The organism is Carboxylicivirga taeanensis, from assembly GCF_051851475.1.
GTDB lineage: Bacteria > Bacteroidota > Bacteroidia > Bacteroidales > Marinilabiliaceae > Carboxylicivirga > Carboxylicivirga taeanensis.
The window spans coordinates 57,672-115,342 of sequence record NZ_JBPUSJ010000010.1 but is presented as its reverse complement, the minus strand read 5'-3'; the positions used below and the strand labels follow the sequence as shown (position 1 = coordinate 115,342).

48 protein-coding genes (1 of these 48 only partly in view) are annotated in these 57,671 nt (G+C 42.6%); 9 read left to right on the top strand and 39 right to left on the bottom strand.

Annotated features, from left to right (window positions below; translation table 11 throughout):
- Positions 1 to 133: 133 nt before the first annotated feature.
- Positions 134 to 580: a nucleoside deaminase gene (locus ACSX1H_RS14560; protein ID WP_439184956.1), complete on the bottom strand. Its 447-nt coding sequence runs from the start codon at positions 578 to 580 to the stop codon at positions 134 to 136.
- Positions 581 to 774: 194 nt separating this feature from the next.
- Here ACSX1H_RS14560 and aspS point away from each other — a divergent pair, with 194 nt between their 5' ends.
- Positions 775 to 2,532, top strand: coding sequence for an aspartate--tRNA ligase (gene aspS / locus ACSX1H_RS14555; RefSeq protein ID WP_439184955.1), 1,758 nt, complete (start codon positions 775 to 777; stop codon positions 2,530 to 2,532).
- Positions 2,533 to 2,682: 150 nt separating this feature from the next.
- On the opposite strand, the gene ACSX1H_RS14550 is transcribed toward aspS, so the two are convergent.
- Positions 2,683 to 4,302, bottom strand: a complete 1,620-nt coding sequence (locus tag ACSX1H_RS14550) for a hypothetical protein (RefSeq protein ID WP_439184954.1) — start codon at positions 4,300 to 4,302, stop codon at positions 2,683 to 2,685.
- A 493-nt stretch (positions 4,303 to 4,795) separates the two neighbouring features.
- Here ACSX1H_RS14550 and ACSX1H_RS14545 point away from each other — a divergent pair, with 493 nt between their 5' ends.
- The 3 genes from ACSX1H_RS14545 to ACSX1H_RS14535 are packed head-to-tail and all read left to right on the top strand — an operon-like array spanning position 4,796 to position 8,752.
- A complete protein-coding gene (locus ACSX1H_RS14545; RefSeq protein WP_439184953.1) occupies positions 4,796 to 7,780 on the top strand; it encodes an AsmA family protein in 2,985 nt (994 codons plus the stop codon).
- 11 nt (positions 7,781 to 7,791) lie between these two features.
- Positions 7,792 to 8,412, top strand: coding sequence for a DsbA family protein (locus ACSX1H_RS14540; protein WP_439184952.1), 621 nt, complete (start codon positions 7,792 to 7,794; stop codon positions 8,410 to 8,412).
- Positions 8,413 to 8,422: 10 nt separating this feature from the next.
- Positions 8,423 to 8,752 (top strand): hypothetical protein, encoded by a 330-nt coding sequence (locus ACSX1H_RS14535; protein WP_439184951.1) that lies wholly within the window; start codon positions 8,423 to 8,425, stop codon positions 8,750 to 8,752.
- 61 nt (positions 8,753 to 8,813) lie between these two features.
- Here ACSX1H_RS14535 and ACSX1H_RS14530 read toward each other — a convergent pair whose 3' ends face one another.
- The 9 genes from ACSX1H_RS14530 to ACSX1H_RS14490 all read right to left on the bottom strand — a co-directional run bounded on the left by ACSX1H_RS14530 (position 8,814) and on the right by ACSX1H_RS14490 (position 20,254).
- Positions 8,814 to 9,347 carry a peroxiredoxin family protein gene (locus tag ACSX1H_RS14530; protein WP_439184950.1) on the bottom strand — a complete coding sequence of 178 codons (534 nt, stop codon included), beginning with the start codon at positions 9,345 to 9,347 and terminating at the stop codon, positions 8,814 to 8,816.
- Positions 9,348 to 9,407: 60 nt separating this feature from the next.
- A complete protein-coding gene (gene mnmA, locus ACSX1H_RS14525) occupies positions 9,408 to 10,457 on the bottom strand; it encodes a tRNA 2-thiouridine(34) synthase MnmA (RefSeq protein ID WP_439184949.1) in 1,050 nt (349 codons plus the stop codon).
- Between the two features lie 117 nt (positions 10,458 to 10,574).
- Entirely contained in the window at positions 10,575 to 11,351 is a 777-nt protein-coding gene (locus ACSX1H_RS14520; RefSeq protein ID WP_439184948.1) for a prephenate dehydrogenase/arogenate dehydrogenase family protein, read from the bottom strand.
- Between the two features lie 94 nt (positions 11,352 to 11,445).
- Positions 11,446 to 12,546 carry a chorismate mutase gene (locus tag ACSX1H_RS14515; protein WP_439184947.1) on the bottom strand — a complete coding sequence of 367 codons (1,101 nt, stop codon included), beginning with the start codon at positions 12,544 to 12,546 and terminating at the stop codon, positions 11,446 to 11,448.
- 5 nt (positions 12,547 to 12,551) lie between these two features.
- The gene (locus ACSX1H_RS14510) at positions 12,552 to 13,727 is read right to left on the bottom strand and encodes a pyridoxal phosphate-dependent aminotransferase (protein WP_439184946.1); all 1,176 of its coding nucleotides are present in this window, start codon (positions 13,725 to 13,727) and stop codon (positions 12,552 to 12,554) included.
- Between the two features lie 4 nt (positions 13,728 to 13,731).
- Positions 13,732 to 14,631, bottom strand: coding sequence for a prephenate dehydratase (locus tag ACSX1H_RS14505; RefSeq protein ID WP_439184945.1), 900 nt, complete (start codon positions 14,629 to 14,631; stop codon positions 13,732 to 13,734).
- A gap of 318 nt (positions 14,632 to 14,949) precedes the next feature.
- Positions 14,950 to 17,004 (bottom strand): ATP-binding protein, encoded by a 2,055-nt coding sequence (locus ACSX1H_RS14500; protein ID WP_439184944.1) that lies wholly within the window; start codon positions 17,002 to 17,004, stop codon positions 14,950 to 14,952.
- A 51-nt stretch (positions 17,005 to 17,055) separates the two neighbouring features.
- Positions 17,056 to 18,924 (bottom strand): ABC-F family ATP-binding cassette domain-containing protein, encoded by a 1,869-nt coding sequence (locus tag ACSX1H_RS14495; protein ID WP_439184943.1) that lies wholly within the window; start codon positions 18,922 to 18,924, stop codon positions 17,056 to 17,058.
- 187 nt (positions 18,925 to 19,111) lie between these two features.
- Entirely contained in the window at positions 19,112 to 20,254 is a 1,143-nt protein-coding gene (locus ACSX1H_RS14490) for a 1-acyl-sn-glycerol-3-phosphate acyltransferase (RefSeq protein ID WP_439184942.1), read from the bottom strand.
- A 230-nt stretch (positions 20,255 to 20,484) separates the two neighbouring features.
- Between ACSX1H_RS14490 and ACSX1H_RS14485 the strand changes: the two genes are divergently transcribed.
- Positions 20,485 to 20,829, top strand: coding sequence for an STAS domain-containing protein (locus ACSX1H_RS14485; RefSeq protein WP_439184941.1), 345 nt, complete (start codon positions 20,485 to 20,487; stop codon positions 20,827 to 20,829).
- Between the two features lie 22 nt (positions 20,830 to 20,851).
- Here the strand turns inward: ACSX1H_RS14485 and ACSX1H_RS14480 are convergent, their stop codons facing one another.
- Together ACSX1H_RS14480 and miaB are read right to left on the bottom strand one after the other, a co-directional pair.
- Complete coding sequence (locus ACSX1H_RS14480) at positions 20,852 to 21,199, bottom strand: carboxymuconolactone decarboxylase family protein (RefSeq protein WP_439184940.1); 348 nt, start codon at positions 21,197 to 21,199, stop codon at positions 20,852 to 20,854.
- 53 nt (positions 21,200 to 21,252) lie between these two features.
- Positions 21,253 to 22,611, bottom strand: coding sequence for a tRNA (N6-isopentenyl adenosine(37)-C2)-methylthiotransferase MiaB (gene miaB, locus ACSX1H_RS14475; RefSeq protein ID WP_439184939.1), 1,359 nt, complete (start codon positions 22,609 to 22,611; stop codon positions 21,253 to 21,255).
- Between the two features lie 215 nt (positions 22,612 to 22,826).
- On the opposite strand from miaB, the gene ACSX1H_RS14470 reads away from it, so the two are divergent.
- From ACSX1H_RS14470 to ACSX1H_RS14460, 3 genes are all read left to right on the top strand, one after another.
- Positions 22,827 to 23,669, top strand: a complete 843-nt coding sequence (locus tag ACSX1H_RS14470) for a universal stress protein (RefSeq protein ID WP_439184938.1) — start codon at positions 22,827 to 22,829, stop codon at positions 23,667 to 23,669.
- A gap of 39 nt (positions 23,670 to 23,708) precedes the next feature.
- Positions 23,709 to 24,152 carry an SPOR domain-containing protein gene (locus tag ACSX1H_RS14465; RefSeq protein ID WP_439184937.1) on the top strand — a complete coding sequence of 148 codons (444 nt, stop codon included), beginning with the start codon at positions 23,709 to 23,711 and terminating at the stop codon, positions 24,150 to 24,152.
- A 114-nt stretch (positions 24,153 to 24,266) separates the two neighbouring features.
- Positions 24,267 to 26,168 (top strand): amidophosphoribosyltransferase, encoded by a 1,902-nt coding sequence (locus ACSX1H_RS14460; protein ID WP_439184936.1) that lies wholly within the window; start codon positions 24,267 to 24,269, stop codon positions 26,166 to 26,168.
- Positions 26,169 to 26,434: 266 nt separating this feature from the next.
- On the opposite strand, the gene ACSX1H_RS14455 is transcribed toward ACSX1H_RS14460, so the two are convergent.
- The 9 genes from ACSX1H_RS14455 to ACSX1H_RS14415 form a co-directional block, all read right to left on the bottom strand.
- Entirely contained in the window at positions 26,435 to 27,610 is a 1,176-nt protein-coding gene (locus tag ACSX1H_RS14455) for a thioredoxin family protein (RefSeq protein WP_439184935.1), read from the bottom strand.
- A gap of 79 nt (positions 27,611 to 27,689) precedes the next feature.
- Positions 27,690 to 29,000, bottom strand: a complete 1,311-nt coding sequence (locus ACSX1H_RS14450; protein ID WP_439184934.1) for a thioredoxin family protein — start codon at positions 28,998 to 29,000, stop codon at positions 27,690 to 27,692.
- Between the two features lie 118 nt (positions 29,001 to 29,118).
- Positions 29,119 to 30,258 carry a TlpA family protein disulfide reductase gene (locus ACSX1H_RS14445; protein WP_439184933.1) on the bottom strand — a complete coding sequence of 380 codons (1,140 nt, stop codon included), beginning with the start codon at positions 30,256 to 30,258 and terminating at the stop codon, positions 29,119 to 29,121.
- 96 nt (positions 30,259 to 30,354) lie between these two features.
- Entirely contained in the window at positions 30,355 to 30,855 is a 501-nt protein-coding gene (locus ACSX1H_RS14440) for an SRPBCC family protein (RefSeq protein WP_439184932.1), read from the bottom strand.
- A gap of 17 nt (positions 30,856 to 30,872) precedes the next feature.
- Positions 30,873 to 32,300, bottom strand: coding sequence for a RagB/SusD family nutrient uptake outer membrane protein (locus tag ACSX1H_RS14435; protein ID WP_439184931.1), 1,428 nt, complete (start codon positions 32,298 to 32,300; stop codon positions 30,873 to 30,875).
- 114 nt (positions 32,301 to 32,414) lie between these two features.
- Positions 32,415 to 35,603 (bottom strand): SusC/RagA family TonB-linked outer membrane protein, encoded by a 3,189-nt coding sequence (locus ACSX1H_RS14430; RefSeq protein WP_439184930.1) that lies wholly within the window; start codon positions 35,601 to 35,603, stop codon positions 32,415 to 32,417.
- Positions 35,604 to 35,735: 132 nt separating this feature from the next.
- The gene (locus ACSX1H_RS14425) at positions 35,736 to 37,226 is read right to left on the bottom strand and encodes a DUF6242 domain-containing protein (RefSeq protein WP_439184929.1); all 1,491 of its coding nucleotides are present in this window, start codon (positions 37,224 to 37,226) and stop codon (positions 35,736 to 35,738) included.
- A 223-nt stretch (positions 37,227 to 37,449) separates the two neighbouring features.
- Positions 37,450 to 38,499, bottom strand: a complete 1,050-nt coding sequence (locus ACSX1H_RS14420) for a FecR family protein (protein WP_439184928.1) — start codon at positions 38,497 to 38,499, stop codon at positions 37,450 to 37,452.
- Positions 38,500 to 38,599: 100 nt separating this feature from the next.
- Complete coding sequence (locus ACSX1H_RS14415; protein WP_439184927.1) at positions 38,600 to 39,181, bottom strand: RNA polymerase sigma factor; 582 nt, start codon at positions 39,179 to 39,181, stop codon at positions 38,600 to 38,602.
- A gap of 19 nt (positions 39,182 to 39,200) precedes the next feature.
- Here ACSX1H_RS14415 and ACSX1H_RS14410 point away from each other — a divergent pair, with 19 nt between their 5' ends.
- On the top strand, positions 39,201 to 39,398 hold the full coding sequence (locus tag ACSX1H_RS14410; RefSeq protein ID WP_439184926.1) for a hypothetical protein: 198 nt from the start codon (positions 39,201 to 39,203) through the stop codon (positions 39,396 to 39,398).
- An 81-nt stretch (positions 39,399 to 39,479) separates the two neighbouring features.
- On the opposite strand, the gene ACSX1H_RS14405 is transcribed toward ACSX1H_RS14410, so the two are convergent.
- From ACSX1H_RS14405 to ACSX1H_RS14325, 17 genes are all read right to left on the bottom strand, one after another.
- Positions 39,480 to 40,739 carry a M28 family metallopeptidase gene (locus ACSX1H_RS14405; protein ID WP_439184925.1) on the bottom strand — a complete coding sequence of 420 codons (1,260 nt, stop codon included), beginning with the start codon at positions 40,737 to 40,739 and terminating at the stop codon, positions 39,480 to 39,482.
- 167 nt (positions 40,740 to 40,906) lie between these two features.
- A complete protein-coding gene (locus tag ACSX1H_RS14400; protein WP_439184924.1) occupies positions 40,907 to 41,518 on the bottom strand; it encodes a hypothetical protein in 612 nt (203 codons plus the stop codon).
- 46 nt (positions 41,519 to 41,564) lie between these two features.
- Positions 41,565 to 42,215, bottom strand: a complete 651-nt coding sequence (locus ACSX1H_RS14395; protein WP_439184923.1) for a Crp/Fnr family transcriptional regulator — start codon at positions 42,213 to 42,215, stop codon at positions 41,565 to 41,567.
- Between the two features lie 101 nt (positions 42,216 to 42,316).
- The gene (locus ACSX1H_RS14390; protein WP_439184922.1) at positions 42,317 to 43,096 is read right to left on the bottom strand and encodes a glucose 1-dehydrogenase; all 780 of its coding nucleotides are present in this window, start codon (positions 43,094 to 43,096) and stop codon (positions 42,317 to 42,319) included.
- Between the two features lie 213 nt (positions 43,097 to 43,309).
- A complete protein-coding gene (locus ACSX1H_RS14385) occupies positions 43,310 to 43,876 on the bottom strand; it encodes a hypothetical protein (protein ID WP_439184921.1) in 567 nt (188 codons plus the stop codon).
- Positions 43,877 to 44,112: 236 nt separating this feature from the next.
- Positions 44,113 to 45,294 carry an acetyl-CoA C-acetyltransferase gene (locus ACSX1H_RS14380; protein ID WP_439184920.1) on the bottom strand — a complete coding sequence of 394 codons (1,182 nt, stop codon included), beginning with the start codon at positions 45,292 to 45,294 and terminating at the stop codon, positions 44,113 to 44,115.
- A 93-nt stretch (positions 45,295 to 45,387) separates the two neighbouring features.
- Positions 45,388 to 46,119, bottom strand: coding sequence for a lysine 5,6-aminomutase subunit beta (gene kamE / locus ACSX1H_RS14375; protein WP_439184919.1), 732 nt, complete (start codon positions 46,117 to 46,119; stop codon positions 45,388 to 45,390).
- 4 nt (positions 46,120 to 46,123) lie between these two features.
- Positions 46,124 to 47,686 (bottom strand): lysine 5,6-aminomutase subunit alpha, encoded by a 1,563-nt coding sequence (gene kamD / locus ACSX1H_RS14370; RefSeq protein WP_439184918.1) that lies wholly within the window; start codon positions 47,684 to 47,686, stop codon positions 46,124 to 46,126.
- Between the two features lies 1 nt (position 47,687).
- Positions 47,688 to 49,265 carry a lysine 5,6-aminomutase reactivase ATPase KamC gene (gene kamC, locus ACSX1H_RS14365; protein ID WP_439184917.1) on the bottom strand — a complete coding sequence of 526 codons (1,578 nt, stop codon included), beginning with the start codon at positions 49,263 to 49,265 and terminating at the stop codon, positions 47,688 to 47,690.
- A complete protein-coding gene (locus tag ACSX1H_RS14360; RefSeq protein WP_439184916.1) occupies positions 49,252 to 50,115 on the bottom strand; it encodes a hypothetical protein in 864 nt (287 codons plus the stop codon). The genes kamC and ACSX1H_RS14360 overlap by 14 nt, the downstream gene beginning before the upstream one ends.
- 111 nt (positions 50,116 to 50,226) lie before the next feature.
- The gene (gene kamA / locus ACSX1H_RS14355) at positions 50,227 to 51,510 is read right to left on the bottom strand and encodes a lysine 2,3-aminomutase (protein ID WP_439184915.1); all 1,284 of its coding nucleotides are present in this window, start codon (positions 51,508 to 51,510) and stop codon (positions 50,227 to 50,229) included.
- Positions 51,511 to 51,555: 45 nt separating this feature from the next.
- Entirely contained in the window at positions 51,556 to 52,599 is a 1,044-nt protein-coding gene (kdd, locus tag ACSX1H_RS14350; RefSeq protein WP_439184914.1) for an L-erythro-3,5-diaminohexanoate dehydrogenase, read from the bottom strand.
- A gap of 75 nt (positions 52,600 to 52,674) precedes the next feature.
- Positions 52,675 to 53,499, bottom strand: a complete 825-nt coding sequence (gene kce, locus ACSX1H_RS14345; protein ID WP_439184913.1) for a 3-keto-5-aminohexanoate cleavage enzyme — start codon at positions 53,497 to 53,499, stop codon at positions 52,675 to 52,677.
- A 56-nt stretch (positions 53,500 to 53,555) separates the two neighbouring features.
- Entirely contained in the window at positions 53,556 to 54,332 is a 777-nt protein-coding gene (locus tag ACSX1H_RS14340; RefSeq protein WP_439184912.1) for a CoA-transferase subunit beta, read from the bottom strand.
- A gap of 21 nt (positions 54,333 to 54,353) precedes the next feature.
- On the bottom strand, positions 54,354 to 55,337 hold the full coding sequence (locus ACSX1H_RS14335; protein WP_439184911.1) for a CoA transferase subunit A: 984 nt from the start codon (positions 55,335 to 55,337) through the stop codon (positions 54,354 to 54,356).
- A 2-nt stretch (positions 55,338 to 55,339) separates the two neighbouring features.
- Positions 55,340 to 56,587, bottom strand: a complete 1,248-nt coding sequence (locus ACSX1H_RS14330) for an aspartate aminotransferase family protein (RefSeq protein ID WP_439184910.1) — start codon at positions 56,585 to 56,587, stop codon at positions 55,340 to 55,342.
- 391 nt (positions 56,588 to 56,978) lie between these two features.
- Positions 56,979 to 57,671: the end of a dihydrolipoyl dehydrogenase family protein gene (locus ACSX1H_RS14325; RefSeq protein ID WP_439184909.1), read on the bottom strand. It continues 798 nt past the right edge of the window; the window shows 693 of its 1,491 coding nt (coding positions 799-1,491); its start codon lies beyond the right edge, outside the window — the gene reads right to left on this strand; the stop codon is at positions 56,979 to 56,981.

Genomic DNA, 57,671 nt, shown 5'->3' with positions numbered 1-57,671 from the left:
TGTGTTAAAAAAGGTCTTTTATATTTTATTTTGTGAACTTGGTCACTGGGGAATGAGCGTTGGTCATAAATCTTAAAAAATATCGACAGATAGAGTTTAAGATGCATTTGTTAAGTGGTCTAAACCAAACCGATTACCTTTTTTGTTTAAAAAATTCCTGAATAATGGTTCTGCACTCCTCTTGCATAATGCCTGACACAACACTTGTTTTGGGGTGAATTAGCGGTGGTTCACAGCGCGAAAAGCCGCGTTTTTCGTCTTGAGCGCCATATACAATACCTTTTATTTGCGACCAGTTAAGCGCACCGGCACACATAACGCAAGGCTCTAGAGTAACATAAAGGGTGCACTCGTTGAGGTATTTGCCGCCCAAAAACTCAGCAGCAGCTGTAATTGCCAGCATCTCAGCATGGGCTGTCACATCATTGAGAGTTTCTGTGAGGTTGTGGCTTCTGGCAATAATTTGGTTGTTACAAACCACCACAGCACCTACCGGAACTTCATCTTTCTCTTTAGCTTTCTGGGCTTCGGTAAAAGCTTGTTTCATAAAGTATTCATCCGAAAAGGTAATCGTGCTCATAGCAATGTGTTTTTTTAATTAGTTACATGTATTGACAAAAGTCATGTATTACTCAGCCTGAGTTAAAAAACTGTGCCCTAAAAGTCTCAACGGCTTTTTTGTATTTATTTTCTTACTATTTTCGCAAAGATAATTTTAAACGTCAATATCGTTGCATACATTTGCCAACTGGCAACGATAAATATGTAATTACAATGTACAGGACACATACGTGCGGAGAATTAAGAATTGAGCACATCAATCAAACGGTAACATTAAGTGGTTGGGTGCAAAAGATAAGAAACCTGGGTGGAATGACTTTTATCGACTTACGGGATCGTTATGGTATTACTCAGCTGGTTTTTAACGAACAAACCCATAAGGATCTCTGCGAGCAAGCAGAAGAATTGGGACGTGAGTTTGTTATACAAGTCAAAGGACAGGTAGCAGAACGCAGTAATAAAAACAGTAAGATAGCTACTGGTGATATTGAAATTCTGGTGGAACAGTTGTCGGTTCTGAATTCTTCCGAATTACCGCCTTTTACCATTGAGGACGAAACTGATGGCGGTGATGAGTTACGTATGAAATATCGCTATCTGGATTTACGCCGTAGTCCGGTACGTGAGAATTTGATATTGCGCCATAAGATTGGTTTTGAGGTACGTAATTATTTAAATTCCGAAAATTTCATTGAAACAGAAACACCTGTTTTAATAAAGTCCACTCCTGAAGGGGCAAGAGACTTTATTGTCCCCTCGCGCATGAATGAAGGCCAGTTTTATGCGTTGCCACAGTCGCCGCAGGTATTTAAACAGTTGCTGATGGTGAGTGGTTTCGATCGCTATTTCCAGATTGTGAAGTGTTTTCGTGATGAAGATTTGCGCGCCGATCGTCAGCCTGAATTTACCCAGATTGACTGCGAGATGTCGTTTGTTGAGCAGGAAGATATCCTGAATACATTTGAAGGAATGACCAAGCATCTGTTTAAAACGATTAAGAATGTAGATATTGACTACACCTTTCCGCGTTTAGCTTATGCAGATGCCATGAAATATTACGGGTCGGATAAGCCTGATACCCGCTTCGGGATGAAGTTTGTTGAGCTTACTGAGGCAGTGAAAAACTCAGAGTTTAAGTTGTTCAATGAAGCAGAATATGTTGGTGGTATTTGCGCCGAAGGATGTGCATCTTATACACGCAAACAGCTGGATCAGCTAACCGATTTTGTGAAGAAACCACAAATTGGTGCTGGTGGCCTGATTTATATTAAGTTTAATGCAGATGGCTCCGTTAAATCATCTATTGATAAATTTTTCAGTGCAGACGAATTAAAAGAGCTGGGTAAAAAATTCAATGCTAAAGAAGGTGATTTAGTGCTGATACTGGCCGGTGTTCGCAATAAAACACTAAATGCCCTTTGCGAGTTGCGTTTGGAGATGGGCGAACGTTTAGGTTTGCGCGATAAGAATAAGTTCTCGCCATTATGGGTTGTTGACTTCCCATTGTTGGAGTGGGATGAAGATACAAAGCGGTTTTATGCCATGCACCACCCGTTCACCTCACCAAAAGAGGAAGATCTGGCTCAGTTAGATACCAATCCCGGGGAGGTTCGTGCCAATGCCTATGATTTAGTAATCAATGGTGTGGAGATAGGCGGTGGTTCGGTTCGTATTTACAACGATGAGCTGCAGCAAAAAATGTTTAAGTTACTTGGTTTTACAGAGGAAGAAGCAGAAAACCAGTTTGGCTTTTTGATGAATGCCTTCAAATACGGAGCGCCTCCACATGGAGGAGTAGCTTTTGGCTTTGACCGTTTGGTAGCCATGTTTGCTGGTCTGGATTCTATACGTGATGTAATCGCGTTCCCTAAAAACAACTCAGGCCGAGATGTGATGATTGATTCTCCATCGCCTGTAGCTAAAGAGCAGTTGGACGAGTTAAAGATTGCACTTACGCTAAAAGAGCAGTAGCGATTATTTTAGTACAATATAAAATGGGGCATCTGATAAAGGTGCCCCATTTGTTTTATGGTAGGCGGAATAAAGGATTTTTCCGGGATTTTTATTTCTGCAAATTAGCTCAGGGACATTTGCGTAATCCGATGTTTTTTTCTTGTGCTGTTAAAAGTTATAGTACAGACTCTTTAACGAGGTGCGTATGCCAAAATAGACATGTTGTGTATCCATTGTTTCCTGGTCGTTGGTCATTGTTCTGACTCTTGCTCCCGCTACAATGTTGAACATGTTGCGCGGGTTGACCAGAAACGACACATTAAAATCGGCATTGTAAATATTGGTTTTAAGGCCATCACCTATTGAGTAGCCATGGTCCACAGGGCGTCCGTTTTCATCAAGTGGTCGTTGCGTATTCGGCTTTACAACATCTTTGCCCCAGCTAATGCCATCGCCATAATCATCGCCATACATGGTGGCCATTAGCTCTGTTTTAAATAGCCAGCGGTTTTTGCGGTATTTTAGTATGGCAAGGCCTTCTCTGAAGTTGGCACCTAAGATGTGTGCCATGGGCTGGTTCAGGTGCGAATAGGAATAAATACTGGTATAATGCGAATAGGTATAGGGCCTTATCTGGTTATATTCTAACTGAAGATCGAGCTTATCAATGCCTAGTAAATCAAAAGTACGAGCCCCTAATTGAAACCCTTGTTTGTTGGCCCACCACTTATTGCCGCTAAATACTTCATCAAATTTAAATTCGCCTAATACAAACTGTCCGTAGAAGGTTAACCACTTAGCAGCTATATATCGCGCATTTAATCCCATGGTTACATTATCTGGCGATCCCAGGTTGTATTCCACCGGTCGGAAAAAATTAACAGGGTTCAGGTAGTGAATGTCGAAGCCACGATAACCGGTTGTATCCTGCTCAGCGTATACAACATTGGCATATAATCCAATACTCAGCCGTTTAGTCAGGTTCCAGTCCAGGTATTGATGAACGCCATATTTGCCCGGATAGCGAAAGTCTGTTTGGTCAGCTATCGCATCGTAGTTGAGCATTTTGTTCCACATTACCATGTATTTAATATTCCAAAAATCGGCTGTAAGCTTTACGTAGGGGTAACTAAAGGCGCCATCAGAAAGTAGCAGTGAGCGGTGTCCATCTCCAATAAAGTGCTTGCCATTACCCAGTTGCAGATGAAAGTATTTAGCAAAGTTAAATGCGATGTAGCCGGTGGCTTGCGCATAGTCGTGCCCGTTGCTGCCGAAGTTTTTCCGCTGACCTTGTCCGGGCATCATATTGGTTTGGCTTGCAAACTGGTTGATGTAGTTAGGAACTACTGCCTGGTTTTCGACGAAATCAGTGTAAAAATGCAGGTGTTTACCAATATTTCCTTTAATAAAGAGCCCTCTTGTGTTGGTCCAGGTTGTGAGACCTTCTTCGTTTTCTCGTCCTCCTTCAAAGGCAAAAATAGGATTTACCACAATGTTAATGTCGCCTTTATCCAAGGTAAAGAGATCGTCATGCAGCAGGCGCTGCCAAAAGTTTAGTTTTCCATTGGGGATCCTCAACCCATTGTATAACACCGAATCAGTGTTTACTAAAGTATTAAGCTGATCCATGCGGTATTGACGGACTGCTGTATGGAAATTTGTTGAAGGTTTATACACGTAACGTTCAAAAGGAGAGTAGTAGGTGTCTTCGTAATGACTGATGGACTGAGCTGACAAACAGTGCCCAATCATTGCAATAATAATGATTGCAAGGTATTGCTTAATCATAGATGATGGTCTTTTAACAACGAATATACAATTTACCTGGCATCTATACGCCTTGCTATAGGCAAAGTTTCAGTAAAAATAAGGGAAGAATGGCTGCAGATTAAGTGGAAAAATGGCAAGCCGCTATATGTTGTTTAGCCAACATGCCGAGGAGCGCTGTACTTTTGTGATTGGGGCTTTAAATAAAAAGAGCTAAAAGCCGTGACATCTCTCGTTATCCTTTTTTGGCAAAACTTTCACCAGGATCCTCGTACCCTTATTATAGCGAGGTGCTACAGCTTTCGGCTCCATAACTGAATTCGAAATCCCATCCCTGAGATATAGCTAAGTTAAGGGAAGCAGGGGAGGGAGTCAATCGAAAAGCATCGAATTTTCGCTATAGAGTGTAAAAAGGATAAGTTTTTTATTGAAATGATAGCCGGCTTATACATAAATCATAAATTTGCTCCTCATTGATTAAAAATGATAAAAACAGTATAGCTGTAGTTCCGATATGATGCGATTAAAACACACTTTAGCCTATTTCTTTTTGGTATTTTTTGCCTTGTTACTCACTCTTATTCTGATTGCAGAATTGGCTGAGAATAGGATTGCTAAGATAGCTCTGAAGCAGATTAACAGCTCGATAGATGCAAGCATTTCTGTTAATGACATTGACTTTTCGTTAGTCAAAGCATTTCCTGATGCAATGGTTGAGCTGCGGGAGGTAAACGTATCCAGCCAGGCAGATACCATGGCACAGGTTGAGCGGGTGTTTGTTTCAGTAGAAATGTGGCCATTGCTTGATGGAGAATTTAATATTACCGAAATAGCGGTTGAGGGAGGCAATGCTTTTTACAAGGTAGATAGCAGTGGTAAGACTAATTTCGATGTCTTTTTATCGGGTCCTGAAGTGCCTGAGGCTGCTAATGACAGCTCTAATGCTCCGCTATTTCTATCAATTGAGCATTTGGAACTTAGTGAGCTGTTTTGTACTTATACCGACGACAAAAATAAGATCAGTGCCTGTTTGTACATAGATGAAGGGCTATCCAGTATCCATATGGATGATCAAAATACGAAGGCTGCCTTTAAGGGAACGTTACGAGCAAATAATTGTCGCTACCCGGGAACAAATCTTCATTTGATGGATGAAACAGAGGTGGATATTGATGTTGTGTATTTTAATGATCTGGTATCACTGCATAGCTTAAATATTGTTTCTGATGGTCTTCAGTTAGCCGCCAGGGGGGAAGTAAAGAATCAACAGTCAATATTTACCGATCTCACTATTTCATCGCAGGAGTTGAATATTTCAGAACTAAAAAAATACCTGCCCGATAGTTTACTCACGGCCTATCAAATAAATCGTTTGGGCGGTTTGGCATCCTTTAATGCCACCCTTAAAGGAGAAGTTAATGATAGCACCCTGCCAAAAATTGATGCCCAGCTGCGTCTTAAGGCCGGACAAGTTGGATTAGAACGCTTTCCTGCCATTGAATCCATCTTTTTTTCAGGTACGTATACCAATGGTGAATTGATGAATAATGCATCCACCAGTATTACAGTTGATACCTTCAGTTTTGTTTCTGGAGGAAGTAAAGCCTCTTTACATGCTCAAGTTACAAACCTCGATAAGATGAGCTATCGTTTAAAGTCCAATGTAGAGCTCAAGTTAGATGATATCGGAATGTTTATTCCTGATTCATTAGTGAGTTACTTGGGCGGTCGGGTAAATCTGAAAATGGCGACGAGTGGTGTTTTACCAGACAGTATTGATCTGCAGTATGCCGATTATTTGTTGGCTCATACCAAGGGAAGCATTGGGCTTCAAGAGGTGGCTGTGCAAATGAATTCAGGTATTGCAGTTGAGGGTTTGAGCGGGCAAATTGCTTATCAGAAACACTCCTTGAAAGCCGATAGTCTTAGGGTGCGACTCCCTGACTATCAGTTTAATTTAACGGATGCACACTTTTTAGCCAGTTATACAGGTCAACTATCTCATATTAAAACTCTTGGTTTTACGTGTAAAGAATTAGATGTGAAGACTGTGAATAGCCGATTGTCAGGTCAGCTTCAATTCAATAACCCCAACAGTCCGTATTACTCGATTGATGCCAATGCCGCACTTGATTTGGCTGAGTTTGCCCCTTTCGTTCCAGATTCGTTGGTTAATAAAATGAGTGGGAAGGTAAGTGCACAGCTTCGTTCTGCTGGCTCCCTGCAGCTCGATTCATTGGTGGAGCATCTTATGCAACATCTTTTTACCAAGGGGGAGTTGTTACTAGGTTTTGATGATGCTACTGTTGAAATGAATGCGCCCTTAATGCAGGTAAATAAACTTACAGGTCATGTTCGTTTAGCACAAGACACCATTCGGCTTGAGGATTGTTCGGGTGCATTGGCAGGCGTAGAGTTCGATGCCGATTCAACATGCATTAGTAACTTCTACCATGCTTTTTGGTTGAACCAGCCAGATACAGTAAAAGTAGACGCCTATTTGAATTTAGGGGATATTGATTTTGTGGCCTTTGCACCGCTTATGGACAATGAAGGAGCTACGGAGCAGGCTGAATCGGATGTCAGTGCTGAGCCGGCCAACTACCGCTTTCAGGCGAAAGGAAAAGTAACCGCCAAAAGTTTCTGGTACGAAAACGCCTTGTTCGAAAATATAAGTGCCCTATACAATATGTCTGACAGCCTGTATATTATTGATCAGCTAAAGATCGATGCGTTTAAAGGAACCACTAATAGCTCTGTTAAAGCACAGAGGCTGCCAGGTGATGAAATGAAGATTAACTTTAAAAACACTACTAAAGGGTTGGATATTAATCAGCTATTATATGACTTTGACGACTTTATGGACTATACCGAAGAGGTGTATATCAGTCATGAGCAGTTGAGTGGATTTCTAAGTGCAGACAGTCTTGCGGGTCAGATTGTTTTTATTGATGATTCAATAGTGATGGACAAAATTAAGTTAAAAGCTAATTTATTACTGGAGGAGGGGCGTTTGAAAGACTATCCAATTACAGCTGAAATGGGTCGTGATTATAATATCGATGGTTTGGATGATTTGCAATTTAAAACTGTAGATACCAAAATGTTTATGACTGGAGGAGCTGTGTATGCCCCACTGACGAATATCAGGACAAATACATTTGATATCAGCCTTTTTGGAATGCAGGAATTTAATTTGGATTGTCAATATCACCTGCGATTTTATTTGAAAGAAATTTTAAGAAAAGGAAAGACTGATCGAATTGAGAAAAAGCAAGCCAAAGCAGATAAACAAACAACAGACGGGGGAACGAAGGGCCTAACATCTCTTTATGCGGTATATAAGATTAAGAATGGAGAAACTGTAAAGAGCACCTTGGAAGGCAAAGATTCTCAGATGCGTAATAAGATGAAAAGTCTTATTTATGTAAAAGAAGCGTTCGCTCAGTTGGAGTTTCATCCTCTGATTGTGCAGTATGAAACAGGTGTTAATGATTAATAAATTTGCTCATGAGTAGATATAGGAAGATTAATGGGTGGTTGTATTTATTTTTATTGGGAGCTTTATCAGCTCTTGTTTGGGCTTATTTTGAATTTAGCAGTGATGAACAATTAGAGGAGATAAAACAGGTTAGGGTTTCAGATATTGTGTTTGGCCAGGAATCGGCAGAACAAAGTATTATTTTATACTATGACTATAATTGTTCATATTGTAAGAAGTTTTTCGATGAGGTTTACCCAAGTTTGCATGATGATTTTATTAGAACAGGTAAAATAAAGTTAGTGCTTCGCTTGATTTGCAGAGGGAATGATGCGATGGCTTTAAGAGCCTACCAAACAGCTATCTGTATCAATAAGTTTGGTAGTTATGAAAAGTTACATGCCCTTTTGCTCCATAATAGTCAAATAATGTATACTGAGCATTTTAATCAGCTAATTGACGATTACGTGGTCGAAAATGAGTTTCTAGGAGAGTGTATTTTGGATTCTGACGGAAGTGATATTATAAGAAATATTTATGAGTTTCAGGTTCTGAAAACCAAAGGAACGCCTACATTTGTATTGGGGAGTGATGTTATATCCGGCTTTAAGGATTATAACTATTTAAAGAAAAAAATAAACAAACTTTAAAAGTGTTGAAATGAAAAAGGTAGTGAAATTATTTGCATTCGCGCTATTGGGAATGGCTACATTAACATTGTCTAGTTGCGGCAGTGACGATCCAGAGGAGTCATGCAATAAAAATGATCAAGATATAGGTACTTGTTCTGCTGCTGATATTACAGCTTGTTGTGATGACGAGGGCTCATGCTATTTCCTTTATGGCGGTGATAAATATAGTTCAGCCGGAGACTTAGCAATAAAATGTCAATCTTCGAGTGCAATTCAGTTAAAAACGATAGAACTCGAGTTGGATGCAATTACTGAGCAACTTATTAATGAAGCGCGCGCAGCTGCTATTTGTCAATAAGTCAATCGAACAAAATAAAAACCCGACTGGAAACAGTCGGGTTTTTTTAGCTTAAATTTTATTATTCCCAGAAACGGTACCAGCCTTTCCGCTGTAATTTCCTCAGTTGTTTATTCACCTCTTCGCCCCGAAGGTTGATAGCTACAATCTCGCCATTTTCATTGATCAGAAAATTGGAAGGGATACCACGCACGCCATAAGTTTTTGCCGCTTGGTTGCGCCAGCCTTTCAGGTCACTCACATGGTATGGCCATTCGAGCTTATCTTCTTCAATGGCTTTTTTCCAGTCCGCCTCTTTCATATCAAGCGATACACTGAGGATAGCAAAGCCTTTTGCATCGGGAAATACGGCATCATTATATTTATGATAGGCTTCCACCAGCACCGGGTTTTCTTTTCGGCAAGGGGCACACCAGCTGGCCCAAAAATCAACCAAAATAATATACCCTTCAAGTTCCGAAAGGGAGAAGGCCTCACCGTTTATAGATTGTTGGGTAATATTAGGGGCTTTGTCGCCCACTTTTAAGGCCTGACCAAAGGCTGGTAGTGATAATAGTTGAAGTGCTGTAAATAGTATAATAAAGTATGATTTCATCCCTTGCATTTTTCGTGTGCTAAGATAATTATTAATCTGGTTTGGCCGCCTTTTGCCGGGTTACCCTATGCCGCCACCTATAACTACATCATTGGTGTAGATAACGATGGACTGTCCTGGTGTTATGGCCCACACTGGTTCGGCAAAATTTATTATTAGCTGGCTATTTTTCAGCTGAATGGTTCCTGCATAGCCGGGCACACTATCTAAGCCCCTAATGCGTATAAAGAGCTGTTTGTTTTGCCACTGTTCGGTTGCATCTGTTAATTGAAAATCATTCAAAGCTACTTGCTGCGTGTATAATTGGTCCTTATTGCCAGCAATTAAGCTCTTGGTTGAAGCGTCTATTGCTATTACGCATTTACCTTTTGCTACGCCTTCAATACCACGTCGCTGCCCGAGGGTATAGAACGGGTAACCATCGTGCTGCCCCAGCACCTGCCCATTCTCATCAACCACCTGTCCCGGAGCAAGGGAAGGATGTGTTTGGCCAAGTAAATCTGACAGGTATTGCCGGTAATCTGTGCCGGCCAGAAAACATACGCCCATACTTTCTTTTTTTTCAGCAATGGCGACATAACCAAGCTCATGAGCCAGTTGTCTCACCTCGTGCTTGTGCAACTGGCCCAGTGGAAACAGGGCGCGGGCTATAGTTGCCTGATTCAGGTTCCATAGAAAATAGGATTGATCTTTCGCAGGGTCGAGGCCCTTTTGGATGTAGTATCTGTTGTTGATAAAGGCTTTTTGCACGTAGTGGCCCGTAGCAATGTATTCGCACTGTAGTTTGTCAGCGTGCTCGAGCAAGAGCTTCCATTTAATGGTTTCATTGCATTTAACACAAGGGTTGGGCGTGCGGCCTTTAAGGTATTCATCAGCAAAGTACTGTATTACTGTCTCTTTAAACTCTGGCCGACAGTCAATAAGGTGGTGCTCAATGTTACGCTCTTTAGCCAGTTGCTGTGCCGCTTTAATAGCAGGGTCAGAGGCCTCTGTGTGCGTCAATAAAGTAGCACCTATCACTTCGTAGCCTTGTTGCTGTAATAACACTGCCGACATGGAGCTGTCCATGCCTCCGCTCATCCCTAATAGTACCCTTTTTCTTATCATCATATCTGTTCCTGCCGCGAAAATAGTAATAATACTTTAGTTGAAGGGCAGAGTGAAGCGGGTGGATGGGAGGGAACTTAGAAGCTATCAGCTATTGCCAGTAGCTGATAGCAAAATCATTTATTCTTCAATGTTTTTTCGAACGGCATTTAAAAATGTGTGCATGCCTTCAGAATCTTTTTTATCAATTAGTTCCAGCAGATGTTTTAGTTGAAAGCGGATGTTTTCAACCTGCTTATAAGTGAACGGGTTGAATAAAATCTCTGTTAATAGGTGGTCTTCCTCAGACAACAGTCCTTTGGCAATTTGCATGTGTTTGGTAAAGGTGGTTCCCGGAGCTTTCTGATGCTTCATGCAGGCAGCAAAAACCAGCGAGGAGGAGAAGGGAATGGATAATGAATAGGCGATGGTTTCATCGTGAGCATCGAAGCTGTATTCGTGGATGTTGAGTTTTAGCGAGGCATAAAAATCTTTGAAAAACGCTTTCCCCAAATGATCACTCTGCGAAATAATGATTGCATGGTGCATGCTTAAATCTTTCAGGTTGGCAAACGTAGGTCCAAACATCGGGTGCGTTGAAACATACCGCATGCCACTGTTCTCGTAGAAGCTCTGCAGGCCGGTTTTAACCGAGGCAATATCAGATATAATGCAGTCTTTTGGCAAATATGGCAATACCTCTTCAAACGAGGCCAGTGTGTATTTAAGGCTCACAGCATTAATCAGTAGCTCTGGTTCAAACGCTCTGATTTCATCCAGTTGAGTGAGGCGTTGTGTATTAAAAATATAACGGAGACGCTTGATGTCCTTATCAAAGATCGCTACTTCGTGTTGAAGGCACAAGGCATCGGTCAGCCAGGTGCCCATCTTTCCGGCTCCGAGGATACAAATTTTCATGGTTGCTAGTATCAAGTATCAAGACATAAGATTCAAGATCTTTCGAGTGAATAAAATCAGCCGTGAATCCTGAACCCTATGTCTTTATTTATTTTTATTTTTTAGCTAATGCTTTATTCATTATCTGGTTCTGTCGGTTAATCGATTCTTCGTGGATATGCTCATAAACTTTCACTACAAAATCAGGATTTAAGCCCACTTCTTCGGCCTGCACTCTGCGGTTGTTCATTACCTCGTCGTAGCGGCGTGTTTGAAGAATGGTGATGTTGTTCTCGTACTTGTACTTACCAATGGCCTCGGAAATTTTCATTCGCGACTTCAAGGTTTCAAGCAATTGTTTGTCTATTAAATCAATTTTTTGGCGCAGCTCATCAAGTGTAATACGCGGAGTATCACCAATAGCCGAACGACGAACAATTAGATTTTGCTTGATTTCGCCCAGTTGTTGTGGCGTAACTTGCTGGCTGGCATCACTCCACGCCTTTTCAGGACACATGTGCGATTCGATGATTAAACCATTAAAGTTAAGGTCCATGGCTTCCTGCGAAATTTCTGCAATCATCTCACTTTTACCGCTAATATGGCTAGGGTCGGTGATGATGGGAAGTTCAGGGATACGACGGCGCAGCTCAATCGGAATTTGCCACTCCGGATTATTGCGGTATTTGCTCTTATCATAGGTGCTGAAACCGCGGTGAATAGCACCAATCATTTTTACACCGGCCCGGTTAACCCGCTCAATGGCGCCAATCCATAATTCTAAATCCGGATTAACAGGGTTTTTTATTAACACAGGCTTATCTACCCCGGTAAGGGCATCGGCTACTTCCTGAACGGCAAAAGGGTTAGCGGTTGTGCGGGCGCCAATCCAAAGCATATCTACCCCAAATTTCAGTGCTTCGTAAACATGGTGTGCGTTAGCAACCTCTACGCTCACAAACATGCCGGTTTCTTCTTTAACCTTTTTCAACCATGGTAATCCAACTGTTCCAACGCCTTCAAAAGCGCCAGGACGTGTTCTTGGTTTCCATATTCCGGCTCTGAATATTTTAACGCCTTGTGCTGCCAGCTGACGCGCTGTTTCAAGGGTTTGCTCTTCTGTTTCGGCACTACAGGGTCCGGCAATAATTATCGGACGTTTTAACTCTAAGCCTGGCAATGCCAATGGTTGTAAATCTAATTTATGTTGTTCCATGATTGTTAATTTTTTAATGCTTTTATACGTTGTTTTGCTTCTTGTAAAGTGGTTTCATTGGTGCATAAACTTATGCGGATATAGCGTTGTCCTTTGTTACCGAAAATAAATCCAGGGGTGATAAATACATCACAACCATATAGGATTTCATCTGCTAATTCGCCGCTATCCTTATATTTATCAGGTATGCGTGCCCAAATAAACATACCTGTTTGTTCCAGATCGTATTGGCAGGCCAGCAAATCCATTATTTCATGGACTAATACCCGTCGTTTTTTATATTCGTTATTCACCTTGGTATACCAGGTGTCATCCAACGCCAGGGCCTTGGCAGCAGCTAGTTGCAGGGGTTTGAACATGCCCGAATCCATATTGCTTTTAATGCGCAGAATGTATTGAATGAACTCAGGATTGGATACGGCCATGCCAATTCGCCAGCCAGCCATGTTGTGCGACTTACTCAGGGAGTTAAGTTCAATGGCAATATCCTTGGCTCCTTCTACCTGCATAATGCTTTGTGGAGCATCATTCAGAATAAAGCTGTACGGATTATCATTAATGATTACAATGTTGTGCTTTTTGCCAAAAGCAATCACTTTTTTAAAGAATTCCGAACTGGCATTCGCACCTGTTGGCATGTTGGGATAGTTAAGCCACATCAGTTTTACCTGGCTTAAATCCATTGTTTCGAGTTTTTCCAGGTTAGGAAGCCACTGGTTGTTTTCATCCAGATCGTAATAGATTAAGTTGGCCTCGGCAATTTTGCTGGCAGAGGCATAGGTTGGGTAGCCCGGATTGGGCACCAATACGCTATCGCCCGGATTGACAAAAGCCAGCGTGATGTGCATAATACCTTCTTTCGAGCCCATGAGTGGCAGTACTTCACGGTTGGAGTCAATAGCTACTCCATAATGCTTGTTGTACCAATTACTCATCGCTTCCCTGAGTTCGGGGATACCTACATAGCTTTGGTAGCCATGCGTGTTATCTTCAGAGCTTTGCTTGTTCAGCTCTTGCAATACTTCCGGTGCAGGCGGTAAATCTGGGTTTCCTATGCCCAAATTAATGATTGGTTTGCCAGCTTTTCGAAGTTGCTCCAGCTCCTTTAATTTGATGGAGAAGTAGTATTCTTCAACGGTGCCTATTCTATTGGCGGGTTGTATATCAATATTTTTTTGCATCTGCTTAATTTGAATTTGCGGTTTCAATGTGTCCGTTGTTTACGGGGTACGATTGCTTTCCAATGGCGTATTCACCCAGTGATTTCAGTTTACGGGTTAAAGGTCGGATCGCATCGAGCGATTGTAAATAGCGTTTATAGTCTGAAAATGTTAAATCAACGTAAAACAGGTATTCCCATTCTTGTCCAACAATTGGAAGAGACTGTATTTTAGTGAGGTTAATGTTGTAAAAGGCCAGTATAGTTAGCACTTTCGACAGGCTGCCTTCCTCATGTGGCAGAGAAAATACTATGGATGATTTGTTGATTTTATTTTGCTCCAGTAAGGCATCCGTTTCTGTTTTACCACGGTCGGAAACAACCAGAAAGCGTGTGTAATTCTTTTTATTGGTTTCAATGTTCTTAGCCAAAGTTTCAAGATTGTACATCTCAGCGGCCAGCTCCGAAGCAATGGCTCCTATGCCCGTCAACTGTTCATCAGCAATGCGCTTGGCACTCAAAGCAGTGTCTTCCGATTCAATGAGCTTGATATGAGGGTACTCTCTGAAAAATGCCTCACACTGGGCTATGGCCATTGGGTGTGAATAAACTTCTTTGATATCACTAATGGATTGTCCATGCAAGGCCAACAGTTGATGCTTTATGCGGAGCTTGTACTCGCCAATAATGGTGAGGTCACTGTCTTTAAGCATTGTGTAGTTCGATAATAAACCACCTACTAGTGTATTTTCAATGGCGATAATGCCATAGCAGTCCCTGTCATTCTTTAGGGTTTCAAACAAATCGGGAAAGGTAAGGCAGGGAATCATCTCAAGTGTATCTTCTTCAAAGTAGGCTCTGGCAGCTATTTCATGATTAGCTCCTGGCCATCCCTGTATGGCTATTTTTTTGATTGTTCGATTCATGTTCACTAGTTATGGATATAAAAAAACCCGCCTTATAGAGGCGGGTTTATATAATTTAGTTTCGTATTGTTTATGTCATAGAAAGCCCACCTCTTTTGCTACTGCTAAAAAAGAAATAATAATAGTTATAAAAGAAAATGTGAGCCATCATTGCTTTGTCTGTTCTATGCTGCAAATGTATGAATATATTTGCAAATGCAAAATTGTGAGTAAATAAAATGATAAAAAAATAATTTGTAGGAATTATGAAGTTTAGGCTTATAGGTTGTAAGTATTATTCAGGTGCTAAGTTTTAAGGAGGTTCTTATATTGTATTTTTTAGCGCGAAACCTCAAGAGGATGGGCATTGGAAATAGCTTCATTTTTTGCCAGTTTATATCTGGTTAAAGGGTGTTTAAGGTAAAAGATACTGCCTTTTCCAGGTTTAGATTTCAAGTGTATTGAGCCGCCTAACTGTTTAATGAGATCATTGGCAATTGTGAGGCCTAACCCGGAGCCGGGCATTTTTCTGAGCTGCACATTATCAACCTGCGAGAAGCGTTTAAAGATATCCTCATGCTTCTCTTCAGGAATGCCAATGCCGGTATCTTTCACAAAAACAGTTAGTTGGCACTCGTTGGCAAAGGCGCCAATGGTAATACTACCTTGTTCGGTAAATTTAATTGCATTTGTTATCAGGTTAAAAACAATTTGCTTAAACCTTACTGTATCAGTTTCAATCTCTAAGTGCTTATTAATGCGTGCATCAAGCTTAATAGTGATTGCTTTTTTGCTCTTGATGATTTCACTCTCAAACTGTTGGAGTGCGGCATTCAGAAAGTCTAATACATTAATTTGCGAGTATTGCAACGAAAGGTGTCCTGATTCGATTTGTGAAAACGTCAGAATATCGGAAATAAGTTTTAATAATTGGTCGCCGTTGGATTGAATAATGCTGAGGTACCTTTTTTTCTCTTCGTGCGTGAGGGAGTCATCTTCCAGGAGTTCCGAAAATCCAATTATTGCATTCATTGGCGTCCTGATTTCGTGCGACATATTGGCTAAGAAAGCTGATTTTAAAAGGTCTGATTGCTCAGCTTTCTCTTTTGCGGCAATTAGCTCTTCTTCATACTTTTTCTTTTCGGTAACGTCCGACAGTATTTCGACAAACCCAATGGGGCGATTCTCGCTATCGAATACCGGATGGGTTTTATGGACGTATGTGTTGCCTGAGTATTGACTGATGTGCTCTCTTACCTCAGTGCGATTGGTTTTGAGGCATGTTTCGTACTGACAGAAATCGCAAGGCGTAGCACGATTGAAATATGTTTCATGGCATTTTTTGCCAATGACTTTTTCAAATGGAACCCCTGTTGATTGCTTGAAAGCGTGATTGGCCCATACAATATTATAGTCGTTATCAATAAATACCACCTGTTCGTCCAGGCTGTTGAGAATTAATGCTTTCTCATCTTCAAGCTGTTTGATTGTTTTTGCTCTTTGCGCACCAAGCTTTCGGGCTTCTTTAAGTCGAACTGTTTTATTTTTAACCGTTCTGATTTGAAATATCAGTATGATGAGTAGTAAAATGGTTAACCCGATTAGCCCGTAAATAACTGGCTTCAGCCATTTATGATTGTGTTTTAGATCTTGTGTTACCCAGTGGTTGATAGTATGTGAGTAGTAATCGGGCTGTTCGCTTTTAAGTTTGAGCAGGGTTAAATCGATTTTGTTTAATATTTCGCTCGTCAGTGGTCCTCCGGCAATGTGCACATTAACCGGGTTAAAGTAAATAGAGGTGGCCTTTAGTTTTTGGTTGATATTTTGCAGATAGCCATATAGCTTATTAACAGCTCCGGCATCGGCTTCTTTATTGCCAATCTTTTGAAATACCTGGTCTAGGTTTTCGCACCAAATAACACTTACTTCAACGTTAAAATCCTCCAGTAATTTCAGAAGTGCCCTTGCATGGGTGTCGCCCTTTTCAAGCGCAATTGTTTTGCCGCCGAGGTCGGTAATGTTATTAATCACCGTGTTACTGTTGCAGTAGATGACCCCCCAATTCGTATAAATGGTTTCCTCGTTAAACAATACAAGCTGCTCTCGTTCCTCGGTTTTGGCAACAGTAGTTAGTAAATCGATTTTACCATAATGCAGGGCATCAAAACCAGTAGCTATGGTTGTTGGGATGTATTCAACGTGCCAGTTGTTTATTTCTGCTACCTGGTTAATGATGTCAATAAAAATGCCTTTTGCCAGGCCACTGGAGTCAATGCTGCATAAGGGCGGGTTATAGTGTACGCCTACCCTAATGGTTTCATTGCTGTTAGCCGCCAGTGTGGCCGTGCAAATCCAAAGGAATGTGATTGCTATGTTTAAACTTCTTGTGAGCATAGGAAGCAATGCTTCTCGAATATGATTGTTACTCGTTAGTTTTTAAGTGATTTATAGGTCTTCTATTTCCTTTAATTCCAGCCATCTTAACTCTTTTTCATCCAGTGCACTCATTATTTCCGAAAGTTCCTGCGACTTTTTTACAAGCACATCGGCGTCTAATGTACCCGAATTCAGTTCGTTTTGCAGCAGCTCCTTTTGCTGTTCAAGCTGGTCTATTTCTTTTTCTGTTTGTTCCAGTTCGCGCTTTTCCTTATAGCTTAACTTTTTAGCTTTGGTTGTTGGCTTTGGCTTTTCTTGAGGTTTGTTTTTCTTTTCGGCTTTGGTGATCTGGCGTTCTTCAGTTTTTTTCTGCTGAGTATAATCGCTATAGCTTCCCACAAAGTCTTTAATAACCGTATTGCCTTCAAAAACGAATAGGTGATCGGTTACTTTATCAAGAAAATAACGGTCGTGTGATACAACCATCACGCACCCTTTAAAGTTGGACAGATAATCCTCCAGAACATTTAAAGTGAAAATATCCAGGTCGTTGGTTGGCTCATCAAGAATCAGGAAATTCGGGTTTTTGATAAGAACCGTCATGAGCAGCAGGCGTTTCTTTTCTCCACCGCTGAGTTTACTAACCTGTACGTAATGCATTTCGTTTGGAAAGAGGAAGTAGCGCAAAAACTGGGCGGCCGACATCCGCTTTCCTTCTCCCAATGAGATGTCTTCAGCAATATCGCTGATTACTTCAATTACTTTTTTATTGTCGTCAATTTTGATGCCTTCCTGGCGGTAGTAACCAAATACTACTGTTTCACCTTTTTCCACTTCTCCTGTGTCGGGCTGCAGGCTGCCGGTTAGGATGTTGAGAAATGTCGACTTGCCAGTTCCGTTTTTACCTACGATGCCTACCTTTTCGAAAGGGGCAAATTTGTAAGAGAAATCCTTAATCAGTTGTACATCATCAAAGCTTTTAGATATGCCATGCAGGTTAATGACTTTTTTTCCGAGGCGCGACTGTGCAATGCCCAGCTCCAGGTTTTGTTCATTAACATTTTGGTGTGCTTTATCTTTAAGGTCGTAGAAGGCATCGATACGGTACTTGGCTTTGGTCGCTCTGGCCTGTGGCATCCGGTTCATCCATTCCTGTTCGGTTTTTAACAGGTTGCGTGCTTTTTCTATTTCGGCTTTTTTATTGGCCAATCGTTCCTGTCGTTTTTTCAGAAAATAGGAGTAGTTGCCTAAATAGCGGTAGATGGTTTCGTCGGCCAGTTCAATAATTTCGTTGCACACCCGATCGAGAAAGTAGCGATCGTGAGTCACCATTAACAGCGTTGCTTTTGACTTGGAAAGGTATTGTTCCAGCCAGTCTACCATTTCCAAATCTAAATGGTTGGTGGGCTCATCCAGTATCAACAGGTCGGGCTCGCTAATAAGAATGCTTGCCAACGCCACGCGTTTCTGTTGCCCGCCTGAAAGTTCAGAAACAGGCTGGTGGAAGCGGGTGATTTTAAGTTGTGATAGAATTTGTTTGATGCGCTGCTCGTAGTCCCAGGCTTGTAGGAGGTCCATTTTCTCAATTAGTGCCCCTAATGCTTCCTGGTCGTTACTTTCAATGGCCTGTTCGTATTTTTTAATGGTTTGCACCGTTTCGCTATCTGTATTAAATACCTCTTCAATAACGGTGTGGTTTCTGTTGAGGTATGGGTCTTGCGATAAGTAGCCCATGGTGATGCCCGATCGTAAGGTAATGTTTCCTTCGTTGGCCGGGATTTTGCCTCCAAGTATATTCAATAAGGTGGTTTTTCCTGCACCGTTACGGGCTATTAGTGCCACTTTTTGACCTTCGTTTAGGCCAAAGGAAATGCTGTCGAACAGGCGAATGTCGCCCCAGTGTTGTGTTAGGTTTTCAACCGAAAGATAATTAATCATAAGCCTTTTTTAACCAAGCCACAAAGGTAATAGATTATATGGGTAATTTAGCTGTTGGCCTTGCCATTATCCATTGTTTAGTTGTAGTTGGTGTTTCAAAATGAGAGGCGTAATTGCCAAGTGATTTTACAAACAACGCCTGTAGTCGTTTTGATTACAGGCGTTGTTATATATGCTTAATTCGTTCTTATTTATCCTCGCAGGTGTAAAAGTTTTTTACCGGATTGGCATACATCTCAAGAAGTGCCTTAAATAAAAAGTCTTTATCACCGTCAACGCGTGAAATGTGTTCATCCAGATACGCCAGGAAGGTGCTTTTGTCCTCGTCGCTGTATTTATCTGTGTGGCGCTGATGATTGGTAAACAGATCGTCGGCAATAAAATTGCCGGGATAGAACTTGTAGTTGCTATGAATTTGGTTATCAATAAGCTCCGCCAGTCCTTGTAGCTGGTCGTTTTTACTTAAGGTAGCCAGGTCTTTCAATTCGGTTTTAATAGGTGTGCCAAAACCAAAGTGAACGCGTCCTTTTCGACCTCTTAAACCTGCTCCCATGTGCTTAAGGTCGTCATCCTGGGTTTTTTTATAATCCGGGTTGTCGCGCTTCATCTGAAACTCTAAGGCTTTGAGGTAATCGCATGGGTCGTACTCGTAGGATATGGACAGCGGAACGATGTTAATTTCTTCAAAGTTGCTGGTAAAATCTCCTTTTCCGCTAATGTTCAGCATTTTTAGCAGGCTCACCTGTGTACGATCATCGCCGTCTTTAGAACGGCCTTCGCGCTGAGCTATCCAAATGCTCTGATTACGCTCTGTCAGTGTTTGCCTGATGTAGGACGAAAGTCGGCGTGTGCTTTCCATCATCTGTCTTACCGGCAGGTTGCGCTGAACAATGAATGATTTGTTCAGTTTTACCAGGTCCGTAATCCAGGGATAAATTAACAGATTATCGCCAATGGCTATCTCTGTGGTGTTAAAATTGTTTTCAACCAACAGGATGTTTAAAATAGCTGAGTCCAGCACAATGTCCCGGTGATTGGATATAAACAGGTAATGACTGTTAGGATCCAGTTTTTCAATGCCAGAATGCGTGATGCCTTTTGTTGTGGTTCTCAGAACTTCTTTGACGTAAGGGTAAATAACCTCTGTCTGAAATTCTTTTATGGATTGAATACTCAGTAGCTTTTTTAAAAAATCCTTAGTGGAGAAATTAGGATATAGAAAATTGATTAATCCTAAAAAATTGACTTCATTAACTAGTCGCTCAAACACTTCATGAATCTCATCATCATTGTAAGGACGAATAGAGTCAAAATTTAAATTGTTTCCCATTTCTGTGTAATAATGTTTGTGGCAAAATTAAGGCAAACATTCGTGTTTACGAAATTAATTAGGTTCTAACTCGGCTTATTATTGTTTTAATATTGGACGATATCCAAAATATGGAATATAATTCAATAATTGGATAATGTGAGCGGTATTAAATATTTAAAGTGCTGACATATAACACTATGTAATATGTGGCATGCGGGTTGTTATTGAAGGTGTCAAACGCCCACGTTATGATACGAGTTAAAGTTTTTAAGAATACCACGTTAATGTCCTTTGAGCGCAAAGAGAATTTGGACCTTAATACGTCTGAAGCTTTTAAGCGTCAAATGATGGACATATTGAAGCGACCTTTTACTAATTTATTTGTTGATTTAGAAAAGGTTGAGTATGTTGATGCAGAGGGGTTGAGTACTTTAATGGCAGGCCAGCGTTTGTCGAAAATGAATCAAAGTCAGTTGAGCCTGTTTAACGTGAAGGAGGAGGTGCTTAAATCGATGAAAAAGCATCACCTGGATACCTATTTCTTTTTTTGTGACCGTCCAAAGCCCTTTTCTAATGACCTATTATTGGTTTAATTAGTTAAGGATTCCAGGAGGCTCAGGCCTCCTGGTTTATAATTTCCCAATATTCGATAGCTCTTCGTGTGTGCGGAATAACAATTGTTCCGCCCACTAAATTAGCTACGGCAAATATTTCCATCATTTCTTCTGTGCTAACGCCTTGTTCGTAGCATTTTTCTAAATGGTACTTTATGCAGTCGTCACAGCGCAAAACCATGGAGCTTACCAAGCCCAGCATTTCCTTAACTTTGGTTGACAGGGCACCTTCCATATAGGTATTGGTATCCAAATTGAAGATGCGTTTCATAACCTTGTTATCGGCAGCTAAAATTTTTTCATTCATGGCTGCTCTGTATTCGCGAAATTCTTTAACTTTTTCGTTCATTGCCTGATGTGTAAGATGATAAAATGCTTTATTGTCAGTGCTGTAACTTAATGTTACAAAGCTTCACCCTTCAGTGTTGCCTGTGTTGCTTCTTTAATAACTACCTGTACAAAATCGCCTGTTTTATAGTCCCTTTTAGGGAATACAACCACTTTGTTTTGTGAAGTACGTCCATATAGTTCATCCTTCGATTTTTTGGAGGTGCCTTCAACCAATACTTCATAAGTTTGTCCAATATCCTTTTGATTACTGTCAAACGAAAGTTGATTCTGCAGTTCAATAATTTCCTGTAAACGACGTCCTTTTACCTCTTCCGGTACGTTGTCTTCCAGGTGTTGTGCAGCATAGGTGCCCGGACGCTCCGAATACTTAAACATAAAAGCCGAATCGTACCCCGCCCATTTCATTAAACTAAGCGTTTGTTGGTGGTCTTCTTCTGTCTCGCTGTGAAAGCCGCAGAACACATCGGTTGATAAGCCGCAGCCCGGAAGAATTTGGCGGATGGCATTAATACGATCCATATACCATTCGCGGTCGTACTTGCGGTTCATTAATTTTAGAATGCGCGAACTACCCGATTGTAAAGGCAGGTGAATGAACTTACAGATATTCGCGTGTTTAGCCATTACCCGCAGGGTTTCGTCGCTCATGTCTTTAGGGTGTGAAGTGGTAAAGCGGATACGCATCTGCGGGAAATTACCAGCTACATAATTTAATAGTTCGGAAAAATCCATGGGGTTACAACCCGCTGCCTCGTAGTTGTATGAATTCACATTTTGTCCCAGTAAGGTTACTTCTTTAAACCCTTTGTCGGCCAAATCCTGTATTTCCTTTTTAATGCTTTCGGGTTGTCTGCTTCTTTCTCGTCCTCGGGTATAAGGCACAATGCAATAGGAGCAGAAGTTGTTACAGCCTCGCATAATCGATACAAAACCAGAGATTTTGTTCTTGCTCAAGCGCGATGGTATCACCTCGGCGTATGTTTCACTGGATGAAAGTTCCACATTAATTGCTTTATCGCCTCGTTCGGCCATGCCTATCAGGTTTGGCAAATCCATATAGGCATCGGGCCCTACCACAATATTGGCCCCCTGCTCAAACAATGATTCTTTTACCCGCTCGGCCATACAGCCAATGATGCCAATTATTAAGCCAGGCTTTTGTTTGCGCATGGCTGTAAGCTGCTTAAGTCGCCCCATTACGCGCTGCTCAGCATTGTCGCGTATTGAGCAGGTGTTGATAAAGATGGCATCCGCATCGTTAATATCATAACTTACCCCATAGCCATCCATTTCCATTACTGATGCCACCACTTCACTGTCAGCAACATTCATTTGGCATCCGTAGGTTTCAATAAATAGTTTTTTTCCGCTTTTGCTTATCAAAGGCTTAACACCACTAAACTCCATCATTTTGAACGGGATTATATTTTCTTATTGATTGTCATTTTTTTAAGAGCTGCAAATTTAATGCTTATCTATTTAATGGCAAGTATATTTATTCTGAATTGTGCTAGCGGGAGTTAAGTATTTTCCAAATAATGGAAACTATTCGATTTGACTCATTAGTAGGCTTTTAAAGTGTATTTTATTACCTTTATCAGAACAGAAAACTTAAATCCACACCTATGAAAGAAGTACTTGTACCCGTTGATTTTTCGGAAGAGTCTTTAATTGCCCTCGATTATGCAATTAATTTAGCCAATTATTTAAAAGCCAATGTGCGTGTTATTCATGTAAAAACCGATTCTGTTATCATTCCTTTTTTCACAAACGACCCGGCTAATGCTGCCCTTCATCAGGATGTGCTTGGCTGGGCCAGGGAGTTGCATCAAAAATTCATTGGTAAGTATGCTGTTCAGTGTGGCGTTTTTGACTATGTGATTAGAGAAGGAAGTGTTGTGAAAGAGATTGCTAATCAGGCTAAGTATGGTGATTCAACACTTATTGTTTTGGGCTCACATGCCGATGTTTCCAGTAGTTCCAGATGGTTAGGCAGTCCGGCCTATCGCCTGGTGGCGAATGTGCCATGCCCGGTAGTGGTTGTTAACAAGCGGATGCAACTTCATCACACAATAAAAAGTATTGCTTTGCCCATAGATTATAGTATTGCGAGTCGGAAGAAGGTGCCGGCAATAGCTGGCGTAGCCCGACTTTTTGATGCTAAAGTGCACATTGTTGGCTTAAAATCTTCGGACCTGGAATGGATGAATGCTCAGATGAGTGCTTTTATTAAGCAGGTTAAAAATTTTATTGTTGAAAAAGCACGGGTGGAGGTAGTGCCGGCTCAGCTTACCGGAAAGGATGCTGCCCTGCTATTGATGGATTATGCTGATCAGCATGGTATTGACATGATAACTACACATGTTCATCATACTAAATATCCTTTAGTGAGACTTTTTCAGGCTTTTACAAACGATTTAATCAATAAATCTTTAAAACCAGTGTTGGTAATTCCTACAAAAGATTAATCTAATGATTATCTTTGCCGGGCAAGAAGATTTAAAAGCATGAAGAACCTTATTGTAATTTTACTGCTATTGTGTTCGTTTATTGGTAAGGCACAAACGACTAATTCTTTGGCCGAGAGTCTGCAGGAACGTGTTGCCGGAGAAGGTGTGATAACCATTTATGACGAAGATGGGATAGAGGAGCTGGTTAATATACAGGTGGAGGTTAATCAACGAATGGACGGTGTAGATGGTTACCGCATTCAGCTATTTTCTGGTTCGGGGCCAACGGGGAAACGAAACGCTTTGCAGGTTAAAAGTAAGTTTTTAAATAAGTTTCCGGAATGCGATGTTGACGTGTCCTTTACATCTCCGTTTTGGAGAGTGCGCGTGGGTAATTATCGCCATAAACACGAGGCACTGCCGCTGCTGAATGATTTGCGTGATCTGTTTCCAAACTGTTACATTGTGAAGGATGGAAGCGTTAAGATGAATAAATTTTAGTAACAACTATATAAGCAAAGCCGGAATTTTTCCGGCTTTTTCTTTTTGAAAAGTCGCATTGACGATTAAAAAAATAGAAATAAATTTGCGCTTTATTTTTTAGAGGGAAAAATCATGAGTGACCAAATTAAGCACGAGTGTGGGATTGTTCTTATCCGCTTGCTAAAACCACTTGAGTATTATCAGGAGAAGTATGGGACCTGGAGGTATGGCCTGAATAAGTTATACCTTTTGATGGAGAAACAGCATAACCGCGGACAGGATGGTGCTGGTGCTGTAAATCTGAAAATTGATCAGCCGGCGGGTCAGAAATACTTTTCGCGCCACCGTTCAAATAAAGCCAACCCAATTAAGGATGTATTTGAAAAAATAAACGAACCATTTATAAAGCAGCAGGAGAAAGACCCTGAATTGCTTAATGATCCAAGCTATGCTAAAGCGCATCTGCCTTTTGCCGGTGAACTTTACCTTGGTCACCTTCGATATGGAACCTTTGGAAATCACAGCATCGATTATGTGCACCCTGTGTTGCGCGAAAATAACTGGCGCTCCCGCAATCTGACGCTGGCAGGGAACTTTAACCTGACCAATGTGGATGAAATTTTCCAGTCGTTAACCGAGCTGGGACAGCACCCGAAAGATTATACCGATACGGTAACTGTGTTAGAAAATGTAGGTCATTTTCTGGATGAAGAAAATCAGTTGTTGTTCCGGAAGTATAAGAATGAGGGAAAATCGAACCAAGAGATTTCGGAGTGCATTGAAGAGGAGTTGAATATACGCGAAATATTGGAGCGTTCGAGCCGTCGATGGGATGGTGGTTATGCCATTGCCGGAGTGGTTGGGCATGGTGATGCCTTTGTAACCCGCGACCCGTGGGGTATTCGTCCGGCCTGTTATTATGCCGACGATGAAGTGGTGGTAGTGGCTTCAGAGCGCCCGGTGATTCAAACGGCCATGAATGTACGGGCCAACGATGTGAAGGAGCTAAAGCCCGGTCACGCCCTTATAATCAAGAAAAACGGGAAAATTACCGAAGAGCTTGTAAGAGTGCCTCAAACACGTCGTTCTTGTTCGTTTGAGCGGATTTACTTTTCGCGAGGTAGTGACCGCAAGATTTATGAAGAACGTAAAGAGCTTGGGCGTTTGTTGGCAAAAACGATCTTGGAAAAGGTGAACTACGACATTGAGAACACCGTTTTCTCTTACATTCCCAACACGGCAGAAACAGCTTTTTATGGCATGATGGAAGGCATTCGACGCGAGATGGATCAGGTGAAAAAATCGCAGATTCTCGAAATGGGATCCGACATTGACCCGGTTAAGCTGGATAAGATTCTAAGTCTTGAACCGCGCGTTGAAAAAATAGCTGTTAAGGATGTTAAAATGCGCACCTTTATTGCGGATGACGATAGCCGTGATGACATGGTTGCGCACGTGTACGATGTGACCTATGGCATTGTAAAGAATGGGGTGGACACGCTGGTGATTATTGATGATTCCATTGTTCGTGGAACCACTCTTAAGAAAAGTATTTTACGCATCCTGGATCGTTTGCATCCTAAGAAAATCATTGTTGTGTCCTCAGCGCCGCAGATTCGTTATCCGGATTGCTACGGTATTGATATGGCCCGATTGAAAGATTTCTGTGCCTTTGCTGCTGCTGTCGAATTGCTGAATGAGTCGGGACAAACTCACATTATTGATGAAGTCTATAAGAAGTGTAAAGAGCAGCAGTTCTTGCCTAAAGAAGAAATTGTTAATCATGTGAAGGATATCTATCGTCCGTTTACAGCAGAGCAGGTTTCGGCCAAGATTGCTGAAATGTTGCGACCAGAGGATATTGAAGCCGATGTAGAGCTGGTATATCAGTCGGTGGAGAATTTACACATCGCTTGTCCGGATGACAATGGCGACTGGTATTTTACCGGTGATTATCCCACACCGGGAGGTAATAAAGTGGTAAACACCTCCTTTATCAATTTTGTTGAAGGAAATGCCGGAAGAGCTTACTAAGTAGGAACTTAAAGCAAAAATATAGCCCGTTACTGTGAACAAAAGTTCTGGTAACGGGTTTTTTATATAGTAGATGCATCGAAAAATATAACTATATAAATTTATTAGTACTATTTATGATTTGCTAACATTAATTGGTGGTTTTTGGCATGCATCTTGAAGATAGTTTCATAGATTTTTTTCATAGATTTGGGTTAGGTTAGTAAATGGGATTCTAAGCAACGGTTTAGGTCCCATTTTTTATTAATGCTGTCACCAAACAGGTTTTATTGTGAATTATTAGCCTGCCTTTTTAACTGCTCAATTCGCTTGGTTAATGCCTCGATACTTTTGGCGTCTGTGTTAGCTTTTTTGAGCAGCTTAAGTTTTTCGTTGAGGTAAACAATATTATTTTGTAAGGGCCATGTGCTCACTTCAAAGGCTTTTTCCATCCATAATGCGGCTTGTAAATAATGTTCGGATGCAGCCGTTTCTGATAAACCAATAGCTCTCGCCCAATTGTAATACAAGAAAGCATTATCCGCTTCATAATACTGCATCTCCAGATTATGACGGATAGCTTCAATATAGGCGTCCCAGTTGCTCTCTGCACGGTAAATGGACTCCTGTACAAAAGCGATTATCTTATTTCGTTCTTTAACTGTCCGTTTGTTGAGGACTTTTTTATAGCGTTCAAAACCTTCGTAATCCACTGTATTTTTACTTATCAGCGACTGTCCGTAGCTGAGGTAGCTCTGGTAGAGTTTAACTTCTATTTCTTCCTCTGAATACTTTTGTTTAAAAGCTTTTTGGTGCTTGTCGAACCATTTAAATGTCGGGGAGTAGATATCGTTTAGGTAGTATTTTATTAAGTGGTAGTTGGCTTCTTTTAGAAGCTCTTTCCCTTTGTGCTCTGTAAAGTATTTTTGCAATACTTGCCCGATTGCTTGTTTATCGTAGGCTTTGTTCAATGCCTCAATGTATTGTAGCATGGTGGTATAGCAGTTTGGTGTTGCACTATAGTTTCGTGCCAGTGCAGCCAGCCCTTTACCGTCTAATACTTGTGTGGCAAGTTGCAGAAGTTCATCGGCATTGGGTGCTCCAACTGATTTGTGCAGCTCATTACCATTGGCATCGACCCAGATTAGGGTGGGGTAGGCTGCCACTTTATATTGACTTTTTAATGCTGGCCCTTCACCTTTTTCCATGTCTATTTTGAAATTGATAAAGTGATCGTTAAAAAGCTGTCCAACCTGGGGTTGTGTAAATACTTTTTTCGACAGCATTTTGCACGGCCCACACCAGGAGGTGTAGCAGTCGATAAAAATGGGTTTGTTTTGGTCCTTCGCCAGTTGTTTGATTGCGTCCCAGGAACCCTGGGTAAACTGAATGCCCCCATCTGTTTGGGCCTGGCTACTCATTATTACCATTATAAATAACATGCTTAAAATACTTCTCATCATGTAGTTTTTTTAATAAAAAGCGCCTTGAATAGATATCCAAGGCGCTCATCTGGTAAAAAATTAAACTATTAATCAATTACTAATACCCACCCATTTTCATAGCTGGAATGGCACGTCCGCCAGTCTTTCCTTCTTCTTTGGCTTTTTGTGCATCTTTATAGGTCTTATCTAGCAAAGCCCGGTGTTTAGGAACGATGTTATCGAATAAGTCGCTCATCGCTTTTGCTACGGCCAGGCGCTCACCTGTGATGCCTGCTTTTTTAATGAACTCGTAACTATCTCTGTAAGCAATTGACAAGCCGAACATATCCAGTTCTTCTGTAGCCATCTGTGTGGCAATCACGTCGTCCATCAGTTTAGCTGCTCGCTCAAAGCAGGCTTTATCCTGACAATCTTTCAGGCGGTTTAATAAATTAAAACCCGATTGAGAGTAAAATTTGGAATTACTTTCCAGTCCCTTGGCAAACTTCTCTTCAACTACATCCATGTAGGTGCTGTAATCTTTTACGTGGATTAACAGCGCTCGGTTGGTATAGTCTTTAATGTTTTCAATGCCATCGAAGCTGTTTTTTTCCATCAGTTTAACCAGTTTGTCAAACTTTTTCTGATTGAATTCTTCCTTGCTTTTTACATCTGCCAAATCGCCCGCATAGCTGTAATACATGCCCGATTCGAAATATTCGCCCTTAAAACCGTTGGCTTCAATAAATTTATCCTTGTTTTTGTAAAAGTAGTCAGCCTCTTTGCTAAAAGGGTCTTTTACGTAACGGCTCATTAACCAGAAGTAGTCTTTTTTGTGCCAATCACTTTTAGGAACCATGCTCAAGTAGTGCAGCGCTACGGTCTCAGCTTTAGGATCGCTTACTTTCACCAGGTAGCTCAGGTAGTCTTCGGTGGTTTTTATATCCTTTTTGTTCTTTTTGAAGGCTGCCGCTAAGGCTTCGGCCCTTTTAGCTTCGGCTGGTGCGCCTTTCGCTTCCTTTATCAGTTCTTCGGCTGGTCTGAAACCAACCACACGGTGCAATACCTTTTCATTACTTGGGTCGATAAACAGCATGGTTGGGAAGGCCGACACGCCAAATTTGTTTTTGAGATCAATGCCTTCGCCTTTTTCACAGTCAATTTTTACATTAATAAAATTAGCGTTGAAATAGTCACCCACTTCTTTTTGTGGAAATACCTGTTTAGCCAGCATTTTGCAGGGACCGCACCAAGTTGTATAACAGTCGGCAAAAATGATTTTGTTTTCGCTTTTGGCTTTAGCAATTATTTCCTGCCAGCTGGCATGTGTAAACTGGATGCCATCTTTGCTGTTGTCATCAGCTTTTGCTCCGTGCACGGTTGAGATGAGAAGCAGGCATACTGCCACTATTGATAATACTTTTTTCATTTGTTTAAATTTATTTTAAGTGCGATATGAAACTCCCAAATAAATTTGTCCATTCGTTCTGTTAGCAATGAGAATGAGCAAATTTATTAGGTTGTTTCATCTTCAATTCTTCAATAATCTATTTAGAGAGCAGTTCGTCGAGCTTTTGGTCGATTTCCTTGCCCCTTAGTTGTTTGGCAACAATCTTACCGTCTTGGTCCAGGATGATGATGAACGGAATGCCGCTAAACTGGTAGTCTTTCATTGTTTGTTTGCCTGCATTTGGAGCCAGTACCTGTGTCCACTCCATATTCTCTTCGCCCAGGGCTTTGTGCCAGTCAGCTTTTTTCTTATCGATCGATACACTTAGCATTTCAACACCTTTACTCTGGTATTTCTCATACACTTCTTTTAAGTGAGGAATTTCGTTACGACACGGACCACACCATGACGCCCAGAAGTCGACAACGACAATTTTACCTTTATAATCCTCGGGCGATACCATAGCTCCATCGGGAGTTGGGTAGGAGAAGTGGGGCGCTACTTTGCCGATTTTCACTTTTTCGGCAGCAGCGCGTGCCTCCTCCTTGTCTTTGATGTATTTCAGCAGCGGTGGATAAGACGGGTTAGCCTTTTTAAGCGTTGCCAGGGTTTCATCAATCAGTTCTTTATCCGTTTTGTCTTTTAAGCGACCAATTACAGCCAGCACACTGTTGCGATCGGCATATTCTTTCGCCAGATAGCGGTAACGAGCTGCATCGTCATCAGCTGCTACGCCATATAATTGGCCGGCAATCGGACCATACTTTTCCGGAATGTCTTTAGTGGCTTTGTATACTGTTTGCGATAAGCCAATAATAAGCTGGTAAGAGCGGTAGTTGACAAAATTAAGGTGGTTCATCACCTCATTTTTTGGACCACCGTTGATGTATACAAATGGTGGGTTTTTAATTTTGATTCTGGCAGTATCCTGACCACGGAAATCGATGGACAGGTTTTCGTCTTCGGCCCAGAAACGCACAGATTGCCATTTCTGGCAGTCCAGATTATATTCTCCCGGAATTGACGTATTCATCTGGTACTGGTAGCTGCCATCTTCGGCCACCTGAAATGAATCAGTCACCACCCTTTCGCCATCACGGAATTGTGAGATGTACATTTTGTACTTATTATCGGGAAATTTAACTTTCCCCGAAATAGTAATCTGGTCACTTTGCTTTGTGTTACAGGCACTAATAGCCATAATTAGGGCTACAAGTATTGTTAATTGGATTTTCATGTGTTTATTATTTTATCTTTCTGTTGTGAGGACGCTTCCGGTTCATTTATCTTATCAGTTATGACTGTAAGCGCCTATTGCCTTAATGTTTTTAAATCAATTGAAACGTTTTTGCAGGCCTTGTTTAATGAGCTCCCATTCCTGCTCAACCAGTTTTTGCATATTGGCATCGGTCGTTTTACTGCCCGTTGAAAAAATAGCCTCAAACTGCAAATAGGATTGTTCTTCATCTTTCCCCACGATAAATCGGTAGACAAAATCTTCGTTGTGGTAGGCAGATTGGGTAATGAAATAGGCCACGGTCCGGAGCTCCCTGCTTACGTAGGTTAGCTTTTGCTCTCTGCTGCCATCTGTGGGAATGGAGAAACTCAATTGTGCTCCTTCCTGATTACCTTCGCAGCTAAACTGTTCTATATTGGCTATCCATTCGTTATATTTTTCGGGTTGTACCAGTACTGTCCATACATCATCGACAGAAGCCTTAAGGCCAACACCTTTGATAACCTTGGGTTGAATTTTCTTTGCCGGTGTCATTTGTGCCTCTATTGTGTAGCAGGCCAGCAGTACTATCAGGCTTGTTAGGAATCTTAATTTCATTGTTGTGTGCCTCAATTTTAATTATTGATATAGCCTTCGTTTTGTTTTACCAGGCCATTACTGATTTGAATCTCTCGTAATGGTATTGGAAGTACTTTTTTATTATCGGCAAGCTCGGGGTTGTACAACGGCCTGTCGGTTCTTAAGTGGTCAAAACGGGAACAGCCTTCAAAAGCCAATTCCTTGTTGCGCTCAAGTAATACCCTGCTAAGGTATTCGTTAGATGAAGCAAAATCCGCAACGATGTAGCCTGATTCATTGGGATTAGCCCTCAGGTGAACCGCATTTAATAGGCCAATCATTTCCTGTGTCACTGTATTTGATGTATGTGCCAAGGCTTCTGCTTTGCTAAGGATGATTTCAGGTAAACGCATCATGGTCATGTTGTCGCGACCACTGGTGTTGGGGTATTTCTTGGTAATGTATACCGGATTTCCCTGGTAGCTCGCTTGGTTCATCAGTTTTGTTTTGCGTAAGTCACTATCGGCAAAGGTGCTGATGAGATCCTGGCTGTACCAGTAATGGTTGTTGGAGTAGTAAACGCCATTACCGCCAAACTGCCAGTTACCGCCGTTAGAGCTCACCGGGAAGCCAAATATGTGTTCTTTTGAGAAGGGAATAACAGCGTCGTCCGGGTTAGGAGGGAATACCGTTAAAACATCCTCTTCCAGTTGATATTCACTGTGCGAAAGGGCTTTGTTAGCCCAGATAAGTGCATTGCTATAATCCCTCTGATACAGATATGCGCGGGTTAGTAAAGCTTCGCAAGTGGCTTTATTGGCCCGGCCGACACGCGTTTCAATGCCTTCCTGTTCGCTTGGGTCAGGTAGGTCAACGATGGCCTCTTCCAAATCGTTAATAATTTGTTGGAAAACCTGTTGGTTACTGTTTCGTGGGTGAATGTCTGTATCACGGTCGAACCCATCGTAGTGTTCGAGGTACATTACAATACCGTCTTTTTGTGGCTGATTCATTAGTGCACCGTCACCATACCATCCGAGTAAGCGCAAATAGGCAAAGGCTCTGATGAACTTGGCCTCAGCCATGTGCTGCTTCATGTCTGCTGCATCGTATTTGCCCAATTTAGGAATTTTATGTAGCAAGAGGTTAGCTTGTACGGCAGCTGCATAATAATCCTCGTAAATTTGTTGTAGGTTTTCGTCTTCAGGGCGTATCACTCCGTTATTGATGTCATCATAGGAACGGGCGGCACTTGAGCTATAACCGCAGGTAGGAGCGGTCGCTTCAGCTATTACATAATCATTGGTTGCGGCTGAAAAAAGCATGTGGTAAGTCCCCGCCACCGCTGATTCGGCGGTATAAAATTTTTCAAAAACTTTATCTTCCGTAATGGTATTTTCTGGTTCCAGATCTAATTGCTTGTCGCATGCTCCCATGAACATACAAATGCCAAGCATTGCTGGTAGTATATAATTTGTTTTCATGTGTTTGTAATTTGTTTTTCTATTGCCTCATCAAACTCGCCTTTTCGTCTTTTCTTAGTATGAGAAAGTTTTACTCATGGCGTGTTTCATCTCATTGTATCTCAATGGATACGCTTAAAATTTAATATCGACTCCAAATTTCAAGGTTTTTACCTGTGGCATGGTTATCTCATCATAGCCACCAAAAACAGCGCTTGATCCATAGGCGCTAACTTCGGGGTCAACCCCGCTGTAACCAGTTAAAGTCAACAGGTTATTGCCTTGTACATACACTCTTACTTGGTCCATAAACAGCTTTTTAACCCAGTTTTGCTTGAACGTGTAGGCCAGGGTTATATTTCGCAAACGCAAATACGAGGCATCTTCGAGAAAGCGATCGCTTAAACGGCTAACATCATAGCCCCTAAGACCCGTGTTTGGGTGATCCGGAGAGCGATAAACCGTTGTTTGATTGTCAAGTTTTGGCACTTCGGTTTGGTGACCAGGAATCTTCCAATAGTCCAGTATGTCAGTTGATAAGTTATTGCTCTTGTTCAGAATATAGGTCATCAGAGTAGCCTGGGTACCGTTCATCATTTTGTGCCCAACTGCAAAGGACAAGCTGAAATTTAAGTCCCAGTTTTTGTATCGAAGGTTATTGGTGTATCCACCATAAAAAGTTGGTAAGCTATTGCCGGCTGCATAGCGGTTGGCAAGAGGGTTTTCACTATCGAATAACGCTTGCGGAGGTGTGGAGCTAATAGTGCCGTTCTCGTAGCGCCAGAGTGGATCTCCTGTCATGGGGTCCACACCTACCCAATCGTATAAGTAAAATTGACTGAGGCTTTCTCCAACTTTAAATACCTTTTTCTCCAAGCCTTGTGATTTCGCTACCTGATGTCCTTCTTCGTTCAAGCTCAGTAGTTTATCCTGAATGTGAGAAACATTGAAAGAACCCGTCCACATCCAGTCATTAGTTTGCAGAATGGTACCATTAATCAAGACTTCTATTCCTTCGTTCTTCATATCCCCAATATTTTGTTGCTGGGAACTCCATCCCATGTAGAGGGGAACATGATCGTTGGACAATAAATTATTGGTATGCTTGTAAAAATAATCGATGGTAATGTCCATTTTTCCATTCCACAGCGAAGCATCAATTCCCAGGTCAAGGGAGGTTGTTGTTTCCCACTCCAGGTTTGGATTCACCGATTGTTCATTAAATAGTAAAGGAATACCATTATATAGCAAGGTATTTCCCGACATTGTGCGGTTATCGCGCGTCCAGGTTCCCTGGTTACCATAGTAACCCCCAAAGGATCCATCCAATCCCGAGAGGCCATAACTGGCACGCAGCTTCAGATTACTGAGCCAGTTGCTGGTATTATCCATAAACCGCTCTTCGGTAACAATCCATCCGGCTGAGAAGGAAGGAAAACCTCTGTAACGCTCGTTTTTGCTAAAACGGGACGAGCCATCAACCCGGTAGGTGAAGCCAGCCAGATAACGGTTTTTAAAGCGGTAATTCAGGCGGGTAAAGTAGGATACTACGGCCCATTTCTGAGTAAGGGCATCCAGGATACGCTTATCTTTTGTAGCCGCATTGATACTTTTCTCACTATCATCGAAAAAACCACCGCCACTCACTCGTAATCTGGATTCCTCAGATGTTTCAAAGCTCTGACCAATTACTGCATTAATCATGTGGTCAGCCATCAGCTTGCGAACAGTTAGGACGTTGTTAACCACATATTTTAAATTTTGATCAGATGAGGTAGTGGCAGATCCGCCTGGGTTTTGAGGCGTGGCGAAATTGCGATTATATGATTTGGTATTGTAAATGTCAATACCGACTTGTGATTTGAGACTTAACCAGGATAGAGGTTTTAACTCCGCATAGAAATTGGTAAGTACGCGGGTGTCTTTAATATTATTGTCTTCGTTTGCTTTGGCAATAGGGTTGCTCAAGTGGCCTGTGATGTTATTGATGTTATTATCAAAGCCTATTTCTGGTGTGTGAAAGAAGTAGGACCCGTCAGGGTGATAGGCTGGTATATTGGGCGACATCATTACGGCATCGCGATAGACCGTTTGGCTGTTTAGTGCCGCATTTTCGATGAGTGAGATGGAAGAATTGGTACCAAAAGAAATCCAGTTAGCAGGATTGATGTCGAAATTAGCGCGGGCCGAGTTTCGCTTTAAATCCTGACCAATGATATAGCCTTGCTGATCGAAGTTGCTGAAGCTGATAAAATAGGTGCTGTTGTCATTACCGCCGGTTACTGAAGCGCGCGCTTCCTGTACCACTTCTGTTCTAATAACTTCATCGAGCCAGTCGGTATTATAGGTAGTTGGGAATTTGGCTCCAGAGCCGATGGCTTTATTAAACTTGGTATATATTGAGCTGAAATCATCTGCATCCAGCACTTCGGGTGTGCCTATTGGCTGCCCAAGTTTAACTGAGTAGCCCACATTAATTTGAGGTTTCCCTTTTTTCCCCTTCTTGGTGGTTACTAATATAACACCCGCCGCACCACGTGACCCGTAGATTGCGGTTGAAAAGGCGTCTTTCAATATTTCAATGGATTCAATATCATCAGGACTTAAGGCAGCTAAAGGGTTACGTTCAAACTCCATTTGCTGGGAGTAGCCGTTGCTTACGGCATTACCGCCAATGCTTCCGGCGGCCACTGAACCATTCCCAAAATCAATATTGTTAACTCCTTTACCTGTGCCATATACCGGAGTACCATCAATAACAATTAAGGGATTATTGTCGGCATTAATCGACGAGAGACCACGTATGGTAATGGATGTAGCACTACCTGGTGCTCCACTGCTCAGGTTAACATTCACCCCGGCTACTTTCCCCACCAATGCATTATCAAAGCTTGGAGCAATACCGGCTATATCCTCTGCGCTAATTTTGGCTACAGAGCCGGTTAAGTCGCGTCTTTCCTGAACACCATAGCCAACGGTGACTATTTCGCCCAAAGCAACCACATCTTCAATGAGTTCCGCTTTAATGAAATCCTGACCTTCATAAGCAATATTGACGTCTTTACAACCGATACAGGTAATACAAATAGTTTGTCCTTCGACCACCTGAAGCATCGAAAATTCACCTTCCATATTGGTTACATCGCCTCTCATGGTTTCCTTCACGTAGACATTGGCTCCAGGAATCGGATCGCCTGTTTTGGCATCGGTAACCACTCCCTTTACAATTGCCGGTTGTAAGCTGGCTGCTTTTACTTTTTCCTGGGCAAGCAGGCTGGTTGTGGCCAATAGCCAAAAACCAATTAAATATAAAAATTTGTGCATGGTAGTAGATTTTTCACCTGGCAGTATGTGAATAGGCAGATGATTTTTAAAAGTTTAGTTGTGGAAAATAAGAAGATTATTGAAAGAATATAATAAGTGCCTGCAGCGAACCCTACAGGCACTTATTATCTGTTATAACTTATTGAGTTTACCGCTCCAAACATCATTAAGCGATGTGCGCTCCTCACTGTATTTCATTTCACCTGTTTCTGCATTCTCAGTAGAGGTATCAACAGCTGAGTAACCTCCCACAATCCATACTTTGTTTTCACTGTCCAGGTAGGCCGAGTGACCAGCTCTTGGAGTGAATTCGGCAGGCAATAAAGCATCTTCTTCTGGCGCTGTCCAGGTAGCTCCATTATCTTCAGAAACCAGAATCTCAGAAGTACATACACCAAGGGCTGTTTGGCCACCAATTAACCAAATTTTGTTGTCGTAAGAGATGGCTGCAGCTCCCATACGAGGTGTCAACCCTGTTGGCACCACTTTTGACCAGATTAGGCCATCGGCACTGCTCCACACTTCGTTCGAAAGAGCACCGTTACCAATCTGTCCGCCAATCATAAACATTTTATCACCATGCACAACTGACGCCGCATAGCGTCTGAGGGCTCCTTCAACATTGTTGTCTGGTTCTGCTGCCGGCAATACTTCTGAGTGGTCTGTCCAGGTGCTGCCGTCCGCTGTGCTGTGTATCTTATCCGATAAACTCTGTGGACCAGTCATATGGTTATCACCATTGATTCCACCTTCATAGTTGCTAAATACTTGTTTGTTACCACCTACTACCCAAATGTTGTTGTTGAATGAGAAGATGGATGAGCGTACCTTATCGCCATCAAAAGTGTAAGTGCTTTCTGCTTTAGTGAAGGTTTCACCATCTGCACTGACCCAAATCTCTTTAGGGTTACCAGGCTGGTAGTAGGCCGGATCGCCTAAGCCCCATGGGTCCACTACTTTTAGGTAACCACAGATGTACATTTTGCCATTGTTAACCACCAGGCCATGATCTTTACCTACCGGAAAGTTAGCTTCGTCGATGCTAGCTTCAGTCCAGCTCTTACCATCTTCAGAAACGTAATATTTAGTAGTAGCCACTTTGTTGATTAAAGAGCCGAAAATAGCGCGGTGCTTTCCATTGAAATAAATACTTTTCACTGTTTCGTATTTATCACCTGTAACAGCGGCTTGCTCCTTCACCCAGCTAACACCTTCTGGATTCACTTGAGAAACGTTAACAATGACCTGATAGGTAATTTGTGTCACCCCATCTTCCGCAGTTACAATGTAGTTAACTGGTGAGCTAAAGTCATTTTCTGTTACTCCGCTAACCTGCTCAACCGTTCCTACAGTAACAATAGTGTTATCGATTGCCTCAAATTCAGCCACTAAAGCAGATACATCAGTCATGTATGGTAGCTCATCGGCATTGGTGATGGTATGATTGGTTTGGTCGATAGTAAACTGAATGTTTTCGAGCCCGGGGATGTTGCTGTCAGCCATAAAGCTGAAGTTAGTCAACCCTGTTAATGAAGATTTTGGATCGTCGTCTTCGCAGGCGGTAAAAACCAAGGCAATAGGCAATACGAATCCCATTACAAATTTTAGAAGATTTGTTTTCATACAATTAAGTTTAAATAAAATTTGGGCAGTAATGAGTAGAACGATTAAGGGGTTTCATCTACTTATCACCATCCGTTAACATTAATAATTACGGATTTTTCACTTGATATAAGGATACATTTATCCCATTATGCCTAACGGGGTTAAGCATTTACATTATCATCAACATCTATTGTTGGCCAGGCAACAAACGTTGGCGAGTTGTTAATTGTGATTTAGTTATCTATGAAAATATGACTGTTATTTTCCGTTTTGTTTCCTTAATATCTTTAACCTGATTGCTAAAAATTGTATTTATTAAATCTTCGGCCGATGGGTTATCAAAGCTCCCTGAGTAGTTTTGATAAGGGTCTAATTCCCCTTTAAACTCAATGCTTTTGCCATACCACTCCGAAATTTTAAAGGCTAACTCGTGTTGTTTCAGATTGCTAAAACAAAATACCTTATCCTTCCAGCTAAATACTTCACAATAGCTGCCAACCGTTGTTTTTGCCATCTCATCTGAGGACGAGTAGGTGGCACGTTGGCCGCCCGATACCTTGGTGCTTGCCGGTAGGGCTTTAGCATTCGGGCCGTTTACTTTGGTAGCGGGTGTTAGTTTAAACATGGGGATAATCACCTTTTTGTACACAGTATCTACAACGGTTGCTTCTCCTTCATTAACAGCTACATCAAACCTGTCGTTTTGACCGTTAATGGCTAATTTCCCCTGGCTGGCTATGGCGCAACGCTTGCCAGAATTAACAATAACCGGCAGTGCGGTTGCCTCACTGCTAATTTCAATGTAGGCTTTACCTTTTAGCTGTAACTCACGGTTGGTTTCATTGTATCCGTCGTTGTAACTTATTTCACTGCCTCTCGATAAAAACACTTTACTTCCATCGGGCAGGTAAAATGAGGTAACTACATCGTTTCCTTTAACCGTGTGGACAAAGCCGTTTCCGAGTTCATCCTGACCAAATTTCCCAAGCGCCAGTGGGATAAGTACAATAAGTACCAGCACAGCAGCTACTTTTAAAAGCTTACCAATGCTGTATTTGGCATCAGCTGTATAATCAGCTTTCACGGACTTATTTTTAACCTTGCTCCAAACTGCATTTTTCAGGAACTGTCGTTGCTGTTGCCCTAATATATGCATGGCATTGCGATAGGTGTTTGCGTTGGCTTCACTTTCACCTATCCAGTTGAATAGTCGCTCTGTTTCTGCAGGCGATAGCTCACCGGCAAGTTTTCGGCTGATTAGTTGTTCTATGTCAGGTTGATTTTGTGCCATTATCTTCTATCTGGTTATAAAGACTCAATAAATTAGTACTTCCGTTACTCGTATTGTGGTTTTTTATTGAAAAAAGTAAAAGTAACAGAAGTTCAGTTATTTACAAGCTAAAAAAAAGGATCAGTAGTTTTAATCCATAATTTTTGATGGCCTCCATGATGCGTTTGGTTGCCTTTTTCAAATGTACATCCAAAGTGTTTTCTGAGATGGCGAGTTTTTTGGCGGCTTCCTTATATTTCAGACCTTCCTCGCGTACCAGCATGAATGCCTCTTTGCATTTGGGTGGTAAATCAGCAATAACACTTTCAACTTCGCTGCTCAGTTCGTTCATTTCAATTTGGAACTGTGGCTCGATTTCTTTTTGAACAATATGGTTAAAGCTGTCTTCTATGGGGAGTGTATCAATTTTCTTTTTGCGAAGGTAATTGAGACACTGATTTTTGAGTGAAATAAATAAATAGCTTTTGAAGTTTGAGATGTTCTCCAATTGATGCCGGTTGAGCCATATTTTGGCAAAAACATCGCTGATCACTTCTTCGGCATCCTGAAAGCTACAGTAGAGGCAGGCCACATCGAATGCATAGTCGTAGTATTTGTCAAATAATTGATTAAAAGCATACTGACTATCATTTAGTATTTGCCGAATCAGCAAATCATCCGATTGTTGTCCCAAATTTCCCATCTTAAGCGGGCGCAATATAATGATTTTTAAAACGTGTCATTATGCAGAACGAAAGAATTACGTGCTCAGGCAATTACAGAAACAGGTACTCAATTACCCGGCAGATAAGCCAATTATCGAACTGCTGAAACAGTTTTTTAACTGGCTGCTTTATCTGCCGGGTTCTCTTGATACAGCCTTTTATCCGATAAGTTTTTCTTATAAAGTGCTTTTTTAGTGCGCTTACGTTGTTAAATGTTTATCGAAGTCCGTTTAATGCTCTAATTTAATTTCATCAGGATATAAGTGGTTTGTACAGTTAATGCTTAGACTCAATAAAATCTATTACCAACTTGTAGATGCCTTGAAATACCGGATAGGTGATTTTGTCGGCAGTGTCTCCCGGCTCATGATAGTTTTCATTCCCCCCAGCAGTCCAAAAAAACAGCGCCGGTACGCCTGCATCATGAAAATGGTAATGGTCTGATGTAGCCTCGTAGCCAGTTGGTTTTAAGTGGGTGATGTACTGCTTACTGTCATTAATGATTACGAACTGCTTTTTTATGTCCGGATAGAGATTGGCATGTATCAGTTCGGTCCACTGAGTGCCTGATGCCACCATGTCAAAATTAATTACCAGCTTGGTTTTGCTTAAGGGATAAACCGGGTTGGCCACGTAATATTCCGATCCATAAAAACCGGCCTCTTCAGCCCCAAAAAATATTAACTGGATGCTATAGTGGGGAGGATGTTTCTTAAAATAGCCGGCCAACTCCAGCAGCATAGCCACGCCACTGGCATTATCATTAGCACCGGCATAGAGTGCTTCACCAAACATGCCCATGTGGTCATAATGAGCTATTAACGTTATGCAGGTATCAGTTTTGCCTTCAATAAAGCCAACTACATTTTGACTGGTGTAATTATTGATAAACCGGTTTTTAAGGTTGATGCTTATTGAGTCGGTGCTGGCCTTCATGAAATCCTGCCTTATCCGTAATGTTCCATAATTATTGACATAGCGCCGTGCCGAATACTTGGGTGTTTCCACCTGCTCGATAATGCCTTTTACCATTAGCCTGTCGGATGTAAACAGGTTTCGGGCAAATGCATGCAATGCCTCATTTTTAATTACCGTTGAATCGAAGCAAATAAACGACTGACTCAGGTTACTGGAAAGAAGTTCGGTTAACCGTTTTTTGCTACTTAATGTGGTTTTGGAGATCGAGCGCACCGGGAAGGTACCTTCCATTCCCGGAGAAGTGGGGTAGGCTACCCAATCGGTACCATTGATTAATCGTTTCCCATCGACCTTGAGTACCGGATTTCCCACATAGGTGTTGATGCCCATACTAAAATATTGGTAATAGGTCTCTCCGGGAGGTTGAATCCCTCTTTTTTTTAACTGATTGACAATGTAGCTTGCTGCCAGGCTATCGCCTTTATGCGTGTAGCCTCTGCCGAAGAATGCCGGAGAACTGAGTTCTTCAACTACTTTTTTTACTCGTTGCATGTTTTGGCCCACTGCATGGTAAGACAATGCCATGAGCAGCCATGCGCCAATAATTACTCGTTTCATGTTTTGATTTACTTTACTTGTTTTGCCGGGCGGCAAAGTAATAGCATGCTTCCGGATTATTCAATAACAAATGTTAGCAAAATCTCTTAAACTTTTCTGAAACGTCGCGTGTGTAGCCTGATTTGGTTCAACTAAAGCCCTTAACACCCCGTAATATGCTGGTTGGCTTATTTGCCAACCAGAATTTTGTAAGCTTCAGGTATTTCTACCCCGTTAAACCCGTTTGTGAGCCCATAAAATATACAGATTGTTAATGCCCCACCAACAGCCAAAATGATATGAGCTTGTTTGTTGGCAGACAGACCAAAAACTCTGGTTTTCATTTTCAGAGAGTGAATGCTTGCGATATGTGCAAAGAAACCCATAATAGCGAGGGCGTAATAAGGTATAAAAAACAGGTTGCTAGGGAAGGTATTTAAGCCCGCTACGCCAAAGTAAAAGTTGGTGTCGAGCTGTAATACCAAGCGGCCGCTCAGCACAGCTCCAACATGGATAATAAGGAAAAAGGCCAGATACAGACCAGAGCTAATCTGCAATTTTTCATAGAAAAGTGTGGCCATCTTCCGTTTTTTAATGAACAGTTTAATTCCCGAAATAATTTGGATGGCAACTGCCGTAAAAATAAGTCCTTCAATAATGAAATTTCTATATACCACCCTCAGGGTTTGCATAAATTCAATGTGGCAGGCTGCGCCAAAAAGGCTGAGCAGGTGATTAAACAGATGGAGTCCGATAAAGCTGCTTATCAGAATTCCAGAAATATAATGTACTTGTTTCATGGAGGGCAAAGAACAGCTATTGCAGGGGTGTTTCCTTTGATATAGATCAAATTCGATTTTTGGGATTTCTGATTCTGCTTAATGTTTCCAGCGTTATTCCCAGGTAGGAGGCGATATGCGTTAAGGCCACTCTCTGTGTGATATTGGAGTGTGTTTTCAAAAGGCTGTCGTACCTTTCTTCGGCACTCTGAAACTGAATGGAGGTAATTCTTTTCTGCTGCACCAACATCGTTTTTGTTACAGCGACCCTCATCAGGCGCTCAAAGTCGTGGTATTTATCAGCTAAGTGGTCAATGGTTGCCCTCGATAGCTCAAGGAGTGTTGTATCTTCCAGCAGTTCAATGTAAAGGGGGCTAGGGGCATTGTTAAAGAAGCTGCTTATTGAGCTGATAAATTCGTTTTCAAAGGCAAACCATTCCGAAATATCTCTTCCATCTTTAAGGTAGTAGGCTCTGGCACAACCATCAGCCAAATAGTAAACTTTGTCAGATAACTGACCCTGGTGCACCAGGTGAGTTCTTTTTTTAAGCGTTACCAGACGGCAGTTATCGGTCAGTTCGTTTTGGCACTCTACATTTAGTGGAGCGTAGGTGTTACTAATGATCTCTATTATATTTCTAAGTTCAGCGAACTGTTGAATAGGAGAGGGCTGCATAAATGTTGCCTTTATGTGTTGTGGACTTGTTGCGTTGTGCATTTTGAGCGGTTGCTACTGATTTACCCGTTTTTTCATGCGTGATAATGATTGTTAGTGCTGTCATTATCATTCATGTATACATTCAGGGCGTAGGTGCTGTATCACATATCGAGGGTTTGTTCCCCGCCACCGTTAACGAAAAGCACCTGACCGCTTACCCAATTGGAAATGGGTGCTGCAAAGTAGAGTACCGCACCTGCAATATCTTCAGCCTCGCCCAGTCGCTTAATGGGTGTGTGCTTGAGCATGGCTTTTTCTATCTCAATGGTTAATACTTTGCTTAGGGCCTGTGTTCTGGTGGCCCCAGGTCCAATGGCGTTAATTCGTATGTTATCCGGACCAAAGTCGTGCGCTAAGTTTCTGGTCATGTGGTTAATTGCGGCTTTAGACGAAGCATAAGCACTTATTGCCGGACTTTTGTTAATGGAAGCCATAGAAGACATGTTGATAATACTGCCGTAACCACCCTTTTTCATGGGGATAGCCACGAGTTGACAGAGTCGCCAGGTGCTGAAGACATTCATCTCAAACACGTGTTTAAACTGGGAGATGTCAATGTCATACGGGCTTTCTTTGCCAGCACCTCCGCCACCAACATTATTAACAAGTATTTCAATACTGCCGTATTTTTCAAGCGTTTGGTTCACCAGGTTCACCAAATCCTCATCTTTTGTGTTGTCGCACCTGATAGCGTGCGCAATCCCTCCTGACTTTTCTATTTCAGCCGCAGTTGCTTTCGCGGCCTCATAATTATAGTCGGATACAATGACCTTGGCTCCAAAAGCGGCGAGTATTTCACAGCTGGCTTTACCAATACCATTGGCCCCGCCAGTTACAATAGCAGTTTTGTGTGATAGGTCAAATAGTGCGTTTGTGTCCATAGCTCATCGTTTTGCATGTATGATTGGTGACTGGCTTCAGTCACTACTTCATAAAACAGATAAGCGAGCAATCTTGTTTTAGGGAGGTTGTAAAGTGTAATTGGATGTTTCTTCAAAAGCGAAATCAGTTATTTGGCGGTGATTTTAGGAGCTATGCAATGTTCCAAATGAGCTGCAACCCCATATGCTTATAGAGGTTTGTTTGCGTTAGTATTATTTAAATTTAATCAATTCGTTGTTTATCACAGCTGTTTTTAACCTCATAGTTTCAAATGCAGAACCAAAACATTCCTGACATGTCTGTTGAATAAATCCAACTTCAGGTGCTAACCAAATTGTGGAACCGTAATCAATCAAATCTTCATTATGGAAATTAAATTGTAAACAATTATCAATCTTTGTATCACCAATAGTGATAGTCGCATTTTTACTCATAAGCGTAACATAACCTGAACCATATTTCCAAGTTGCACCAATATTAGCATTCAAGTCAAACTTCATTTCTTCCTTACTTTCACCGGAAGATAATTTAGTATAAATTCGGTTGTCTTGTTTTCGATAATATGAAGTTTTTCCATAGTCATTAACAAATTCAAAATAATCAATTCCATTAATCTCGGTTAAGTCAATTATTGAGTCTTTTCCTGCTAATTCGAAATTCCAATGATTACCAATTTGTAGAGGGAAATAATCTACATCTAATTTTAATTTCTGATTATCATCTTTTTCACAGGATATCAATGCTATGAAGATTAGGCTAATAAATAAAAGTTTTTTCATGTTATTTTGGGTTTAATTATTTCTATTATAGATGATTTTATCTATGAAAAGGTTGCGTCATATCGCTGCTACTAAAATACGTCATTCTTAAATGTTGAACGGTTTATCAAATTTAATAGACAGTTCTGTGGTCCATAGAATACATAACTTTGAGGTAAAGAAAAAGAGCCGACCCAAGCAGGCCGACTCTTCTTCAATTGACTAAAGGCTTAAATTAATAGTATATAATTGATGGTTTAGATGCGTTCTACACACATGGCGATGCCCATGCCTCCTCCAATGCACAGGGTAGCCAGGCCTTTATTGACTTCACGCTTTTTCATTTCGTGAATCAGGGTTGTTAAAATACGCGTTCCGCTGGCTCCAATTGGGTGGCCAATAGCAATGGCACCACCGTTCACGTTGGTAATTTCCGGATTAAGGTCGAGTTCCTTCATTACAGCTAATGACTGAGCCGCAAAAGCCTCGTTGGCTTCGATTAGTTCCAGCTCATCTTTTGTCCAGTTGGCTTTAGATAGTGCCTGACGCACGGCTTCTACAGGTCCGATACCCATAATGGCCGGATCGGTGCCATGCCAGGCATACGAAACGATTTTAGCCATTGGTTGGAGATGATATTTCTCCACGGCCTCTTTACTGGCTACAATGACAGCTGCAGCACCATCGTTAATGCCCGATGCATTGGCGGCTGTTACCGTGCCTTCTTTGGTGAATGCAGGGCGCAGTTTAGCCAGGGATTCGCTTGTAACACCAAAGCGCACGAACTCATCCTGATCAAAAATGATTGGGTCTTTTTTGCGTTGAGGTATCTCCACCGGCACTATTTCTTCAGTAAACCGTTTGCTGTTGATGGCCTGTTCGGCTTTATTTTGCGACTGAGCTGCAAAAGTGTCCTGCTCCTCGCGGGTTAGATTGTATTTGGCAGCCAGGTTTTCGGCGGTAATGCCCATGTGATAGCTATTAAACACGTCGGTTAAGCCATCACCCACCATGGAATCAATAACCGCTCCATCGCCCATGCGATAGCCGGTGCGGGCTTTGGGCAGGAGGTAAGGTGCTTGTGACATGTTTTCGGCGCCGCCTGCAATGACCAGCTCTGCATCACCAGCTTTAATTGCTTGCGCCGCCATAGCAACCGTGCGCAGGCCAGAACCACATACCATGTTAATAGTAAGCGCCGTTTTTTCCTGAGGGATACCCGCCTGCATGGCTATCTGACGGGCCACGTTTTGTCCGTGACCGGCCTGCAACACGCTGCCCATAATTACTTCGTCTACCTGTTCGCCATGGAGTTGATTACGTTCCAATAGCGATTTAACTACAGTTGCTCCCATTTGTGCGGGCGATACATTGGTCAGTGTGCCACCAAAATTGCCTATTGCTGTGCGAGCTGCGTCAATGATATAGATTTCTTTCATGATTAATATTTTAGTGCACCGAGCATAGAGCTTTGTGCAAGGGTTAAACATTATTGTTTTGAGCACGATGCACTGGTACAGTGCATCGTTTGATTAGCTGTTTCGTTCCACCATTTTTTCCACAATAAACGATGCTACATTCTCCGGGAAGGTGCCTCGCCCAAAGCCCACATCATAGCCTAGCTCCAAAGCCAGTTTGTTGCTGATGCGGGGGCCGCCGGCGCACACAATCAACCTGGAGCGCAGTCCTTCAGCCTCCAGGAGTTCAATCAGGTCGGTCATGTTTTGGATGTGTACTTCTTTTTGAGTGACTACCTGCGATACCAGTATGGCATCAGCCTTGAGTTCCACCGCTTTGCGAATCAGCTCTTCGTTGGGCACCTGTGCACCCAGGTTATGAGCTTCCATCATGGGGTAGCGTTCCAGTCCGTAGTGCTGATCGAAGCCTTTCATGTTCATGATGGCATCGATTCCTACGGTGTGTGCATCGGTGCCGGTGCAGGCACCTACCACTACTACTTTGCGCTTAATGTGTTCTTTGATGTAGTTATTCACCTCGTAAAAGTCCATTGACTTTTCAACGGCTTCCACTTCCACCTTATCGTAGTCGAGCTGTAACTGCGACTTGCCATAAACCACAAAAAAGGAGAAGTTTTCAGACAAGGGATTGGAGTGAACCACTTCCACCTCTTCAAAGCCCAGTTTGTGCGCATAATGTTTGGCAGCCTCATCGGCTTTCGCCGAGTGGGGCACGGGCAAGGTAAATGATAATTGCACCGCGCCGTCGTTTATTGTGTCGCCATAGGGGCGTATCATGTTATTCATATGTTTACTTTTTTAATCCAAGTTCCACTTCTAAATAATCGTACACCGGGTTAAAGTAGCTGGCGGCTTTTTCTTTCACGCCTTCAAATCCTTTCCCGCCATGTTTGGGTCGGCTCACTTCGGCAAATAGCTTTTGTTCGATGGAGTCGAACAGGCCTTTTTCATTGATTTGTTCAAGGAATTCAATGGTTTCATCGAGTACATTTTGAGCGCGTGTTTGCATAATGCCACCTTTCTTAAACTCGATGTCGCTGGAAAAATCTTTGGTGTTGTTAAGAATGTAGCGGGCATTTTCAACAGCCAGAAAGCGGTCTTGCATGAAGGGTGTATGAATGGCTTCGGTGAGCATGCCCAGCAATAGAATGCCCTGGTTGGTTGATTTGGCAATGAAGTTGAACATGGCATTCATGATGTAGCCCTTAAACACATCCCCGGTCATGTACTTGGTAGGCGGCATGTATTTTAGTGGCGCATCGGGGAATATCTCGCGGGCCATTTGCGCCTGAGCCATCTCGAACAGGAAGCCGTTTTCTATTTGCGGATTCATCTCAAAGGCATGCCCCAATCCCATAAGCTGGGCAGGTAAACCGGCTTCGTAGGCAAACTGCTCATTTATAAACTGCGAGGCGGTTACGGTGTAGGCTTTTTCATAGGCGTCCGAGGTTGTCAGGTAGTTATCTTCGCCCGAGTTAATTACGATTTCGGCAAAGGCATTGATCATGCGCGAAAACTTCTGATCCACAAAGGTGCGGTACATGTTGATGTCGCGAAACAGCACACCGTACATGGAGTCATTGAGCATCATATCCAGACGTTCGATGGCGCCCATTGCTGCTATTTCGGGCATGCACAAGCCCGAGCAGTAGTTCACCAGTCGGATGTATTTGCCAATATCATCGCCCACTTTATCCAATGCTTTACGCATGATTTTAAAGTTTTCCTGAGTGGCATAGGTACCGCCAAACCCTTCGGTGGTGGCACCATAAGGTACAAAGTCGAGCAGGCTTTGGCCCGTGGTGCGTATAACGGCTATGATATCAGCTCCCTGACGTGCGGCTGCCTGGGCCTGCTTTACATCTTCGAAAATATTGCCTGTGGCTACAATAAGGTAAAGGAGTGGCGCGTTTTCTTTCTCTTTATATTCATAAATTTTTGATGTGCGATAAGCCACATTGCCCTTGACACGCTTTGCGAAAGCAGCTACCAGCTCATCGGCTTTCCGACGGATGAGTGCGCTGTCGGTTAACTCGAGCTGGGAAATGTCAAGCCCATCAGCAATGGCCGCATTCAACTGCTCTACGCTCAGGTTTTTTCTTAGCAGGGCATTTACGTAATAGGTAGAAGCCCCGTATTGAATGTTGTCACCCAAAGCATTGATAATGGCGTTGGGCACCGGCACATCATCGGCAGTTACGCCATCGGCTCCCAGCATTCGCAATGTAGCACGCTCAATGGCCACTGTGGTATGTTGGGTAATGTAATCGTTAACAGGCCTGGTGATTTGCTTGGATAGCTCTCGTGCCCGGTTGATTTTTTCTTTATCCAGATTTAGTTTCGATTGTGTCATTTTATTGGTCTAAATAGTCGTTAGCATAATTCATTATCTCACTTGGCAAACCCAGCATGCCGGCTATGGATAGGGCGTCTTTTGATTGTTGCCCATCATCAGGTACAACCTCGTATTGCATAAAGGCATTGATAAGCCTGATATTTTCATCAATATCGTTGAGCTGTTGGTGGCAATAGTTTTCGTAGGCCTGTTTATTCAAACCTTTCATCCGGTACTTAGCCACTTTTTCGATAGCAGGCATGTTGATAAAATGCGTGGAGAAGAAACCCGTAATGTTGGTGTGGTGCGTTACATATTTCAAAACAGCATATAAAATAGCTTTGGCCTCCTTGGCATTGGTGGTGCGCGCCAGCTCATCTACTAATAGCAGGCGCTTTTCTGTTGTTGCTATGGCTGTTGATAATTGATGTATTTCCTGACCGAAAGAGCTGAGTCCTTCGACATTACCGGTTTGTCCGTTGCCCAGCACCTGAATGCGATCGAACAAACGCGTTGAGAACTGCTGAGCCGGCACTCTAAAGCCCAGTTGTGTTAGTAGCTGCAGAAAAGCAACTGTTTTAAACAGTACCGTTTTGCCTCCCATGTTCGAACCCGATAGTAGGATGGCATTGTTTTTAAAGGTGGCATCAAGGGGGGTGTATTCGAGCCGCTTCTTTTGGTGTTTCTCCCACAGTGGATACAAAAAGCCTCCTTTAATTTCTATTGAAGTACTTTTATAATTAGGTGCAATTAGCTTGTGCAAGCAACTAAAACGGGCCCTTGCCAGACTGACATCCAGCAGGCAGATGGTTTCAGTGGCGTTTTTTAGTTCGCCTTGATGCTGCCTGATGTGTTTCGAAATGGTACTGAGTACCTTTCTTTCCAGTTCCGACTCTTTGACCAGTAATTGCTCTTTGGCCATTTGTGCATCCAGATAGTCTTTACCAAAGAACGGCTTCACCTTTATGAGCTTAGAGTCGTAAAACTCACAATTCAGCTCCTGCGCCTCCAACAGCTCATAGCGCCTGTTGTCAACCAATATAAAATCGCGCCCATCCATCGCTATTTGATATTTCTCCTCAATGTCCTGTAGTATTTTCTGGCGGATGGCGTCCAGCTTCTCATCTTGTTGGCGAATGCTGTTTCTAACTGTTTTCAGATTGTTGTCAAACGCCGATGATAGGAAGAACGATTCACTTAGGTCCTTGTCAGGCATCAATGCCTCAAGCAGATCATTTAGCCTGTATTCGAAGTTTAACAGCTCTTTTGTGGCTTTAGTCAGGCACTTATCGATGGCTTTATAGAGCAACAAAAACTTTTTGATCAGCTGAATATCTACCGCATCGTATTCTTTTTTATCCAGCCCGTTTAAGCGATCAATTCTGCTCAGGTAATTTTCGATTTGCAGGGCTTGGTGCTCGTTGTTATCAATAAAATCAACCAGCGCATCGGTGATGAGGTGGATCTGGTCCAGTTCATGGGCGTGCGTGTAAAAGTGTAAGGCCTCTTTGTGCGCTTTTCCATACGGAGTTAAAGGCCTGTACTTTTCGTAAAAGCTGTCGAAACCGGTAAATTTTATGACTTTACTGATGCTCATAAGGATTAAAAATTAATTCGGTTTGTATGCCTTTATCCTGATACAGCTGTATAAACTCGTTCTGAGTAATGTCTTTAAGAATTACAACAAAACTCTTTAACTGTAGCCGATTAAGTACTTGCACTTCCACTTGCTTCATCAACTGTTTTAGTTGGGTAAAACTCAAAAATACAGATGTGAGATCGTTGATAATCAGTGTAGAGCAAGATTTGGGCAAGCTGCTGATTTTAGTTGGTGTCAGCGCTCCTTCAATTCGTAGGGCAGATTCGTTGGTGGCGACCTGTTTAAACCCTGAAGCGACAGATAATAGCTGCATCTGTTCCAGTGCTTTTCTCAGGTTCCGGCGGTCGATGTTAAGCACGTAGTAGAAACCGCTGCCGTTTATTGAGCTTACTGGTGTAAGGCGGCTGGCGGCTCCGTCAATCATTATTGAGCGGTATTTAAGTTCCTTTTTGATGTAGTCAATTAGCTCTTTCAGTTGCTCATTGTATTCAGGACCTACCAGTTCGATGGAGCCACTTCTTAGGGTCGTGGCAACCACCAATTGGCCTAAAGGCGTTTTTATGGGGAATACTTTTTCAAGCCTGAACTGCCCAGAGCTTTTGTGCAGCATAGGGTAGCTGGTTATCAACACATCGCCCGGTACGGTATAAATCCGTGGTTTATCGCGGCCATCGATCTGGTCATGGCTTTCTCCATCAATACCAATGGTCGCAAATGCCGGGCTTTCGATCTTTCTGATCTGGTTAAGAGCCCAGTTCATAAAGGTTGTTTTACCGGCATTTTTGCGATTGCCCATCACAAAACTGGTGGTGTTTATAAAGCGATATGTTGCGTTCGATGTATTCATTATCCGTGCAGGATTTTAAGTAATCCCCTAAAATTTAGCCTCAATCAAATTCTACTATCTGCTCCTTCTTTTCCAGGAGGGCACTTTGGTTTTGTATAGCTCCGTCCTGTCTTAATGCTTGCCGTTTCCGTTGGAGCGCGTCTCGCGACGTAAGGACTGCGGTACAATCGTACCTCCTTTATTGAGCAGTTGCGCTACGCCATCTTTGGCCAGAAGCGACTCATCGTGGCAGAAACTGCACTCAGAAGGGTTGTGTCCTTCATAATCGGATGGTTGTGTATAGCTGGTAATCATTCCTTCATAGTTGCGAAGTACCACCCGTTTATCAGTTTGCGAAATCAGGTAATCGGGCATTACCGGAATTTTGCCACCACCACCGGGCGCATCCACCACAAAAGTTGGCACGGCCATGCCAGAAGTATGGCCACGGAGATTTTCAATGATTTCGATGCCTTTGGAAATGGTTGTTCTAAAATGTGAAATGCCTTCAGATAAGTCGCATTGATAGATGTAATACGGCTTAACGCGAATGTGCAATAAATCGTGCATGAGCGACTTCATTATGTTGGAGCAGTCGTTTACGCCTTTTAATAGCACCGACTGGTTACCCAGCTGCACACCCGAATTAGCCAGTCTCTCACAAGCTTGTCGGGCTTCTTCTGTAATTTCTTTTGGATGATTAAAGTGGGTATTTACATACACCGGATGGTGTTTTTTAATAATGTTGCACAAATCATCGGTAATGCGTTGTGGCAGTACAACCGGCATGCGGCTACCTATGCGTATTACTTCTACATGGTCAATTTTTCGCAGTTCAGTAAGAATATAATCAATACGGCTATCACTTAGAATTAATGGGTCGCCACCAGAGATTACCACATCTCTAATTTCTGGTGTCTGGGCGATGTATTCAAAGGCTTGTTCCAGATGGCCGCGTGCCATGTCCTCATCCGTTTCTCCAACAATGCGGCGACGGGTGCAGTGGCGGCAATACATGGAGCATTCGTGGGTTACCAGCAGAAGCGCGCGGTCTGGATAACGGTGGGTTAACCCTGGCACAGGCGAATCAACATCTTCGTGCAACGGATCGCTTAAGTCCGACTCATCGATGTGTAATTCGTTCAGGATCGGAACCGCCATTTTACGCACCGGGCACTGCCGGTCTTCTTTGCTCATTAGTGCCGCGTAATATGGCGTAATGGCCATCTTAAATTTCTTCAGGGTTTTTGACAGGTGCTCATGCTCTTCTTCGCTTAGGTCAAGCACTTTTTCCAGCCCTGGTATGTCGCGAATGGCATTGCGCATCTGCCATTTCCAGTTGTTCCAGTCCTCCTCTTTTACATCCTTAAAGAGAGGGATGCTCTTATAGTCAACAGTTGAATATTTTCGTTTCATTTATGTAGATTTTTTGTTGTCGGTGATTGGTGTTTAGTGATCTGTTTAGGTATACAGTTCTTTGTATAGTTCTCTGATTTTTTCGTTTTTCCGGAGGATGTCAATGGCCATATCGGCGTGCCCCATCGCATAGCCGTTGCCAATAAGCATGTCCACATCCTTGCCAACACCTTCGGCTCCTAATGCCGCTTTGGTGAAGGAGGTTGCCATGCTAAAGAAGTAAACCGTTCCGCGATCCTTACACATCAGGATGGAGCCCATTTCAGTATTGGTTATATTGACGTTATTGATCACCACATCGGCCAGTTGTCCATTGGTTAGCTCATTTATGGTGTCGTAGCATTGCAGTGCATCGGTGGCATTGAGTTTAATCGTGTGATGGCAGACCTCTACCTGTTTCAAGCGCTCAATGTTGGCGTCGCTGTAGTCGGCTCCAATGACCATTCCCTTGTCACCAACTATTTGTTTGGCCACAGCACAGCATAAAATACCAGACTTACCGCCAGCGCCCAGCACTACCACCGTGTCCCCTTCTTTAACCAGGCGTTCGGTTTGGGCAGGAGCGCCGCATACATCCAACACAGCCAGTGAAAGTGTTTCAGATAAATCTTCGGGAAGTTTGGCATAGATGCCACTTTCAAACAAGATGGCTTTGCCTTTGATTTTTACCTGATCAATTTCAGGTTTAATATCCAGGATTTCTTCAATGTACAGGGGTGTGAGTGACAGAGATACGAGCGTTGCTATGCGATCGCCTTTTTGCAGGTTAATTTTTCCGTTGAGGCTGCTGCCAATTTTTTCAATGGAGCCAATCAGCATGCCCCCCGAACCGGTCACTGGATTCTTCATTTTACCCTGCTTGGCAACAATATCCAGAATGATGGATTTAATTTCTTCAATATTCCCTTTCGCCTGTTCTTTAATTTGGGTAAAACTGGCGGAGTCGATATTCAATACATCCACATCAATGAGTATCTCGTTGTCGAATAGCTCATTCATGTTATTATCAACCACAGTGGCTGGCTGTGGCAGTACGCCTTTAGGCTCGATCACCCGGTGTGTGCCGTATTTATTTCCCTTTTGATTCATTTTATAGTAGATAAAAAGGCTAATAGCTATCGGCTAACAGCTATTAGCCTTTGTTTTTATGCTGTTATTGTTTTTTTATAGTCCCTTTAGCTGCAGTATTTCCCGCACATCGGCCGGAGTGGCAATTTCATAACCCGCATCGCGCGATAGTTTGGCGGTGCGCTCGACCAGCTGTGCATTACTATCGGCCAATACCCCTTTTGAGTAGTACACATTGTCTTCAAAGCCAACACGGATAAAGCCATTACCAATAGCAAATGCTCCGTAGTGAGCGGGCACGCATGCACGGCCAACGCCCATCACTGTCCAATGAGCACCTTCTGGAATGCGGCTAACAAGCAGGTTAAGGAGTTCAATGTCGTAGGGGATGGCGGCTGGTACATTCATTACAAATCCATAGTGGTAAGGCGGTTTTAGTAAGCCTTCTTTAATGAGAATATCCGCGGCCGCCACGTGAGAAATATCAAAACACTCTAAAGTCGGGCGAACATTGTATTTGTTCATTTCCTTGGCAAAGCGGCGCATGGTTGGTAAGGTGTTAACGATGTATTCATCACCAAAATTTACTGTTCCACAATCCAGCGATGCCATTTCGGGCTGAAGCTCTTTTATCACAGCCACCCGTTCATCATCGGTCATGCCAACAGCCCCGCCGGTGGTTATTTCAATAACAATGTCACAGCGCTCGCGAATCAGACCTATGGCTTCTTTGAATACCTCAGGGTCTTGTGTTGGGCCTCCATTCTCGTCGCGCACATGGAGGTGAACGATTGCCGCACCAGCTTTGTAAGCATCGTAAGTGGCCTCGGCTATTTCAAGGGGTGTAAGGGGAAGATTGGGGTTGTGCTCGCGTGTGGTTTCGGCTCCACAAACTGCACAGGTTATTATCATTTTTTTCATTTTTCTCTTTTTTGGATAGTTACTGAATCTTAAAGGTTAAAGGGTTGAAGAAGGGGTTATCCGCGCCCGATTATTACGCCTGCAGGGTCTACTTTTTCTCGCAGAATGCGCAATTCTTCGGCACTTGGTTCAAGGGTTGTTTCATAATTCTGAGGGATGATGATATCGAACTCTGCGTTGGCTTTAACATCCTCCAACGTTTTGCCCGGGTGGAGCGATAGCAGCATCATGGCCTTGGTATCTTCCTGATAGCCATACACACCTATGTCGGTAATCACTTTGTATGGACCGGTGTTGGCAGGTAAACCGGCATCTGTGCGGGAGGTGCCTCCTTCTAAAAAGCCAGGTGTAGTAATAAAATCTACTTTGTTGGCAAAACGCTTAGGGTTTTGAGGCGTTACCACCATGGTTCTCCAGCAAAGAGAAGCCAGATCGTTAGCACCGCCGCTTCCCGGGAATCGTGTTTTGGGTTTCGTGTAATCATCTCCAATCATTGTGGAGTTCAGATTCCCATATTTATCAATTTGGGCACCGCCTAAAAAGCAGTAATCAACTACTCCGGCCTGACAAAGTTCCATGATTTCGGCCATTGATGTGGCTTTAAGTCCTTTGTGAGTGGTGCGCGAATCACCTACTGAGATAGGCATGGTGGGCAAGAGCGGAGCGATGCCTCCGGCTTCGAACATGATGGTCAGGTTAGGCGATTGCGTCATTTGTGCCAGCATGGCCGCTGCCACCGGAACACCTGTGCCTACCACTACCATTGCGCCGTCTTCCAGGTTACGGGCTGCAACGGTAATCATTAATTCCATTGGATTGTATGTTGTTTCCATTTTGTCGGGATTTAATTAAGATTAGTACAAATGTTCGGCTTGCATCAGTTGTTTCATCCTGTTCATGCCACCGTTTTTCTCCAGGTATTCGTAGAAATCTTTCGACGATAGAATGTGGTGAGCGATAAACTCTTCCAGCTGCATCTCATCTTTCTCGGCCACTAACCAGTCTTTCAAATGCTCTTCATCCGAGAAGTATTCGCCCGGCATATTGCCCGGGTAGGAGCCATAAGGCATTTCTATCACAGCATCGACACACCAGTATGGGATTATTGTTTTGGACGGTTCTCTGCGAATTTCATCGTTGGAAATAATTTTTTCGGTGGTCACGATAACGCGTTTAGAGGCTTTGGCAATGTCATCATCGGCCACCAGAATACCATCAATCTGGCAGTTGCCATAAACATCAGCGCGGTGCACGTGCAGAATAGCCACATCGGGATAAAGGGCCGGTAAAGCCGCTAGTTTCTGAGCGGTAAACGGGCATTCTACCTCTTTTGCAGCCGAGTGCTTAAATGTATCGGTTCCCAGCATAACGCGTGATGGGAGGTAGGGTAAGCCCATGGCTGCAGCTTTAAAACGCCACGACAGGGCACCGTTAGACCATTCAGTAACCTTTACATTTCCGGACTCAAACATGCGGCGTGAGTTTTTGGATAAGCCTCTGGCTTCCAAACCAACAATGTAAGCAGCATCACAGCGGTTAAATGACTTGCCGGCACTTAGCAGCTGGCAATCATGGGTTGATACATGGCCAGCAAATCCCAAGTTTTTCTTTTCTTTTCGGATAATTTCGTGGATAAGGGCTGTAGGAATGCGTACCCCGCCAAAACCGCCAATCGCCAGGTAGTCACCATCATTTACATACGTATCAATGGCCTCAGATACAGTGGTGAGCTTATTGGTCATTTGCTTTTTCTTATTGCGAAGAAAGCCTCTCATCTCATCGGCGTTGGGCGACATAAAAAGTTCGCCAATACCTTTGTTAAGCTGTTTGTTATCCATGATTAGTATTTTTCGGTTAGGTATTGCAATGCTTCTTCGATGGATTTAATAGTGTAATCCAAATCTTCCTGTGTATGGCGGTGGCAGATATATCCATGGTGATAAGGCTGCAGGAATACGCCGCGACGGATTAGCTGCGTATAAAAGTCATTACGTTTCTTTTTATAGCTGCCGTCTTCATTTTTATCAAAGGTGATGAACATCATTGGTGCGATGCCGCTGATGCGCGCGCCAACCGGGTATTGTTTTAGCAGTTTGTCAATATTGCTATTAAACTCTTCGCCTTTTTCCCAAATTTTGTCCAGTACCTTATCGCGTTCCAATATCTCAATGGTTTTAAGGGCAGCTACGTAGCTCAGGCTGTTAGGGAAGAAGGTTGATGAAATAAAGACATTTGATTCGCCCTCTTTCATGATGTCGGCCTTGCCGGTAACAGCGCCAATGGGATAGCCGTTGGCCATGGCTTTGCCAAATACAGCCAAATCGGGAGTTACTTTATAAAGTTTTTGGGCACCTCCTATACTTGCTCTGAAGCCTGTACGAATTTCATCGAAAATAAGCACAACACCGTATTGCTTACAGAGCTCTTTAACGCCTTCGAGGAATCCTTCCTGAGGTTCTACAATTGGTGCTGCTAAAGGATGACCTAATGGAGTGATTATTACAGCTGCCGTGTCATCGCCATGTTCTTTTAGTAGGTTTTCGAGCGATTGCAGGTGGTTATATTCAAATTCGAAAACATCCTCGTAGAGTTTGGCTGGTATGCCTCCTTTTACTTCCACACACCAGTCGTGCCAGCCATGGTAGCCGCAGCGCATTACCTTTGTTCGTTTGGTATAAGAACGCGCCAGGCGGATAGCGGTTGAAGTGGCATCAGAACCCGTGCATACAAATAAGCTCATCTCAGCGCAGGGAATCAGCTCATTCATCTTCTCAGCCAACATGTTTTGGTATTTCTGCGTCAATGAGAAACAAAACCCTTTATTCTGGATCTGATTAATAACCGCGTCGTCAACTTCCGTTTCCCGGTTACCAAGTATCATTGGGCCATAAGCACACAGGTAGTCGATGTATTCATTGCCATCAATATCTGTTACGCGTCCACCTTTACCGTGGTCGAAATATACAGGGAATTCTCCCTCCACAAAGTTGTAAGGGCGGCGTATGCCTAATACTCCACCCGGTATTAAAGATTTACCTTTTTTAAGTTCTTTTAAGGAATTCTCTAAGTGTAGCTTTTTTGCTTCCATAGCTATATGTTTTTGGACTATTTATTTTTAGATAAGACTGGTAAAGTCTGCGATTGAGCTGCTTTATGAGGGGCGGCAGAAGGTTGCCAAAGAGGATGCTTTAGAAGTCTGTTACTTCTATGCGTAGCGTTTGATTTTGTATTTGTTTATGCACCCCGCTCATGTGTTGTATTATAACGCAATTACCTTATTGGTGTTAAAATATACACAAATGTAAAAAAGACGTTAAGAATGCAACATGATAAAGCGCATGATTTTTACCGAAATCATGTATTTCAATGTAATTTAGATTTTGTCTAAACTTTAGAGGCTATTTTTGCCAGATCTGCCCTGAGGGATTAACCATTTATTATTATTGTACTGATGAGTACAATTTTTCGCTCGTGAGTATTTATTCCTCTTCAGGCGACCACTCCCGAATGTTAATTAAGTCCGGGAAGGCTTCTGGCTTGTAGATGGATTTGCCGCTGATTGTTCGCAGGCATTCCTGAATACCTTCCGGTATGCTGGGGTGTGGATAAAATATTTTTAAAACTTCGTGCAGACTGTTTCCCTGATTGATAAGGTGGGCAACAGAGACAATAAAGGCAGAAGCTTGTGGGCCGGCTGCCCGCATGCCTAATATGCGCTGTTCATCGTCGCTGCTAACCAAAATTTTAACAAAGCCATTGGTGTTGCGCATGGCGATAGCCCTGTTTACAAGTTTGTTAGAATAAAAGGCTGCTTTGTAAGGAATTTTTTTCTCCTGAAGCATCTTTTCGTTGGCCCCAACCGCAGCCACTTCGGGTTTAAAAAACATGAGTGTACTCATATGTGAGTAGTCTAGCGGGTATTGGGGGATGTCACCTATTTTTTCAGCTGCCAGGCGTCCTTGAAATTCGGCAACACTATATAGCTGGCTGTGGCCTGTTACATCGCCCGCCGCATAAACATGACAGCTCCCTTTACCATCTCTCAGCAAGCAATCGTCCTGAATGGGGATGGTTCCATTTTTGTGCAGCTCAATGCCAATTTTTTCAAGTTGGAGGCCTTCGGTATTGGGTTCGCGACCGATGGCGACCAGGGCAACATCAACTTCAATCAC

Excerpts from the sequence above, each read along its gene's own strand:
- ACSX1H_RS14560 (WP_439184956.1), bottom strand. The coding sequence starts at position 580 with ATGAGCACGATTACCTTTTCGGATGAATACTTTATGAAACAAGCTTTT.
- aspS (WP_439184955.1), top strand. The coding sequence starts at position 775 with ATGTACAGGACACATACGTGCGGAGAATTAAGAATTGAGCACATCAAT.
- ACSX1H_RS14550 (WP_439184954.1), bottom strand. The coding sequence starts at position 4,302 with ATGATTAAGCAATACCTTGCAATCATTATTATTGCAATGATTGGGCAC.
- ACSX1H_RS14545 (WP_439184953.1), top strand. The coding sequence starts at position 4,796 with ATGATGCGATTAAAACACACTTTAGCCTATTTCTTTTTGGTATTTTTT.
- ACSX1H_RS14540 (WP_439184952.1), top strand. The coding sequence starts at position 7,792 with ATGAGTAGATATAGGAAGATTAATGGGTGGTTGTATTTATTTTTATTG.
- ACSX1H_RS14535 (WP_439184951.1), top strand. The coding sequence starts at position 8,423 with ATGAAAAAGGTAGTGAAATTATTTGCATTCGCGCTATTGGGAATGGCT.
- ACSX1H_RS14530 (WP_439184950.1), bottom strand. The coding sequence starts at position 9,347 with ATGAAATCATACTTTATTATACTATTTACAGCACTTCAACTATTATCA.
- mnmA (WP_439184949.1), bottom strand. The coding sequence starts at position 10,457 with ATGATGATAAGAAAAAGGGTACTATTAGGGATGAGCGGAGGCATGGAC.
- ACSX1H_RS14520 (WP_439184948.1), bottom strand. The coding sequence starts at position 11,351 with ATGAAAATTTGTATCCTCGGAGCCGGAAAGATGGGCACCTGGCTGACC.
- ACSX1H_RS14515 (WP_439184947.1), bottom strand. The coding sequence starts at position 12,546 with ATGGAACAACATAAATTAGATTTACAACCATTGGCATTGCCAGGCTTA.
- ACSX1H_RS14510 (WP_439184946.1), bottom strand. The coding sequence starts at position 13,727 with ATGCAAAAAAATATTGATATACAACCCGCCAATAGAATAGGCACCGTT.
- ACSX1H_RS14505 (WP_439184945.1), bottom strand. The coding sequence starts at position 14,631 with ATGAATCGAACAATCAAAAAAATAGCCATACAGGGATGGCCAGGAGCT.
- ACSX1H_RS14500 (WP_439184944.1), bottom strand. The coding sequence starts at position 17,004 with ATGCTCACAAGAAGTTTAAACATAGCAATCACATTCCTTTGGATTTGC.
- ACSX1H_RS14495 (WP_439184943.1), bottom strand. The coding sequence starts at position 18,924 with ATGATTAATTATCTTTCGGTTGAAAACCTAACACAACACTGGGGCGAC.
- ACSX1H_RS14490 (WP_439184942.1), bottom strand. The coding sequence starts at position 20,254 with ATGGGAAACAATTTAAATTTTGACTCTATTCGTCCTTACAATGATGAT.
- ACSX1H_RS14485 (WP_439184941.1), top strand. The coding sequence starts at position 20,485 with ATGATACGAGTTAAAGTTTTTAAGAATACCACGTTAATGTCCTTTGAG.
- ACSX1H_RS14480 (WP_439184940.1), bottom strand. The coding sequence starts at position 21,199 with ATGAACGAAAAAGTTAAAGAATTTCGCGAATACAGAGCAGCCATGAAT.
- miaB (WP_439184939.1), bottom strand. The coding sequence starts at position 22,611 with ATGATGGAGTTTAGTGGTGTTAAGCCTTTGATAAGCAAAAGCGGAAAA.
- ACSX1H_RS14470 (WP_439184938.1), top strand. The coding sequence starts at position 22,827 with ATGAAAGAAGTACTTGTACCCGTTGATTTTTCGGAAGAGTCTTTAATT.
- ACSX1H_RS14465 (WP_439184937.1), top strand. The coding sequence starts at position 23,709 with ATGAAGAACCTTATTGTAATTTTACTGCTATTGTGTTCGTTTATTGGT.
- ACSX1H_RS14460 (WP_439184936.1), top strand. The coding sequence starts at position 24,267 with ATGAGTGACCAAATTAAGCACGAGTGTGGGATTGTTCTTATCCGCTTG.
- ACSX1H_RS14455 (WP_439184935.1), bottom strand. The coding sequence starts at position 27,610 with ATGATGAGAAGTATTTTAAGCATGTTATTTATAATGGTAATAATGAGT.
- ACSX1H_RS14450 (WP_439184934.1), bottom strand. The coding sequence starts at position 29,000 with ATGAAAAAAGTATTATCAATAGTGGCAGTATGCCTGCTTCTCATCTCA.
- ACSX1H_RS14445 (WP_439184933.1), bottom strand. The coding sequence starts at position 30,258 with ATGAAAATCCAATTAACAATACTTGTAGCCCTAATTATGGCTATTAGT.
- ACSX1H_RS14440 (WP_439184932.1), bottom strand. The coding sequence starts at position 30,855 with ATGAAATTAAGATTCCTAACAAGCCTGATAGTACTGCTGGCCTGCTAC.
- ACSX1H_RS14435 (WP_439184931.1), bottom strand. The coding sequence starts at position 32,300 with ATGAAAACAAATTATATACTACCAGCAATGCTTGGCATTTGTATGTTC.
- ACSX1H_RS14430 (WP_439184930.1), bottom strand. The coding sequence starts at position 35,603 with ATGCACAAATTTTTATATTTAATTGGTTTTTGGCTATTGGCCACAACC.
- ACSX1H_RS14425 (WP_439184929.1), bottom strand. The coding sequence starts at position 37,226 with ATGAAAACAAATCTTCTAAAATTTGTAATGGGATTCGTATTGCCTATT.
- ACSX1H_RS14420 (WP_439184928.1), bottom strand. The coding sequence starts at position 38,499 with ATGGCACAAAATCAACCTGACATAGAACAACTAATCAGCCGAAAACTT.
- ACSX1H_RS14415 (WP_439184927.1), bottom strand. The coding sequence starts at position 39,181 with ATGGGAAATTTGGGACAACAATCGGATGATTTGCTGATTCGGCAAATA.
- ACSX1H_RS14410 (WP_439184926.1), top strand. The coding sequence starts at position 39,201 with ATGATTTTTAAAACGTGTCATTATGCAGAACGAAAGAATTACGTGCTC.
- ACSX1H_RS14405 (WP_439184925.1), bottom strand. The coding sequence starts at position 40,739 with ATGAAACGAGTAATTATTGGCGCATGGCTGCTCATGGCATTGTCTTAC.
- ACSX1H_RS14400 (WP_439184924.1), bottom strand. The coding sequence starts at position 41,518 with ATGAAACAAGTACATTATATTTCTGGAATTCTGATAAGCAGCTTTATC.
- ACSX1H_RS14395 (WP_439184923.1), bottom strand. The coding sequence starts at position 42,215 with ATGCACAACGCAACAAGTCCACAACACATAAAGGCAACATTTATGCAG.
- ACSX1H_RS14390 (WP_439184922.1), bottom strand. The coding sequence starts at position 43,096 with ATGGACACAAACGCACTATTTGACCTATCACACAAAACTGCTATTGTA.
- ACSX1H_RS14385 (WP_439184921.1), bottom strand. The coding sequence starts at position 43,876 with ATGAAAAAACTTTTATTTATTAGCCTAATCTTCATAGCATTGATATCC.
- ACSX1H_RS14380 (WP_439184920.1), bottom strand. The coding sequence starts at position 45,294 with ATGAAAGAAATCTATATCATTGACGCAGCTCGCACAGCAATAGGCAAT.
- kamE (WP_439184919.1), bottom strand. The coding sequence starts at position 46,119 with ATGAATAACATGATACGCCCCTATGGCGACACAATAAACGACGGCGCG.
- kamD (WP_439184918.1), bottom strand. The coding sequence starts at position 47,686 with ATGACACAATCGAAACTAAATCTGGATAAAGAAAAAATCAACCGGGCA.
- kamC (WP_439184917.1), bottom strand. The coding sequence starts at position 49,265 with ATGAGCATCAGTAAAGTCATAAAATTTACCGGTTTCGACAGCTTTTAC.
- ACSX1H_RS14360 (WP_439184916.1), bottom strand. The coding sequence starts at position 50,115 with ATGAATACATCGAACGCAACATATCGCTTTATAAACACCACCAGTTTT.
- kamA (WP_439184915.1), bottom strand. The coding sequence starts at position 51,510 with ATGAAACGAAAATATTCAACTGTTGACTATAAGAGCATCCCTCTCTTT.
- kdd (WP_439184914.1), bottom strand. The coding sequence starts at position 52,599 with ATGAATCAAAAGGGAAATAAATACGGCACACACCGGGTGATCGAGCCT.
- kce (WP_439184913.1), bottom strand. The coding sequence starts at position 53,499 with ATGAAAAAAATGATAATAACCTGTGCAGTTTGTGGAGCCGAAACCACA.
- ACSX1H_RS14340 (WP_439184912.1), bottom strand. The coding sequence starts at position 54,332 with ATGGAAACAACATACAATCCAATGGAATTAATGATTACCGTTGCAGCC.
- ACSX1H_RS14335 (WP_439184911.1), bottom strand. The coding sequence starts at position 55,337 with ATGGATAACAAACAGCTTAACAAAGGTATTGGCGAACTTTTTATGTCG.
- ACSX1H_RS14330 (WP_439184910.1), bottom strand. The coding sequence starts at position 56,587 with ATGGAAGCAAAAAAGCTACACTTAGAGAATTCCTTAAAAGAACTTAAA.